Genomic DNA, 57,671 nt, shown 5'->3' with positions numbered 1-57,671 from the left:
TTTTCTTCCCTTTAAAGGCAAATCCGTACATTTTTATATTCTCTTTTACAATCCCCGCCTCAAGCAGTTCAGCGGCATAATTTTTCTCTTTTATCTGCTTCAGAGCATTCTTAACTGTATCTTCCAGAACAGTTTCCTTATTCGGATTAAAAACTTTAAATTCCAGAATCATAGCTTTTTTTCGTATATCTCTCGGTTTCAGAACTACATCATATCTGCCGAATCCACTCTCACGATTCGATTTTACCTCATACTGGTCTATCAGTTCTACCATCAAACCAAGTACAAATCCATGATAAAAGCGCTCTGGTTCTGACTGTTCAGAAGGTTTTTTCCCCACATCAAATGTGCTGAATATACGCTGAGATACACGGTTCATATAAGCATTCATTGCTTCTGTATCATCGTTCAAAAGAGCTTTGATAAAAGCATTATAGTCCCCTGACGCCTGTGCGAACCATCCCCGGACGATATTTGCAAACGTAACTCTGACCTCAAAATTTGTCAGTTCCAGTTCATATAGCTGTTTCCAGCTTCCAAACTGCGAAGCATCTATCCAATGTCGTTTTACCTTCAGATATCCGCTGGCTACCAGAAGCGCCCAGATTGCATCTTCATCCAGATCCAGTTGTCCATATACAATCTGCTCATCCAGTTCTGTTATAATGGAGTCCCCTCTGAGAAGTGTCTCAAAAGCTTCTTTTGTCTGTACGTTTCCTTCCCTTATCACAGTTCCGGCAAGACTGTTGCTGCTGGTATTTGCCCAGTATGGTGCCACCTTTTTCTTATCCAGATAATTGATGATTGACCACGGATTATAAATATCCTTCTTATTGCCAAAAGTAAATCCATCATACCATTGTTTCACTTCCGCTTTTCTCTCGTCAAGTCCATATTCATCTAATGCCTGTACTACTTCTGCTTCTGTAAATCCAAACTTATCTGCATATTTCTCAGAAGTAGTTGTAACAACTTCCAGATTGTTCAGATCAGAAAAAATAGATTCTTTACTTACTCTGGTAATACCTGTCATAATTGCGCGTTCCAGATATGGATTCGTTTTAAAAGTGGAATTAAATAAAACACGTATAAAAGAAACAATCTTATCCCAATATCCATTCACATAAGCTTCCTGCATGGGAGTATCATACTCATCCAGTAAAATAATTACTTTTTGTTTATAATATCTGGACAGAAAATCTGACATTTTATGAAGAGATATCGTCGCATCCGTTTCACTCATATCAGTAGATATATTCATGAAATAACGCTTTTCCTCTTCCTCGAGCAATCCACTTTTCAGCAGAAACTGATTTTTATTATAAACGTCTATCAGGATACGATAAATACTCTCTCTTGCCTGTTCAAACGTATTCTCTTTTACGCTCGCAAAACTGATAAAAATAACCGGATATTTCCCCTGCAATTCTCTGTATTTTTCATCTTTCCATACATCCAGTCCTTCAAAAAGCTCCGACCGTCCTGCATATTCAACAGAAAAAAATTTTTCCAGCATACTCATATTTAACGTCTTTCCAAAACGCCGTGGACGGGCAATGAGAGTTACAGCATCTTCATTTTCCCACCATTCACGTATCAGACTTGTTTTATCTATATAAAAAGTATTCTTCATTCTTACTGTTTCATAATCCTGATGTCCAATTCCAACAGTCCGTGCCATAATACACACCTTCTTTCTCAGAATTCCATATATTTAGATTATACAGAAATCTATTACTCTTCATACATTTTCCGCTCTGTATCCGTCAAATATAGTTTCGCACTATATTTTCTATTGTGATAGAATTATGATAACATGAAATTTTTTTACCGTAAACATTACTTAATTGATATTTTTGAATAAAATCTCAACAGCATTTCCAGAAAAAGGAGGAAATCATATGCGCATTCAGGAACTTCATATCAAAAATTTCCGCTACATTCGCAATCTTGAAATCCGTGATATAGAGAATGCTTTGATACTGGTCGGCAAAAATAACGTAGGAAAAACCGCAGTTCTCAGCGCACTTTGTGCAGTGGGCGGACAATACGAAATTACGGAAACGGATTTTAACGAAAAGAAACAAAATATAGAGATTGATATTGCACTGGAAATCACGCAGGAAGACTTAGAACTTCTTCACAGACTCCGCAGAGTCAGTTCCTATCGAAGAATGGAGATTTGGATGAGGGAATTTCAGAAAAAACTTCCATCCTATAAAGATAACATACTGACATTTTCTTATATTGTAAATTACAACGGGCGCATCCGGCTGTCAGATGGATACCATAAAAACAATCCTGTCATCCGTGAAGTTTTTCCGAAGATTTATTATCTGGACAGCCAGCGTGATCTGAGTGGGATTCAGGACAGCCTGCTGTCCTTTATGGAGGATGACCTGCTAAATCAGATGCGTGCGGACTGCTGCCTTTTTGACCGTTCCAAGAAATGCAATCATTGCTTCTCCTGCATCGGACTGATCAATCAGAAAATGCCATCACAGTTAAATGCCTTTGAGGCTGAAAAGCTTCTGGAATATAAACTGTATCAGTTGAACCTTGACAGCTTTTCCCAGCGGGTCAATGAAAACTTTCATAAAAACGGTGGCACATCCGGAACCGTATGTTATGAACTGACCTGCAATACAGACAGAATCTTTCAGGTAAATGCCTACCTTGAAGCCAAAGAATCCCACGGACCAGAAGATATTTCTTCTCTTGGAAAAGGAATGCGCAGTATTTATCTGCTTTCATTGCTGGAGGCTTATCTGGAAGACGAAGAACGTGTCCCCGGAATGCTTCTTATGGAAGACCCGGAAATTTTTCTGCATCCTACCTTGCAGAAGAAATCCAGCGAAATTCTGTACAGACTTTCCAGAAAAAGTCAGGTTATTTTTACAACACATTCTCCGAATCTGCTCTTTCAGTTCAACAGCAGACAGATCCGTCAGATGGTTCTGGATGAAAATGGATATTCTGTGATCCGCAGTCACACAAATCTTTCTGCGATCCTCGATGATCTGGGATTCACTGCCAGTGACCTTCTGAATGTCAGCTTTGTTTTTATTGTGGAAGGAAAACAGGACAAAAGCCGACTGCCGCTGCTTCTGGAAAAATATTATTCTGAGATTTATGACCAGAACGGAAACCTGTCCAGAATTTCCATTATTTCCACCAACAGTTGTACCAACATCAAAACCTATGCCAATCTCAAATATATCAACCAGACATATCTGCGAGATAATTTCCTGATGATCCGGGATGGAGATGGAAAAGATGCTGAGGAGCTGGCATCCTCCCTGTGCAGGTATTATGAAGCCCGTAACCAGGAAGATATGGACAGACTGCCACGTGTAACCCGGGATAATGTTCTGATCCTGAAGTATTATTCCTTCGAAAATTATTTCCTTGATCCGAAGGTAATGGCAAAAATCGGAGTGGTAAAAAGCGAGGAAAATTTCTACGAAATTCTGCTGGAAAAGTGGAAAGAGTATCTGTATAAGTTAAAAAGCGGTCAACATCTCACTGGAATGATCGGCCATTCTCTCTCAGATACTGAAGACATCCGACAGCATATGGAAGAAATCCGTATCTGCCTTCGTGGACACAATCTTTACGATATTTTCTACGGAAGATACCGTAAAAACGAAACCGAAATTCTCAAAGCTTATATAGAAGAAGCACCGCGGGATACCTTTAAAGATATTCTGGATGTAATTGACCGGTTTGTGTATTTTGAGAACAGGAAAAAGTAGCAACAATGTCCCGTATATTTTCTTATGAATTTTTTTAATTTTCTTCTTAAAATATAAAGTATAAAGTTCTGAAAATGGGGGTAGCTCTTTCCTGAAATACTCAGAAATTACCCCCATTTTATATTTATGCTTTCATATATTCTTTTGCTTTTTTAATGTAACCGCTTTACACTGATGTTCTTTCGTCTTTTTGTTATATCCGATTCCTACTGCGAGAATCTCTCCTGTATATTTTTCTTTTTCTCCCAGTTTTCCCTGAAAACGCAGGCTATATTTTTTATCTATAATCTGCTGAATTGCCTCTTCTGCAGTATGATCTACTTTTAATTCCAGAATAATGCCTGTGTCTGCCGGATTTTCAGGATAAAAAATGAAATCTACAAATCCAAGTCCTGCTTTATCTTCTCTCTCCACACGATATCGGTCTCTGGCAGACAGATATACCAGATTTACAATGGAAGACAGTTCCACTTCATTATTGTAGGAAAGTATCGGAGTCTCCGTATTATGAGCATATGCCAGAATTTCTTCCATTGTAGAAGCATCTTTATTCAACGTTGCCTGAAGCATACGTTCAGATTCTTTCGCCAGATTATATACATATCCCAGTGAGGATTCCTTTTGAAGCATTTCATCAAATTTGTCCATCAGTTCTTTATTAGGAATATAAACTTTCCCCTGATAATAGCTCAAGAAACCATACACTACCATGGCTGACAAAATTTCTTCTCTGGTTGTCAGATTCATCGATGTAGCCGCATATTCCTTTATCCTAGCAGGAACTCCCTCACCGGATATCATAATTGCAAGATCTTTCCTCACCTCTGCCACATTATGCTTTACATAATAGAAAATCTCATCATAAGGTCCAGAACTCGTCCAATAACTGTCAAGATTATTATTGCTCAGAGAAGCTGCTACAGATCTTGGATTATACATTTTTTCTCCATTTTTGGCATAATATCCGTCATACCATGTTTCCAAACCTTCTCTTGTCACGTAAGGAATCTTCTTTTCACTCTGACACATTTCCAGATACCTTTTGTAAAGTATATCCACTTCTGATTCAGTAAATCCAAAGTCATCACTGAATTTCTCTTCCGAAGCCATTGTATATTCGATAAACATATTTAGCTCAGAACCACTGGAATACTTGGATATTGGAAGGATTCCAGTCATATAAGACATTGAAACATAAGCATGATCTTTCAAAAGATTGCTTAGAAAAGATATATAACTCTGCCTATCTCCCTGCGTAACGAAATTTTTATGAAAAATACAATCCCATTCATCAAAAATAAAAATAAATTTCTGCCCATTATATTCGTCAAAAATACTTTCCAAAATATCCCATAATGAATCTTCCGGATATATTTCTATCTCAGGATATGCTTTTAAAAGATCCCTTTTTAAACGTTCTTCGATACGACTAATATATTCCTCATAAGATTTACAATTTCCCGGCATTTTACTGAAATCAATATAAATTACATTATACTGATTCAAATATTTTCTGTAATCTTTATCCCTTGCAATCTGCAGTGTATCAAAAATATCACTACTGTCAGCACCCTTGCTAAAAAATGCGCCGATCATATTCGCCATAACCGTTTTTCCAAATCGTCTTGGACGGGTAATACATACATGCGCATTCCCCTGTTCCGCCAGTGGCATCAGCTCTCTTAACAATTTAGATTTATCTACAAAGTAAGGTCTGGTATATTCACTTTTGTATAAAGAATAAGGGGAACTGCTGTTTAAATATATTCCCATACTGCCACCTCACAATCCAAAACAGTTTTCTGTTGCATTTTCTTCTAATGAAATAATGATAACATGAAACCATTTTATCGTAAAGTTTCATTACGCAAATTCGGAGAGTAACTTTCTATATGCCAAAATCCAAATTATATTTTATATAGAACAAATAAAAAGAGTCCTTCTATTTCTGTATATAATAATTGACGATAATTCCCCGATATGGGGATAGAACTTATAGATGTGTATAAAATTTTCGTTTAAGTTTAAGTTTAGATACTATTTTTTCCTGAGAAAAATACATCAAAATTTTCACATATTTTGCTCAAAGTCTTCAATAGAAGAAACTTTCAGTGAAAGCTGAAACCAAGCATTCAGTTTATCAATATCTGTTTCAGAAATAATATTCTTTTTTAATTCATCAGGAATAACAAACTTAGATTCTAGGGAATCAATAGTACATTGAACCAGCATTTCCTGACTGCCTTCTTGTATTCCTTTTTGTTTTTCATTACGCATCATTTCTTCCAACAGCATATACCGTTCCTCCATACCACGATCCAGCTTAATTTTATCAATCGTATTCTGTAGATGTCTGACAAACGGATCTGTCATCGAAATCTCTTCCTTACGTCCAATGTTTTTCACGTAATCCAGAAATTGCAATAATTCCTCTGGAATATCCTCCCGGTTCTTTCCATATGTATTAAGATATATCGTCTCAACTCCATCATACACCCGGCTTCCAGTTTCTTCACAATAAGTACCTGTCGAATATCGGTATAAACCATCTCCAAATGGATCAAAGTCACCGATAAATATAACATACGTATCCGGCAGATTCTCATAAGGCTCTCCAGTCAACAGTACATCCATATCTATCTGATCATGGTAATAACGGCTTCTTTTAGGGAGAAATTTCTGCAATTTAACCTGCATTTCTACATTGAATCGTGTTTTGTTTGCATCTGACGCATAAACATCCAGACGTACACCATGGTACTCCGAATGATACGCCATCGTTTTCTCTGTCTGAACATGTACTTCTGAAATCGGAATCCTTAATGCCAGCTCCAACACTTTACGGAAGATTTCCGAATCAGACATCACTGCTGCAAACATAAACGCATCCCGTATTGTCAGATCTTTAAATTTCCTGGTTTCCATTCTTCTGTCCTTTCTGAAACGGAAGAACTCTTTGGGCTTAGTATAGCGCAGAAAAATAGATTCAGCAAGAAAAAGTTTTCGACAAAATTTACAATATTAAATAAATCTCAAAAAATGGGAATTTCTTCATAAAATATCCAGAAATCCCCATTTTCTTTTCATATGATTTGCAGTTCACGCATCCAAATACCATAGATTAGATGTTTTCGTTTTGGACCACGGTCCATACTTCTTTTTTCCATTCACAATCTTATATGCTCTGACTTTGGCTTTTGATTGAATAATAGTTGAACCGACTTCCGAATAGGAACATTTTTTCGTCTTAACATAGTAAGAATTCCATTCTCCTTCTTCTAATAAAGTAACTTTAACCTGATATCCTGATGCCCCAGTCACTTTCTTCCAGGTAATTGTATACTCTGCTCCATCCGCGGGCGACACCATCCATCGTCCATCCCCGGTTCTTTTCCAATTATATATTACAGGTGCTTTTAAGTTTACTTTTTTAGTAGCTGCACTGGCAGATATTGGATGCATAGTTAAAATCAGCAACAATACCATACACCAAAGTAGGAGTTTTTTTATTACCATCTTCATATTTTTCTACCCTCTTTTTTTACCAATAAATAACAATTTAACATCCAAATTTCCAAAAATCTTCTGTATCTTTACGTCCAGTTGAACCACTTGCCTTAGAATAACATTGCAGTTTATTTGGCATAGATTTATACCACCGATAATTATTATATCCCATAATATCTATGAAATATCCATAAGAAGTTTGTTTCACTGACCCTATACCGTATATTCCTACCAATTTTCCATATGTATTCCCAACAAGCACATAATTTTCGTAAATTCTGATAGAGTATTTAAATGACCTTCCCCACCATGAAACATTTTTCATATTTTTGATAAGCTTTTTTACAGCTATTTTTTCTTTTTGGGACAACTTTTCAAAATAATATGATTTCTCTCCGTTTTGAGTATAACGTATCACCATACCTTTTTTAGGATAACAAATGATTTTGTCTTTATTACTCAATATGTAAGTGTCTCCACTTGTCCGGTTTGCATTATAAGATTTATCATTTTTTCCCGTTAAATAGTGATATGTCACTTTTAGTTTCGAAGATGAAGTAGTATTTATTTTAATTTGCCTGTCAGCTTTTCCTGTCCATCTTTTTCCGGTATTACTAATATTAAACCCATAAACGTATGTTTTAACATTTGGGGAATTTTGCACTGCTGCTCCGAACGTTTGTGTGCAAGATATTAATACCGTTATCATCAGCAAAATTATACTGATTACTTTTTTTCCGTTTTTTAATCTTCTTCCCACTTTTTACTTTCCCTTCTAAATTAATTAAAGCATCTTTTTATGCCTTACATTTTTAAAGTTTTCTTTGTTTTTGAAATTTCATTTCTTATTTCATCATCACCTTTTGAATTAGAAAATCCATACCATCCTAAACTGTTTTGATGAAATTTATAATAATAGTTCAAATATTCATCATTAGAAATTTCTTTTTTATTATAATACCACTGTCCTTTCATCGCATCTCCTTTCCATATAAAACTATGTACCAACCCTAACGTTCCATCTCTTTTGGTTCCATAATATTTCTCTATCCAACCGGCATTATCAGTAAGTCTAAGAAGATATTTTCCATTTTGCTTAATAATTTCAAAGCCACCAAAATAAGGACAATTATTTCCGGTCCAAGAAATTCCAGAAACTATTTTTTTTGCTTTCTTTCCGTCAAAAGTCCAAAGCTCTACATGATATTTCATATTAATAATTTTCGTTTTTTCCGTTTGATAGACAAGAATAAGTTCTTTCGTTCCATCTCCGTTAAAATCTAATAATTTGATGAAACAAAGTCCTGTCCAAAAATGTTTATACTGACTGTAATTGTAAAGATGAGCTTTTCCATACTTTTTTTCATATTGCTGAACCAGTTTTCTATAAGCACTTATTGCAGACTGTTTCACCGTAATTGTACACACAGCAGTTTGTCCATTTGATTCCGCATAAACTTCCGTTTGTCCCACTTTCTTTGCTATAACTTTTCCAGATGAGTTTACCGTCGCAATATTTTTATTTTTAGATTTCCAACTAACCTTCGTTATTTTTCCATTTACTGTCGCCTTTAATATTTCACTTTTTCCAACACTCAATGTCAAGGATGTATCGGATAATTTAATATATGATTTCTTTACTGTTAAAGTACATGTTAATATTTTTTTATCCACTGTAGCACTAATAGTGCATGTACCTACCTTTTTCGCAGTAACAACTCCATTCTTCGTTACAATAGCTATTTGGGAATTACTAGATTTCCATTTAATAGATGCATTATTTGATACACCTGTTACTTTCAGTATCTGTTTATCCCCACTGTAAAGTGTCATTGTTGTTTTTGATAATTTCATATTATTCTGCGAAATGTTTCCATCTGAAACAAAGTAGTCACCTGGCTTAATATTTGTTGTTGGTTTAGTAGTAATATGCATAGCATCCTTATAGTCTTGATTCATATAAAAACTGCTATATATATCTGTATATTTTGCTACAATATTTATAATCTGCTTCCTAATCTTATTTTGAGACTCACATAATTTAGTTAAATCTTCTGCGGTTTGGATATTTTCACGATAAAAAAGTGCTGTGAATGCTTTATTTAGAGCCCCGCCTTTCAATGTATCTCCAATCCATTTCTTTGCAACACTGTTTCCATATATTTGAAATTCTACATATCCTTTAAAACATCCACTAAACTCTAATGCTTGATCACTTGTAGGATTTGATAGATACGCAATGGATGAATTACTTAGTCCCATTTTTAAATAACAATCCATTGTATATAAAAGCGCAAGCTGAAGATTATTAGAAGCGGCATCTGAAGTATTAAATAGAATATCCAAAGCACCACTTTCCCAGTTTATAACATTTAAAAGATAATTTTGATCACACAATTTTTCCCATGTTTTATCCAGTATTTTTCCCATCACATTGGATTTTACATTATTAATAATGTATTCCCCAGTAAAAGAGGCTTGATCCAAACACCTAATTATTTCATCACAAGCAGAAATGAAATCATAATTAGGACTAGCCATTCCTGCACAAGCATTTCTCGCATTTTTTATAATCTGGATTTTCTCTTCTTTTGCATCTTTAATAGCATTAAAATTTGCTATGGATTCGAAAAGATCTTTCGTCGTTTCAGAAGCATCTTGCACCTGATCTATTACATTTGCTATATCTTTTAATTTTTTTAAATTTTTTAATTTTTCTATAATTTGTCCCTCGGACATTTGTAATATTTCTTCTGGTGTTTTAGAAACTCCTTCTTTTCTACACTGTTCTTGTAATTCATCAAAAATTTTGATTAGGTATGAATTAACTCTATTAATTTGTTCTACATTAAATTCGGAGGCGTCTGCTTTATTATCATACTTCAGATAATCCATAATAAGCACTTCATAAATTGCTTTTTGATTATTTTGAAAATCATGTTTTATTACGTCATGCCAAACAGATGATATGGACATCAATGGAACATCGTTCAGCACCAACGCTCCAAGCTGTTTATATATTGGATCCTGCATATTGTTACATAACTGATACATCGAATTACCATAAACCGTCCCATTTATATTTAATCCATTCTGTATTGTTCCAGCTAACCATACATTATAATCAGGCACTTCTATCGAGCTTCCTAACGTTGCTACTTCCGAATGGTCCGACCATTCTTCTACATTTATGTCTGTAAAATCATTGTCTATATCCATTCCATCTGACAATAGTTCATTTCCAGACACATCTTCCTCCTCAAACATAACTATTTCGTCCTCATCTTTCACAGATGGTTCTGAAGAAAATATATCATTCTCATCCATAAAGTCTGACGCCAATATACTACTTATTCCTAATTGTGATAAAATTATACTTGTTACAACTATTAAGCTTAAAACTTTTTTCCTTTTCATATTTTTTCTCCTATATGTTTCCATAATATATTTTTCTTTTAGCATTCATCCTGCTATAATGTCACATTTAGATAAAAATCTACTTTTCACATATTTAGAATAACATTTATAAATCTAATACACAATATAAAATCTTTCTTTTTATTTTTTCTCATCTTATATTCTTATCATTTAAAAAATATACTATAATTTTCGCACAAATTATCAATATTGAATCTGGAATTTTTTTCTGTTCTTCTTATTTAGTTCACAAACAACTTCTACAACAAAAACCCCCGCCTCCCACAGACCTAAATCTGCAGAAGCCGGGGATTTTATGTAAGTATAGTAATGAGATTATGTCAGCTATATGGCAGAAGTTCAGTAACCATATAGTCTGTAAACTATGATAATGATTATTTAACGATCATACCAGTCTTTCTGTCGCTGAAGATTGCTACTTCGATCAGGAAGATCACACCAAGGATCAGCTGCTGTAACTGGGTTGGCATCATCAGCATTACCAGACCACTGGAAAGTACTTTGTAGGTCATAACACCGAGGATGATGTTGTAGAATCTTACTTTAGCACCGCCGTTTACCGGCATTCCGCCGAGTACCAGGGCGATCATGATCTGTGTTTCCAGCTGGTTTCCGGCTGTGGATGTAACGGAACCTACTTTGATGGCATTTACGAATGCTGCAAGTCCTGTGATGCATCCTGCTGCCACGAATACGAGGATCTTTGTAGTCTCTACGCGGATACCTGCGAATCTTGCTGCTGTTTCACCTGCACCGATTGCTTTCAGTCTGGAGCCCAGGCCTGTGTATGTGAATACAAGGTATGCCACTACGAAGATGATCACTGTAAAAGCAAGCATAAATGGCAGTGTATTGTATTTGGAAATATCACTTACTGCATAAACAGGTGAGTTAGTTGTTGCATAAGCACAAACTCCACGGAACAGATACATGGTACAGATTGTAACAATAAAGCTTGTGATTTTTCTCTTAACATTGAAGTAACCATTGATCAGTCCGATCAGTCCGCCTGTTACCACACCACCCAGAGCTGCCAGAACCATGTTGTAATGGGAAAGGTAGCAAACTACGATGGAAGCAACACCAAGCATGGAGCCCTGGGAGAAATCCAGACCACCCATTGTCATTACCATGAACACGCCGATGGATGAAATCAGCAGCATGTATGACTGGCTCAAAAGCAGTGATATATTTTTCGGCTGAAACAGTCTGCCGTCTGTGAGGATTGCAAATAATACACAGATGATCACGAATCCTGCAATAGGAAGGATCGTACGCACAATGGGACGTTCCAGAAATGGTACTTGCTCAGTTGATTTTTTTGTTGTACTCATTTTTTTACCCCCTTAAATCATATTGTCAATCAGATCTGTGTCTTTCAGATCCGGAGAGCGAAGGAATTCACCATTGATCTTGCCGTCTTTCATGATCAGGATACGGTCTGCCATACCCAGAAGTTCCATGATTTCCTCGGAAATCATAATGATGGATTTTCCTCTTTTTCTCATATCGTTCATCATGGCATAGATATCAGCTTTAACTTTGACATCAATACCACGTGTAGGGGAGTCAAGGATGATCAGGTCGGAGTCCTTTCCAACCCAGCGTGCAAGAACGACTTTCTGTTTGTTACCGCCGGAAAGAGCGGATACAAACTGGTCAACGCCTGTCATTTTTGTACTCATCTGTTTTGCAAATTTGTTGGCAAATTCATTCATGGTCTTTGCACGAAGGAATCCATGTGTCTTCAGATCCTCCAGAGATGGAAGACAGATGTTATCGCCAATTGTATCATTGATGACCAGAGATTCATTGTCTCTGTCTTTGGAAGCATAGGCAATGCTGTGTTTGATGGCATCCGGAATGGAATTGATCGGTGTGCCATCTCCCAGGGTTACACTTCCCTGGCGGAAATAGGAAGCTCCGAAGAGTGCCTTTCCAACCTCATGCATACCGCATTCGGAAAGTCCTCCGATACCAAGGATCTCACCTTTGTGAAGATCAAGGTTCAGGTTCTCGATCTGTCCTTTTACTGTCACGTTCTTAGCAGAAAGAACAACTTCGTCAGATACCTTTTCGCCGTAGTCTGTACGATAGTAATTATCTCCGATCTCACGACCTACCATTAAGGCTTTCAGTCTGTCAGGAGTTGCTTCTTCTTTTGTGATAGAACCAATCTTGACACCATCACGAAGTACGCTGATGTTATCAGACTGCTCAATAACTTCCTCAAGGTCATGAGAAATGAAGATTACGCAGTTTCCTGTATCACGAACTTTGTGCATTACTTTGAAAAGCTCTTCACGGCCTTTCTGTCCAAGTGCTGTTGTTGTCTCATCGACAACCAATACCTTCGGATTGAAGTAAGTGGATTTTACGATTTCTACCAGCTTACGATCCTCGAAGTTGTAATCATCGATTACTTTTGTTGCATCAATATAGTTGAATCCGTAGCTGTCCAGATATTCCTGGGCTTTCTTGTTCATTGCTGCGGTATTTTTGATACCATGTTTTGTGAACTGATCCTCATTTCCAAGGAAAATGTTCTCTGCTACAGTCAGTCCGGAAAGTGTTCCGATCTCCTGTACGATGATGGCTACACCCTGATGGTTTGCTTCAACCTGGTTGGTTGCGGTGATCTCTTTTCCTTCGAGGATGAATTTACCGGAATCCTTCTGGTAAATACCTGTCAGGCAGGAAGTCAGTGTTGATTTACCGGAACCGTTTTCACCGATCAGTGCGTGGATCTCACCTTTATTAAAGGTAAAGGAAACGTTGTCCAGGGCGTGTGTGATGCCAAAATGTTTATCAATATTTTCTGCTCTTAATAATATTTCACCCATAATCGTTCTCCTTATTTTACTACAAGACCTTTAACCGGTTTAGTTGTCAGTGCAACGATAACCAGCAGAGCAACACCTGTTACTACGTTCTGGATCGTAGTCGGAGCTCCCAGTGCAACGAAACCGTTGAACATAAGCTGAATGATCATTTCACCGATTACAATAGCGATAACCGGATGGCCATATTTCTTAAATGCCAGTCCAAAGAATGTTCCCATCAGAGGAGTAAAGTTACGGCTCATAGAGGAAAGGTTGGAAGCTGATGTCATGGAAGTACCAAAACTGATTGTCAGGATTGCCTGAAGTCCGAAGAAGAATCCTGCAAGAGTAAATGCTACGATTTTATACTTCGGAACATTTACACCCATGTTCTTTGCAACAACTTCGTTACTTCCGATCGCGTAAGTATAAGTACCGATCTTTGTGTATTTCAGAATGAATGCGCAAAGCATGTATGCGATCAGTGCCAGGATCAGGTTGACCGGATAATCACCAAATGCTCTGTAGTCTGTTGAAAGGATTACGTTCTTTCCGTTGGTCGCGTATACACTGAATGCCTCATAGATCAGGGACAACGCACATGTAACAATCAGGGAAGAGATATGTAATTTGATATAAACGATACCATTGATGAGACCAATGATCGTACCGCAGATCAGCGGTGCAATGATGAGTCCGGCATAGCCGAATTTCTCACTTGCGTTGCAGGCGACAATGGATGAAAGTACGATATTGGCACCAACGCTCATATCGAAAGGTCCCATTACGCAGATAAAGTAAAGGCCGCATCCGCCAACTGCGTAAATTAATGCTGATTTCATGTAAGTAGCCAGTTTAGCAGGGGAACCGAAAGTAGTTGGTGCAAGTACTTTGAATACTGCCCAGAAAACTACAAGCATGAGAATCAGAATGCCGATTCCGTAATACTGGCTTTGTTTGAGTTTCTTCATAACCATTCTCCTTATCCATTTCTTCGCCCGCCAAAAGCAGGAGGTCAGACACTTTATCAGGTTTGGCCTTTTGCTTTGGGCGGGCGCTAATCATAACCTCTAATTAATTCTCCACTGCCTTTTGGAGGAAAGGCAGTGGAGCTTAAGTTTGTCATATTAGTTGCTGTGACGGGAAATAACGTCGTCGATAGAAAGTGATGTTGCAGCTTTGTTCAGATCGTCGAAGCTGTATCCAGCTAATTCAACGAGTTCTTCGTCTGTATATGGATCATCATCTACAAAGTATTTCTTGTAGTTTTCATAGTCTTCGGAAGAAGATACATACAGATATGGGAACTGGATTTCGTATCCGAAGGATCCTTCATCTTTTACATAGTTGCCTTTGATTGCGTTATATGTGATAAGGAATGCATATAACGGGTCGCAGAAGTGTCCGCCTGATTCAGCAAACATTCCGCCAGACTGAAGCTGCTCGCCAAGGTCATCAAGGAAGTCTGTAGAAACAACGTCAATCTTTCCTGTAAGTCCTTCGTTTGCCAGAGCACCGATGGAACCAACAAGTGGGTCACCGCCGCCACCTGCAACGATCAGAGCGTCCATATCAGGATTGGAGTTGTAAAGGGAAAGAGCTGCTGCTGCGCCTTCTTCAGAAGATGTGTTAGCGTATACAGGCTCTGTCATTGTTGCCTGATCATCCGGGTTAGCTTCGTTCCATTCGTCAACTGCCTGCTGATAACCTTTCCATCTCTGCTGGAATGTAGCATCACCAACTGTCCAAGCTTCAAGACCGATGTTTCTGTCACCGTTCTCAAGAAGCAGGTTAACCAGTGTATATCCGTTTGTTACTTCGTCTTCATGAACTGCACCAAGATAGTACTGGGAGTTGCATGCTGTCTGATATACTTCAGGGCTGTTCTCTTCGGAAATGATACGATAGAACTGTGTAAGGTAAACCTGGTTTGCATCGCAGGTCTGGATTGCAGATGTCATTTCAGAGTCTGCTGAGTTACAGATTACGATACCGTTACATCCTGCTGCACAAAGCTGTTCAACAGAAGCTGTAACCTGCTCAGATACGTGGCCCTGGTCAACATACATTACGTTAACGCCAAGAGCATCAGCTGCTTTGTCGATGATTTTCTTACTCTGGCTTCCAAGTACGTCTGTGGAGCTCCAGATTGATACACCGATTGTGATATCGTCATCGGCTGCCTGTGCTGTTACTGCACCCATTGGTAATGAACCAACCATTGCTGCTGTTGCTGCGATAGCGACTGCTTTTCTCATTCTTTTTTTCATGTTGTAAAACCCTCCTTGAAAAAATTTGGTTTTTGATTTTTTGAACGGAAGTTTTGTTCCGAGCTCTCCGTTCCTCTGTGACTATATTAAACCATATTTCAGCTTTGGTTAGTTAGGACATATTTGGAAAATTTTGTTGCACATTCTTGACCAGTTTGTATATAAAAGTTGGACAAAATATGAACAAGTTAGGCAAAATGCCAGTAACTTGTATGGTCTGCTTCTTTATCTGCCATCAATTAGCTGTATAATAAAGTCCCCTGTATCCGTTCAATAAGAACTGCAATACAAAGGACTTCTGTCTGAGTTTCTTCCATATTAATTATAACTTCAATTATAACTGTGCAAGATTATTTCGATACTCTCTCGGGCTGCATCCCATCTTCTTTCTGAACACCCTGCTGAAATAGTTATAGTCATCATAGCCAACCAGAAACGAAATTGTCTCCAGTTTCTTATCCTGATCTTTCATAAGCTCTGCAGCTTTTTCCATTCGGATTCTGGTGAGAAATGCAATAATAGTCTCTCCATACTTCTGGCTGAAAATCCTGGAAAGGTAGCTTGCATCCATATGATACTGCTCTGCCAGTGCCGTAAGTGTGATATTCTCGTGATAAGATTGCTCAATATATCTGTGTATCTGCTCTACCTGCTGCACAACAGAACTGGAATCAGCTCCTTTGTCTTCTCCGCTTTCCCACAGGCTGTCCAGCAGGATTTTCAACGAAGCAAACAGAGACGGTGCATTGAGACACTTCATATAATAATCAATGTTATCCATAGCTTCTTCTGCCTGCGCAGTTAGCTCCGGGCACTTCTCCTGTACATATCGATACAGGATTCCCGTGATCCTGCCGGCATATTGTTTTACATCCAGATAACTCCAGGTACCATCATCACAATGTTTAAAATCACAGGTTCTGAATATCAGTTTCTCTGTCTCCGATTTCTTTCCTGTCGAAAGTAAATGGTACAGTTCTGTCTCCATATGAGCAGGCGCTGACTTCCCGATAGTCTGCATTTCAACAGTATTTTTCTCCTCCGGGCAGGACAGAATACAATGACTCCTGCTAAATGGACGGGTAACAAGTGTCGAGATCAGTTCTCTGTAAACGGTGCCAATATCATCCAGCGAACTGGTCTGCTCATGAAGTACTACTGAAACCGGACCGTATTCTTCCAGCGGAAATTCCTTCAGAATATTCTCTGCAAGAGCTCTGAGTTCCTTTGCATCTGCTGTCTTTACGATCAGGAACTCACTCATCTTATTACTGTTGTTAAAAATAATCGCATTTCCGTCCGTTCCCGTCAATTCTCTGAGTCTGGACTTAATACTCCATGACATCTGCAGATTATCATGATCAAACTGCTCTGCGATTTCCGCAATATTATAAAATTTTACCATCAGAGTTGCTACTTCTGAAAATATATTCGTGCTGGATACATGAGTCTGAGACGCAGACTGTCCATATAATTTTCCTGAAAGCAATGCTGAATATTCACTGTCCTCCAGAAATGAAGAAAGCTTATGTTCCTGAATCCTGCTGGTTTCATCATGCTTCTTTGCGTTTTCTCTTTCTTCCAGAACCCCCAGTGCTTTGGTAAGAACTTTGACCAGTTCTTCTTTTCCCACTGGTTTCAGAAGATAATCCAGACCGCCGGATACAAATACACCTTTTACTTTATCAAAATCATCGTAGCCGCTGATAGCAATTGTTACGATATTCGGATACTCGTTCTGAAGACGCTGCAGTAATTCCAGTCCGCTTAAAAATGGCATATTAATATCTGTAAGAATAATGTCCGGTTTCTCCTCCGGAATGCGCTCAAGAACTTCCTCTCCGTCGCAGGCAGGCTCCAGAAATTCCAGCGAATATTCTTCCCATGGAATCAGACTGCGGATATTTTCGCGGCTCCAGAATTCATCGTCTGCTGCGAGAACTTTGTATTTCATGGATTTCAATGATATTCCCTCCTGTTTCTATCATTTTTAATCTCTACTTGCTTCATAATGCTGCTTATCATTTTCCAAGACCGCCGGAACTGTAATTGTTACTGTTGTTCCTTCGCCAATCGTACTCTCAATATGTAGTCCGTACTCTTTACCAAAAAGTTTCTTCAAACGTGCATTTACATTCAGGATCCCAATGGAAACACCGGATTCCACACGTTTCATATCATTCTGTTCAAGCAGGCGGTTCATTTCCTCTGCATCCATTCCTGCTCCATTGTCCTGAACTGTAATTACCAGATTCTCTCCGACATGCTCGGAACGGATCAGCAGCTTCTTGTCCTTACGTCGAACATTTCTAAGTCCGTGCGCCAAGGCATTCTCCACAACCGGCTGTATGCAGATACGCGGCATCGGATCCTGAAGAGTATCACTGTCAATCTGATAATCATAAGCAATGGTTGAACCATTTCTTACATCCATTACATAGAGATAATTTCTCACATGTGCCATCTCATTCTGTAAAGTAGAAAGCTCATCCGTCATATTCAGACTGTAACGGAAAATCGCAGACAAAGAACGACACATTCCGCTTACCAGTGGACAATTCTGCGCATTTGCAATACCGCTCATTGTATCCAATGTATTATAAAGAAAATGCGGATTGATCTGCGCCTGAAGCATTTTATATTCCGTACGTTCCACCAGCATCTTATGCTGAAGTTCTTCCTGCGCCATGACTTCCATACGATCGAGCATCTCATTAAACTCAGTTCCCAGTGTAGACAATTCCTGTGACCATCCAATCGGCTGCACACGAAGCTGTTTCTCTCCATTCTTGATCCGTGTAATGGTACTGCTCATCTCTTCTACCGGTCGCGTTACCCACTGCGACACAAACAGAACCAATACTGCAACGGCAGCGATCATTGCTGCCATTATAATAAGAAGCGTTCGGATCAAAGATTTCTGTGCTGCTGTCAGAAGAGACTGAGAAACAAGAACAAATGCTTCCAGATTATAATTCTCCTGAGAAACCTGGATCAGATAATTTCCGTCATATTCCTCCTGCAGTTCATTTGCCTGATAATAATCCTGAATCACTTTTGAAAGCTGCTTCTGGATTCTGCTCTGACTCTCTGATGCCTGCCCGGTCATTGCGATTACTTTATCATCCAGCGGTTGAAGCCACAGGCATACCTGCTCCACATCCACGTATTTTGCCATGATCGAAGTAAATGCAGCACTGTTAATATCACAGACAAGATATCCCAGGCTGCTTCTGTCCGCATCATAATTATGAAGTTTCAGAACAAACCGGATAATGTCTTTCTTTGCCTCAGGATTGTGATAGCCGGAGATCATCAGGTCTGTGCGGTCACCATGTACATAACTGTAGACCCTTTCTTCATTATCATCATAGTCTGCTTTATAAATATCTCTTGGATAAGTAACGGAATTGTATCGATAACTGCTGATCAGCTTATCTTTCGTATCATACAGATACATCGCAAGAACCTGATCTTCTTTTGTGAATCGTTTTCTTGCCATATACCAGGTTCTCCAGTAATATTCTTTCATACTGGAATCCTGTTCTGCGGCATCCCGCATGGCATTGATGAGGTCCTGCTCACTGTAGATCGTGAGCATTTCTCCTCGTATTGTATGAATAAAATGAGACAGATCTGTCTGCATTTTATTTAAAGATATTTCATGATCCGATATACTCTCTGCCCGAATCTGCCTACGCAGTGACTGATGAAAAAGAAAGGTCTGCAGTAACAGAGCAAATACTACACTACTGATGCATAAGACAAGCAGAGCATTTCGCATCGTCCATTTTTTTTGTTTCATTTATTTATCCCCTCATCTGGTTCAGAACTCCATATCCTGTTCTGACCTTTTTGCCTCAATTACTATAATTATAATACAGAAGTTTCAGGTTGAAAAGAAAAAAGAAAGCAGTTCAAGTACATGTGAATCATACATATACTTAAGCTGCTTTCTACTCTGAACTTTTAATAACCGATACCCTTCAATCAGTTACAACTAGAGCGTGTTTGAAAAAGGCTTTCTGCAAGATGTGCGTCACAATTTGTGGGAGATTTTGTTCGGATGAGGGCGTCGTAGCGGGCTACGACAACCGAATTCGGGCAAAATATACCGCAAAGTGGGGCGTGCAGATTGCGGGAATGATTTTTCAAACACGCTCTAAACCTCTGTATGCAATTATTTATATCTCTGTTCTTGTGTATTGTCCCAAAATATGCTGTACTCAAAGCATCACGCCCTGTTTTCTGCTTTATTTCCTGCAATATATTATAAGCATATATAATAACCTTATAATTCAGATTACAGTTCAATATGTACAGCACCAACCGCACGGATATTCATCGGATATACATTCTCTTTTCCTGCAAATTTGGAAATGTAAGAAACATAGTTCTCTGTCTCCTCTTCCGGTACTACACACATGATAACACCTGCAAATCCACCTCCATGGATACGGCATATACCTTTGCCCAGTTTCTCAAGGAAGAGGTCTGTAAGAGCAAGTGCAACGGAAATCTTCTGCTCTGTAAATGCTTTGATCGGATAGCAGTTCTGGAGTAATTCCCAGGAAGATTTTCCGGATTCGCTGAGAAGTCTCAGTACAGTTTCTCCGTCTTTCTCTTCAACAGCTTTTGCAGCCTTTTCTACACGCTCATTCTCTTTGAAGAAGTGGATTGCTCTTAAGATTGCTCTGTCATTTTCAATCTTATCCATGTTTGCCAGGACATCATCAAGAGTTGTCTCACAGAGAAGTTCTGCTCCTGCTGCCTTTGCTGCCTCTTTCATTTCCATCGGGATCTCAGAATATTCTGCGCTCAGATCAGCATGACCTTTTCCTGTATTAACGATTACAAGGTGATGGTTGTAATCATGGAAAGAGAAGTTTACTTTCTCATATTTCGGATTCTCTCTGTCAGAGAAATCAAGAAGGATCGGGCCGCCTACTGCACATGCAAGCTGATCCATTAATCCGGAAGCTTTCAGCCAATATACATTCTCAGCATACTGTCCGGCTTTTGCATAATTGATGTATGTCATTGCTCCGTCATTAAAGAAATAATTAATGATAGAACATACAAGCATTTCAAAAGATGCAGAAGAGCTTACACCAGCTGCACGGATCACGTTTGTTGTCACATAAGCATCAAATCCGGATACTTTGAAACCGAATTTCTGAATTGCCTCTACCATACCGGCTACCAGAGATACGGTTCCCTGAGCTTTCGGTACGCTGGAAAGCTTGTCAATATCTACAACAACTTCTTTGTCATATCCTTCACTTGTAATGCGGATAACGCTGCTGTTGTTCGGATAAGCCGCACCAATAGTATCCATATCAATACTTCCTGCGATAACACGTCCGCCATTGTGGTCTGTATGGTTTCCAATGATCTCGGTTCTTCCCGGTGCTGTGAAGAATTCTGCTGTATCATGATGGTAAATTTCTGCGAAGTGATCAGCTACTGACTGAAAACGTGCTGCTGATCTCTCTGCCTCTCCGTAAATACGTGTTAATTCATTTTTATTTGGAATATTCATTGTAAAAATCCTCCGTTGCTCTTTCCGGCCTGACCGCCGTTATGCAGTGGCATTGCATAAACTCCGGCGGCAGACGGGAATATGTGTATGAAAGTTTGGGAGCAGCCCTATTACGGTCACACTCTTGAAATTCAGTATACATTACTACAATAGAAAAATCCTTGATAATTTGGGGAGAAAATAGTAAAATCTTGCGTTTATTGCTATAAAAGTGTACAATGAGTTTATCTTATCGTTAGCATTTATTATATTCTGAAATGTCCACGAGACATTGCTAATTATTCTACGTACAACAATGACAGGATAACCATTCATTTAACCGAATCACGTAACGAAGCGGATGATTTTATCCAAATTCATTGAAAATCGCCTGCGGCGATGGGATTTTGATTTCATAACTGGAGGACACGCAATGGCAGAGATCATAACCGATGGCTCCCAGAAAGAGCTAAAGAAACACGGCAGCGACGAATTCCCACTTCTGGTAAGCTATGAAAAGCTTTCCGGATATAAATCCGGTTCTTTCTTATGGCACTGGCACCCAGAACTGGAAATCACCCTTGTTCTGGATGGACAAATTCTTTATAAAGTAAACCAGTGTACTTACCATATGAAAACCGGCGATATCCTGCTTGGAAATGCCAATGTTCTTCATGCCGGATTCATGGAAGATATGCAGGATGGAAAGTACGTTTCCATTACTTTTCTGCCCAAGATCATCTACGGTTCTTATGAGAGTATTCTGCGCAGAAAATATGTAGAACCTTTTTTGCAAAATTTCTCGCTTCCTGCCATACACATCGACTACTCTCAGCCATGGCATAGTTATTTTGCAGACTGTGTAAAAGAAATTATACGTTTATACGAAGCAAAAGAAGATTTCTATGAACTAGACATCACAGGTACTCTGCAGAAAATGTGGCGCTGTATGCTCCAGAACCTCCCGGAAGATATTCCATACACTGAGCACAGCAAACTGGAACGAAACCGCATGCGTGAGATCATGGACTACCTGGAACACAATTACATGAACAAGATCCAGATGAAAGATATCGCAGATGAAATTCATCTCTGCGAAAGTGAATGTAGCCGATTGTTCAAGCGCTACATGAACGTATCCCTGTTTACCTTCCTACAGGAATACCGAGTAGAGCGAAGCCTGGAATTTCTCCTCAGTTCCGGCGACAGTATTATGGACGTCGCGCAGAAGTCCGGATTTACGGACTCTAATTACTATGCTAAGGTATTCTCACGGGTTAAGGGATGCAGTCCGCAGAAATATAGGAAGCAGAATATTAAAAAAAATTAGCGGTTTTTAATCTTTATAAAATCAAAATTGACAGAGTCAAACGGACATTCGCAATTGAAGCAAGGGACTTACTTGATTTGATTAAACCTACAGACAATTTTTTAGCGGAATTAACTTCCTCTTTAGAAGATAATTCCGCTTATCATAAATTCTTACTATATACTATAGCCTGACCTTTAACATTAATATCATTATTAACCCTGATAATTTCCAGAATATTTCACATACGCATCCGAACAGAAACTCTGAACAGCCGCCAGGTTTGCAGTTGCTTCGCCTTCTGTTCCATATGTGCCGGCGGTTACTACATAATAGCTTTCTGTATTGAGATTACTCCAGTCTGTTGTGAGGAATACTTCTGCCTCAAATCCGGCGTTGTTCAGGCTGTTAGCATAGTTGTAGGCATCAGCAGATTCTTTAGAGCCATAGCACCAGATTCCGTAAAACGGAGCCTGAAATGTAGCAGATTCTGACTGATGGATTTCAAATGGCTGAGTTGGTCCTACATTATTTGACGCTTCCTGAGATTCTGTGACTTCTTCAGCAGCCGTGTTTTCTGATAACTGCTGATTCTGTGATTGCTCCTGAGTTTCAACAGTAACCTGATTTCCTGCCATTTCCTGACTTTCTGTTGTTTCTGGATTCTCTGTAGATTCCGTACCTTCCTGTTTAAATTCTATTCGTTTAAACTTTATCTTTGGCACATTTTTTATCTCATCAAGAATCTCATATTCTCTGTGTAATGTTCCATTATTCATGGTATAAACACCATAACAGGGCTCTCCCATTGTTTCATTGATAAGAAGACGATCCGTTTCTTTTTCGAAGAAAATCTGCCCGCCAGCTGCTCTGGAATAGAAAATTGCATCTGGAAATTCCGTATAATCTTTACTGTCTTTATCGTAATGATATACATGATAAATATATTCTCCGCCCTCGGTTGCATCTGCGGTATATCTCCGAAGGATCAATTCTTTCTCTCCATCCTGATCCAAATCTGCTCTGCCATATGCAAGCGGCCATACCGCTGCGGTTTTGGTTTCTCCATCCATATTTACCATCTCTTTGAGCTGATTTTGGGAAAATTGCAGAAGTGCACAGTATTCATCTTCTGTATCAGAATATAATCTTAAATAAAACAACGCTTTCTGCTTTTTGATCGGATAGATATGTATATCTGCTTTATCAGCAACATTTTTTACCTGTACAGACAGTGCTTTGCCACCATTTACATAAATAAGAATACAGGCATATCCGCTCTCGTTGTTCACTGCATAGACACTTACCTGTTCTTCCTGGTCATCTGCGTTAATGTCTGCGGAATCTTCCCAGATCTTTTTCGGATATGCATATCGAAAATCCAGTTTTCCTTCTGTATCCATCTCTGCGATACCGGCTTTAGAAATATTTTCTACCTGATCTGCTTCCTGATCATATGTATAAAGTTCATAGGTATAGGCACCTTCATTCGGACTCTTTATGATCAGTTCCGGCATTCCATCTCCGTTTACATCGTTGATTGCATACATAGTATCACTTAATCCCTGTTTTTCAGTATCTTCCTGCCGCAGGACATCATCATAACTGTTGATCACTCTGATTCGCAACGAACCACTGTCCGGCAAAATATCGTCTGTATCCAGGAGGTAGGAGGTAAGGATTCGTTCCTTACGCTCCTCTGCCTGATCTGCCGTAATTTCATTGGACTCTTCTGCATAAATTATTCCACCTGACAGACTCATACCAAGCAACACAACTCCTAGCAGCACTCCTGACTTTTTAATAAATTGGCTTCGCTTTTTCATCTTTTCCCTCGCTAATTCTGCTTCGCTTCTCTTACTTTTTCAAGTAATTCCTCATTCGCCTTTTCATACTCATTGAATTCCGCAACAATCTGTTCATCGGTTTTGGAAGCATCCGGCTGATACCAGCTCTTTGATCTGAAATAAGAATCTATTTCTGCTGTTTTAAAACAGCGTCCATGTCTTGCAAATATTTCATTGATAGCAAGCTGAAGCTGATCTAAACTAAACGATGTTACTTCTGTTTCTTCTAAATATTTGTTAGCAACATCTGGCAGTAAATACTCTGTACTGTCCTGTGAATTTGCATTCGCATCTACAGCTACCGCCTGTGCATTTTCATATTCACTCATTACTTCAGGAACTGCGCTTCCAGAATCCTCTATGACGCACTTAAAAGCACCTGTTAATGTTCCCTGCCCATTACTCTGAGGAATCCACTGAGATATTTCCATTGTTGAAAGAGCATTCTTTTTATTGATATGAACAATCTGATATAAGTTCGAGTTACAATCTACTGTCATACTTCCAAATGTGATATACGGTCTGGCAAATCCAAGAGAACAATAATTATCTAACATTTGCTGGGCATCACCATTATAATCATTCAGTTCACTTTCTGCACCTCTCCAAAATTCATCAATTGGTGACCCTCCATAATAAATATTGTTGGTCTCACTAATAGGACTTAAACCTGTCTCTTCCATTCTGAATCCTCTAAAAAGCCAGCTCTGTCCTGTAGCAATCACACTTTCACTGTATGATTCATAAAAAATTTCATATTTTCCATTACTTTTACGCATAAATACAGAACTTTCATTATTTTCACCATTATGCTCCAATGGACTTACACAGGAAACTTCCTGCTTTGAAATAATATTCCAAGACTTTCCAATTTTCTTTATAACTCCAAAGTAAATAGCATTTCCGTCTGGCGCTTCTGAACTTTCCTCATAAGAAACATAAAAAATTTCCTCTTCTCCATCTATGTCCAAATCCATACGGACTGTTCCTAAAATTCCAGAATCAATTGCCTGACTTGTTGCAAGCCCACCATTTTCAGTCCAGTGTAAATCTACATCATAAGTGTTACCTCCAACATAAGGAAGATTTGTTACTTTACTGACAGTTTCCCGAATTTCAGAAGTCTCCTCTGAAGTTGTTTCATCATCTGACGAAACAACTTCAGAGTTATTCTCTTCTTGTCCTGTACTGAGTCCATTATTCATTCTACTTACATCATATGTATAAATTTCTCTTTCCAATTCCAACGTATCAGGATCAATTGCCGCACCCGCAAGAAAATCATCTCCAGAATAAAGTTCAACATTTACGATCCAGATACCTGCTCCTTCCCAATACCAGGGTTCCCCAACCTCACATCGAGTTACCATAACATCATCAGGAACGCCAAGAGAACTTTTTAATACATTAATTTGTTCCTCTGTAAACTCAGAATCACTGGAAACCTCCAAATCGTAAAAAACGATTTCTTCAAGGCTTTCTTCAACCTCTGACCAATTCGCTTCTGTAATCTTTTGATCAGTTACATTTCCATTTTCATCCTCAAGCGTATATTTCATTTGATCATCTATATTTTCTTTGTTAATACTAAAGCTTGATTTTATTTTTTTGCCTACTTTATATAATGTATAACTGCTTTTATCTGTTGCTTCTTTACTTACAGCAATTTCTTTTTCTTTTTTTACATAATACAGTTTACTTTCCCCATTATCATCTGTATTTTCAAGAGATCCAACAGCTTTAACAGCTTTATCCTTATAACGGTAAAAGAAATATTCTTCTTTATTTTCCTCATTGTCAGCTCCCTTTATAATCAACTCTTTGGTCTTGTCGCCATTTATGTCATAAACACTGTACATAACATTTGTCAGATCTTCAACATCCGAAAAATACTCACCTGCATCCAGAAACTCTTTATATGCTGTTTCTTCTTCTGAATCTCCAAGCTCTAAATACTGCACATTTTCATTCTGTTCTGCTGCTCTTGTTGTCGAACTAAACACTTCTGTAATTCCAAGTCCCAATACAACTGCTATTACACTTACCATTTTCTTTTTTGAATTCATGTACTTCTTGCCTTCTTTCATCTCATCTTTGCTCCTTCTCTATTATTTTTACCAGTCTGATCTGTAGAGTTCTGGCTTTTTTTCTTCATTCAACGGCCATGCAACTTTCACATCATCCGCAATCCTTGTCCTGATTCCATTAGAATATAAAATTAGTTTTCCCTCACTAATATAAAGAACCTCACCCGATTTCAGGTACCAGCATTCCGTGACATTCTCATCAAGCTTCTGTTTCTCTAAGTCCCCTATTTTCCAAAGATCTCCCCCATATTTTCTTCCATCATAATATGTTAGCAATAATGCCGTATTATTCGCATATCCTTTATAATATGAGTCATACGCTTCATCTATGGATCCTAATTCCTCTAATGAATTACCATTGTACCAGTAGAGCATACTATTCTGTTCACACAGTAATTGATTTCCCATACTTATAATATCATCTATATTTTCCAGTTGTGTTTCAGCAATACCATTCTCTGTATTATCATCCAGTGAGACAATGGATAAATGTCCTGTTTCAAACAAAAATGCTATATTCTGTTCATTATTAAAAACTGCCATGTCTATACGATTCACGTCATTTATATCTACTTCACCCAATATAAATGTCTTATTATTTTCCCCGCAAACTTCACATTTATATGGTACCTTGCCAACTTTGTAAAAATATTCTCCTAAAACTTTATCCAAAATCTCCTTTTCCTTTTTCTTATCGCTTAAACTAAACTCTGGATCAGAAAGCACATCATCTACAGAAATTTTATTAAAAAAGAGTTCTTTCCAATCTACAAAAATAACCAATGGATTACCCTCAGACATCATTTTCACCATAGATATGTCATCATCTTTTTCTACTTCCTCTCCATCTCTTTTAAGAAGCATATTATAATTCTCTGATTCCAGAAGCACTTGATCATAATCATACAAATAAAGTCTGCCTGCCAAATATTCTCCATCATTATATATATTCTTTACACTTTCGAGAAACTGTTCAATTTCTTTCTGGCTATAAGCAGATTGAGAACAGTCAAATATATCTTCTACAGGATAAGAAGACTCTCCTTTTGTATATAATATATAGTCATCCGTCCAATTCCAGATATACAAATTATCCCCTGCAATAATTTCTTTTTCTGATTTATACGACGCTTTGCAAAGTCTTTTTGCTTTCTCTACGAAATATACATAATGTCCCTTTAACACAAATCTTCCTGGAATTCCAATCGTCGCTACTGAATAATTATAAAAAGTGACATCTTTGCCTATCTCCTTTTCACTTTTAGGGTTACCTATTTCAGCACCATACAATATGTACGTTTTAGTATTCTCTATATTCACTTCTTTCGTATAATAAACAGTTTTCTCATCCTGTGGACTTCCAAAATAATATACATTTTCCGCAATTAATATTCGTCGGTCAGCATTAAAACAATATAATGTTCTTTTTTCATCTTCTTTCTTTAGATAGATAATGCTACCATTTTCCTGCACCACAGGATCCGTATCTGTATATACACTTCGATCAATTTCCAGTATATGCTTCTCTATCTGTGATGATTTTCCTTTTAGATATTTTGTCTCTATACAACATAAAGTACCAACTTCTAAATGTTCGGTAAGATTTATATAAAAATATAAATACTTTTGATCTTCGGAAAATCCCAGATATTTATATCCATCAAAGCTTCGTGAAAAATTCATTATTTCGTCCGTTATATTTCCTGCGTCATCTATATATGGCCAATTGTAAGCTATATCTGATTCTGCTATCTTAACCGGTTCTATATCATCCCCTGAAATATCCGAAAGATAATAGTATCCATCATCTTGTATCCAAGCGCAGGCATTTTCTTGTTGCTCTTGCGGAGTAAAAAAGGAAAATGCCTGACAATTTACTGTCATACATACCACAGTCAATGTACTACCAATTATTGTTGTAAACTTTCTTCTTATGTTCATACCATCTTCCCCTGTAGATTTTATTTTCTGTGTATGGCTAATTTGTCCCTTCTCTTTATTCCTTCGCCTTCACTTCCTCCAGCACTCTTTCCCGCTGTTTTCGGAAGTGTTTTGGCAGGAGGCACAGGTTTATACCGCACAGAACAAATCCCAGAATTCCTGTTACAAACATTACAGTTCCTAAAGTGATCAATTGCAATTCCTCCTTCTTTTTGTATCCTGTCAGAAAATCCATCCGTTGCTCACTGCCTGATTGTACTGTTCTTCCAGTCTGTCCATTTCCACATCGTTTGCGTTGGAAGAAAGCTGACTCTGGTACAGATCATGGGCTTTTTCGTAGTATTCTTTAAATCTGCTGTAATCTCTCTGTTCTTTTGGCAGCTGTTCCTGACGGTATCCCTCCAGAAAAGCAAGGCTCTTATATGTTTTGTAATCTTCGCCGTAATTGTCAAGCAACTGCATCAGTTCCCGCTCTGCGCTGTCGTAATCACCCATATTCTGGTATAAAACTGATATATTATAACCCGTGCTGTAGTTTCCCATTCCCTGAGACTGAATCTGCTCAAATACAGAAAGTGCCTTCTGATAGTAGTCTATATCTCCGGTATCATTTCCAAGGTCACTGTATGTCTGTGCCAGTTCTTCCAGAATACCGATATTGTTCTCCTTAGGAAGTTCTTTCTTAGCCTTCTTCAGAAGTTTCATCTTTCGCTTCTTACCATCTACGCTGTCATCCTGTTTATCAATACATTTCGCTTCCATAATATAAGAACGCATCTGGATGTAGGCATCATCGCTGTCCTCAATACATTTCTGAAAAATACTCCGGGCATCTTCATAATCGCCTTTGCTGTATTTAATCTCACCGTCTACATAGTTGACTTCTGTCGTATCAAGTCCTTTTTCCTTTGCAGTTTCCATGAGTTCCTGTGCTTTATCCGTGTTTCCGCAATAGGCTTCCATGATCGCACCGTCTCTGTAATAATTCCCATTCTCCGGATTTGCCTCTATCGCTGAATTATAATATTCTGCCGCCTGTTCATAGTCTTCCAGCTGCGAATAACAGTCGCCCAGAAGATAGTAAACACTGTCTTCTGAGCCATCATTCATCACACTTTTGCTGTTCAGAATATTTGTATTTATAAAATTAATGCAGTCTTCATATTCCTTCTGCCTGTTCAACGCCAGTGCTTTCTGCAGATATGCATCCATTTTTCCGGGATAAAGTTTCACTGCTTTCTGATAGTAGTCATCCAGCTGGTCATAGTTTCCGTTTTTGATACACTTTTCTTCCTGTGCGACAGTATCCTCATAACGCTTCATTCTCTCGCTGTCTATACGGAAATATCCAGCCAGTGCAAGGACCGCTGAAAGAACCAGACCGCCTGCCAGTACCCCGGAAATAATTCTCTGTTTTCGCAGAAGTGACCGATACTCTTTACTTCTCTGTGCCATAGTCTGCAGATCATACAACACATCCTCTGCTCTCTGGTAACGTTTCTTCAGATCGGGTTCCAGGCATTTCATGATCACAGCCCCAAAGAGCTGGTTCATTTCCGGCTTTTTCTCCCGGATATCCTGTACATATCCGTTATCATCCGGCATTGGTTTACTCCCGGTCACAATATGGTAAAAAGTAGCTCCCATACTGTAAATATCAGATCTCTTATCAATCTTCTTTCTCAGGGAAGGATTCGGCTGTGTCTGATTATATTTCCACGCCCGGATCTGCTCCGGAGATGCATAGTTCTTTGTATAACCGTTTACAAAACCATTTCCGCCCAGACTAAATGAAATATTAAAATCGATCAGGCAGACATTTCCGCTGTTTGTCAGCATAATATTTCCCGGTTTCAGATCGCTGTGAATGATCGGCGGTTTCTGATTATGCAGATAACACAGGGTAGCGGCCACCTGTTTCATCCAAATGATCTCAGACTTCTCCGGGAAAGCAGTTCCGGCATCCAGATATTGTTTAAAAGAATTTCCGGAAATAAATTCCATAACCGTATAAATATCCCCGTTATCCTCTACAAAGTCCATAACCTGCGGCAGATATGCATGTTTGAGATTCTTCAGCACATCTGCCTCTGCCCGGTTGTCTGCAATGTTTATGGCGTTTGCTTTTATCTTCTTTAATACTACAAATTTGTCCAGATTTCTGTGTCGGGCTTTATAGACAATGCCACTGTTTCCCATTCCGATCTGAGCTATAACTTCATATGTGTTTGCAATGTACTTCTGCATTTCTTCACCTTTGTCTTTATTCAAATTCTGCCAGGTCAATGGCCTGGCAGAATGTTTATCTTATAGTAAGCTCACCGCTTCCGGCAGCCATCTGTGCATCTACAACTGCAAGAGTTTCAGCACCGCCTTCACTTACACCACTGCTTAAAGGATTCGGAACTCCTGCTGCATCCTGATAAGGATCGTCTGCATAACCCATGGACTGTAATGTTTCCGCATTACTGCTATTCCATGAACCACTCATTCCGGCAGGTGCCAGACTTGCAGAGAAACCATCCTGGCCTTCTCCGTTCTGGACAGAACCCGAAGCACACAAAGATACGCTTCCATCTCCGGCAACACTGTAAACTTCTGCATAGGTTCTGACTGCAGGAGTTTCCTCTCCTACATCATATCCGTAGCAGTAAGAAGCAAGACCCACTTCATACGTACCATTATTATTCATAAGGAAACACGTCTGTGTGCTTCCATAGGAAACGCTCTCTACTGCAGTTTCCATACCTGCTGAGATTGTCTGAGAAGCAGTTATTTCTACATTTCCGTTGTTGACTTTATAAATTCTGAAAGCGATTTTTCCGCTCTGCATTTCTACAACCAGAAGTTCCGGAATTCCATCACCATCCAGGTCTCTCTGAGTCTCAGTAATACGTCCGCTTACAGCAGCTGCTGCACTGGCTCCATCACCGTATGTATAGGAAATAGATGATCCGCTGAAATTTCCGTATGGAATCTCAGATGGAAGAGTGTCATTTTCATAGTTATTTAACAGCTCTTCCGGAGAAACTGTGGCTTCCTGCATCTCTTCGCCAGGTCCTTCACCGCCACCGGTTTCACTGTTGTTTCCTGTATCTCCCTCATCTGTGTCATCGTCATCATCTGTATTATTGTTATTATTCCAGCTGGTGTCTTCATCCTCCTCATCACCGGTATCCTCGTCATCGTCATCATTATCCATTGTCTCTTCGTTATTATTATCGCCTGCATTGGTTGCACTTCCATTATCTACATCCGGAATAACTGTTGGAGTTGGCGTCGGAGTTATTGTTGGGGTTGGTGTCAGAATGTCTTCACCCGTCAAAGGAATAATCCCGTCCGTAGTAGTTTCATCACCAGGCTTCGGAGTTATATCTTTAGGCGGATCTGGAATTATTGTTGGCCCATCTGGCTCGTCATCTCCATCTGTTCCATTTCCCTCGCCTGTATTACCATCTTCTTTTTTCTTATCATTATCGTCTTTTTCTTCGTCGTTTTTATTTTCTCCACCAGTATTACTATCTTCCGTTCCACCACCATTTGCTCCGTTGTTCTTATTGTCATCAAAATCCGGTCCATCATCTGCGCCTTCTGTTGGTGTCGGAGTCACTGTTTCTTCCGGTTCTTCAGTAGGAGTCGGTGTAAGCATTACAGTATCTATTACTTTCTCAATTTTACTAAAAGATTTCTTATTTGCATCACTGCTCTTCCCAGTATTTTCCTCCAGCTGGGTCTTTGTATCATTGTAAACAACCTGCAGTTCCTGCGCCTGTACCGGATTCGCAAGGTTATCAGATGCCTTCTCGACATATTCCAATGCCTTCTCCGGCTGCTTCTTCTCGTTGTAAACTTTCGCCATACCAGTCGCAGCTTCTACTGATTTTGGGTCAATTTTCAGTGCTTTGTTAAAAGTCACTTCCGCATTGTCATAATCTGCGGAAGCCAGGTATTTATTTCCCAGATCAAGCTGTTTTCCAATTCTGGCGGCATTTACCTTTGCAGGTACGCCCAGCACAAGCGCTGCCACGATCGCCGCCACACATACAAAACCAACAATCGCAGGCACAACGATATAAATTTTCAGTCCTGACTTCTTATTCTTTTTCATCTTTTCTCCCCTTATCATTCGTTAATATGAAAAATAAATTCCTCATCTGACAGACGGACTCTGCTTCCGTCCTGAATCCTTACTTTTTCATCAGACTGTAGTTTTTTATCCTCCAGATAAGTACCATTCAGAGAATTATTATCTTCCAGATAATACTCTCTGTCTTCCACACTTATGATACAATGCGCTCTGCTGACCGTTTTATTATCTCTGATCACAATATCCGCTCTGGTTTCACTTTTTCCAATCACACTTCTCTCTTTATTGATCTGAAAAATCTCGCCCGTATTGTTTCTGTACAGAGACGCATCAATCTTAAACTTCGGTACCAGAAGAACTGTTTCCTCTTCTCCTTCATCCGGTTCCTCTTTCAAAGGAATCGTTATATCTATGTCATCCGAATCATCAGAAATTTCTGTAGTTATCGGCTCCGAAATTGTATCAATCCAACCTGAAGGCTCCCCATAAGTAATATTTTCGTTGCCATAGGCTTTTTCCCTGAAAGTTTCATCAAGTATTGTTCCATTCTCGTCTGATGGCGCTTCCTCTGCCTGCTCCTCTTTTTTTTCATTTCCGTCAGGTTCCTGAAGAAATCCCGGATATTTAAGACCTTCCGAACCGAAATCATACCCGGTATCCGGAATATCTTCTGTTGGAACCGGCGGTATGGATGGAATTGGAGGAATGGGAGATACTGGCGGTACCGATGATGCTGGTGCCGGTGGAGTCTCTATTCTCTTTTCCATAGTTGCCGGTACACAGATAAATCTTATATGCGCTGTCTGCTCATCCACATACATGTACCTCTCCTCTGTGATCAGCTGATTCTCCAGAATTCCCATATGAAAAAGTTTCCTCTGCATCTCCGCAATTTCCTGTTTCATTTCGCGCTGTTCACTTCTGGATGCATCATTCATCCATGCACGAAGATTCACCATACCCAACATGTTATATGTAAATACATATTTCCCGGCTTCTTCGCTGACTTCTACAGGAAGAAATAATTCCCGCTCATCCTGCATGATTCCATAGCTTATTCCATCAAAATCATTCATAGAGGAATAGCAAATAATTTCTTCTTTTCCGTTCTTATAATTATATGAAAACCTCATCTTTCCACATACTGCCTTTCTACAAGTAAATGTCCATATCATAAGTATAGCAGATCATCAATCGATACTACTCCCGTCAGAAACAATACCGCTACTATTACAATAAATATAAATATTTTGCATAACCAGAATCCTGCAAAATTTCTCAGATTCTTATTCTCTGTTCCTCCCAATGCCAGGTACAGCAGACTGACCAAACCAACTACAGGAATTATAAACAAAATTTCATAACCAAGATATGCCAGCACTCCTATCGGTTTAGATGCCCGGGAATTTTCTTTTTCATGCATAATCGGTGCACCACATTCCACACAGAATGAATTGGTGTCCTTATTATCTGCTCCACATTTTCTGCAGATCATCTTCTCATCCTCCCGATTTCGTTAATTTCTTGCATTCATATAGGAACGTACTCTTACAAGAAGAATAATCTCCAGAACTGGAAGTGCAACCGCGATCAGCATAATTATGAAGCTCTGACCACTAAATCCAAGTGTATTCTGGATCCACTCAATGATCGGATTCAGAAATGCCTGTACAATAGAGGAAGACTGACTATAGCCGTATCCATATCCAAATCCAAGATAAGAAGACAATTCTCCAAACAATGAGGAAGTAGTGTTTCCATACTGATTCAGCGTACTGGTAATTCCGTTTGCAGTTGACTGCAAGAAACTTGCCCATCCAAGGATTCCAAGTTTGATCACCGTATTAATGCAGAGAATAATGATCGGATAAATCCCGGCAGTCACTTCAACCATCTGTCCTTTGGCATTCGCTTTCATGCTGCTGAATGTATTTCCAATGGAATACCAGTAGCCAAGATCAAGCAATGCAATGATAAAGATCAGAAAATATATTCCAGCTCCCAGTTCTGCACTGATCGCACCGATCAATATGAGCACACTGATGAGCACTCTCACTCCCAGTCTGAAAGTATTAATACCACAGATCATCGAAAAGCCTGTCGCATCCAGAACTCCCTTTCTTCCGTTGCTGTAGATAATCCAGATTGCAACACATGTAAGAATGGTAAACAGACTGGTCAGCAATTTGAAAAAAGAAAAAGAATAAAATACGTTACATACAAGGTTCACAGTATAAAGAATGCCAAAGATAAGGAATACAGAATTATTTATAACAAATACAACTTTCTCCGCTTCCGAACCTGGTTTTACCGGATCTTTATGCGGTCTCTCTGCTTTATTTGTATCCTTATGTACAGAGTTCTCTCCCATTTTCACAGTTCCATCTTTAGAAAAAATAAAACGTAATACATCAGGAATTCGCTTTACATTCTCCATAAATGTCACGCCTTCCGGTACTTCCAACATGTCTTCTTTTTTCATCAGATAATAGCATGCAAAAGCAATCAGAAGTGCAAATATAATAGGCCAATAATTACTAAAAGAACTCTCCCAGTACTGATATGCTGCAAGTCTCTGGATACTGATCAGATGCAGAATACTCTTTAAGATTGCACCTCCAAATACCAGATATGCTAGCTGCAGACCATACTGTTTCTGGCATTTGAATGCGATAATAAAGAATGCTGCACAGCTCCACGCACATGCAAGAATCATAAAGAATCCCCACGCCTTATCTGCAGCCATGTAATAATTAAGATATGGAAAATAAGTCAATGTCCAATAACCATACAGAATTCCAAATACAATACTGAAAACTTTCAACCATCCTTGAGGATATTTAGCAGAAGTGCTCCTTATTTTCTCACGAATATCCTCTGCCATACCTGCAGCACTGGTTCCACTACTCCTGCCGGATTCCGGTTTGCTGCCAGTATTTCCGCTGTTTTTATCGGCTCCCGTTCTGTCACCATTCTGAAAATTGCCTGATCCTGTTTCTGTCTTTTGTTTTGAATATCTGTTATTGATTGGCTTTCCACAGGTCGGACAGAATCCATAATCCTCTTCCAGTTTCTCTCCACAGCCTGTACAATACCTGATTTTCTTTACATTCTCCGTATTGTTTTCTGCATGTTCTTCTATTTTCTGCTGCGCTCCGCAATATGGACAGCATACAGCTTTTCCCAGAATTTCTTTTCCACAATTACTGCATTTCTTCATGTTTCCTCCCTCACTTTTCTCTCACTTGGTACATTGTATACAAATCTTACAGAATACAGCTTATCTCAGATGAATAAAAGTATTTATTCTCTCAACCTGTTTCTACAGTTAAGCAAATATTTGCAATCATCTTCGCTACTTCTACTTGCTCATAATTGAACAGCTGTTTTAGAGATATATACTAATGTTTATTATACAGATTTCTTCGTTTTCTGTCATTTTAATTCCTTGATCTATATCAAGTTTTATGAATATTCCTCCTCTTCTACGTATATGTCTTCGTAAGAACGAATCTTTACCAGAAGCACAATTTCCAGAACTGAAATTGCTATTTGAACCAAAATGATAAGATAGCTCCACAGAGATCTGTGAAGTATCTGCATTGCCGGTCCCAGGATCGACTGTAAGACCGAATCTGTCAGCCCGGAACCAACGCTATAACCAAGTCCTAATTCATTCGTCAATTCTCCCAATGACATGCCAAACGACTGTACATATCCATACAGAAAGCTCGGAAGAGCAACTCCCACCATTACAGTCAGGATAAACATTCCGATATTCTTAATCACATCCAGCACCAGAACAAACATCGGATAAATTCCGACTGTGACTTCGCCAGTGTGCCCAGTCGCAATAGATTTCATACCACTGAAAGTCTTATGCAGAGAATACCAGTAAGCGAAATTTAGAAATACTCCCAATAATATCATCGCAAATACCAATACAGATACTACCGTTGCTGTATCTGCAATATTGGCTGCGATCACAGTTGCAATAACTGCCAGAATCATCAGAAGTACACCGCCAATGACCCACATTACAGCTCTGAATATCATAATCCCATTTACAATTGCCAGTCCCGAACTATCCAATTTGCCGTTTATGCTACTGCTATATATCATCCAAATGGCAATACAGATCAAAATCGAAAACAGACTGGTTACCAGTTTTAGAATTGAAAATCCGGAAAAAATCTCATATACAAGATTAATCGTATATAAGATTCCAAAGACCAGAAATACCGGACTTTTTAACACCAACGTAAGTTTTTTGACCTTACAGAACGTTATTATAGGCGGTATCCACGGTTCTGCATTTTTGTTTCGCGCATTATTCGCTGCAGCTCCTGAAGGTACTGCCGCGCTGCGCTGTCTGTTTTCTGTGTTCTTTATCAGACGATTCACATCTTTTTCTACTTCCGAAAACAGAATATTCAACGCTTCCGGAATTTTGCGGATACGATCTTTTACTTCTGTATTTCTGGATATATCCAGCATATCTTCCTTCTTCATAATGAAATAGCCGCCCAGTACAGCCAGCAATGTCTCTACCGTATTAATCAGAAGCTGACCTGCCAAAAACCTGCTCACATAACTTCCCCATATTCCATAAAAGAGATATGTCTTCAATATACTCACACAATAAAATACATATCTCAAAACAGCACTGCCAGATAATGCATATAATAGTTGCAAGCCATATCTCTTCCGGCATTTAAATGCTATAAGAAATAAAATGGATGCACTCCATCCACTTGTCACTAGCCTGAAGAATGCATATAAAATATCATCAAATCTGAGAAAACTGAATGTTAACAATCTTCCAAACTGGACCACCGCTTCATACGCATACAGAACTCCAAAAACACAGCCAAATACTTTCAATAAAATACTGCTCTGCTTTTCATTCTGCACATTGCTCCTTATCACATTACTTCTCCGCTCTTTCTTCCCACTCTCCTCTCTCTGCACTGCTCCGCAATTCGGACAGTAAACTGCATCTCCTTGAATTTCTTTTCCACAATTACTACAACGTTTCATCTTTCCTCCCTCATACCTGTTTTTTGTACTATAGTTTATATTTGACACCTTTTGTCACTTACTGTCAAGAAAATCAGATATTTTTCCTGTAAAATCACCTAGAAATTCTCTTTTAAAACGGCCGTTTGTTTTATTTGATGACTCAATTTTATCATCAGATTTAAGCAATTGATAGATAGTAAATTTCCAAAAAGGTGGACTATTTTTAATTTTTTTACACCTTTTCACTTACGAAGATAGTCATAGCAGAAGTTTTGGATATCCCTGACTATATTGTCTTTTTGACATTACTATGCTACAATTTCCACAGATTTACAGCAATTCTCTAAAATAATGCATTTAAGACAGTTCAGCAGAATTTCACACTCTGATGGGCTGGATTAAGATGCATTATTTTAGAGGATTTCTATAGCTACGAATATTTAACGAAAGGAATAGCAAAATGGAATTATTAAATGGACGTCCTGCTGATGAGGCCGGACGATTAGAAAAAGAAATCCGCGTTTATGATCTGCTGGATTCTCTTGGGATTTCTTATCAGAGAGTAGACCATGAACCAGCAATGACAATTGAAGCCTGCCAGGATATTGACAAACTGATGGGAACACATATGTGTAAGAACCTGTTTCTCTGTAACAGGCAGGAAACAGACTTCTATCTTCTGTTGATGCCAGGCGATAAGAAATTTAAGACAAAAGAGCTCTCCTCTCAGATTAATACTGCACGTCTTTCTTTTGCAAATGAGACACATATGGAAGAACTCCTCGATATTACTCCGGGATCCGTAAGTGTTATGGGATTGATGAATGATAAAGAAAACAAAGTGCAGCTTTTGATCGACGAAGATCTGCTAGCGCATCCTTATCTTGGATGTCATCCATGCATCAATACCTCCAGTCTCTGCATAAAGACAGACGATATATTAAAAATCTTTCTCCCGGCAGTGCACCATGAGCCAAGATATGTGAAGTTGCTTGGAGAATGAGAAATAACCGTACACAAACAAAAGGGATGCCGCCAGACCATCAAATAGATAATCGGGCGGCATCCTGTATTATTTAAAAGTTATCTTTTCTTACTATATAATACCAGATGCAATTCATCTCCCACCTTAAAAGTGGGAGTCTTCTTACCAGAAGCGAATAAATATATTATGAGAATTCAGATCTTACTCAAGTATTCTATATACAGCTGTTCCAAATGCCGGAAGTGTGCAGTTGCCTGATGCTTCGGAGTTATCGTAAAGTGCCAGCATCGGTTTCCAAAGTGTATATTCGATCTTTTCAGACTCATAGTTTAATACAAAGAGATATTTCTGACCATCTTTCTCACGCATGATCACTTCTGCTGTTTCTGGCGCATCAATATAATCTTTAAATGGATCTTTAATCTTCAGATAATCAAACAGAGCCTCTGTATTCTCTCTGTTAAAGGTTGCACCCAGATGAAGTACCTGACCTTTTCCAATAGCATGGCAGGTAAGAGCAGGTGTTCCTTCATAATAATTGTTTCCATAAACAGCAAGTGTTTTGGTGCCTTCCAGTGGTGTGATAATGTCATTAAATACAGGCATCGGAATTTTCTTACCACCAAACTCTGCAAAGACAGGAGCTTCTGCAGGGCTGGTAAATGTAAAGTCACGTACATCTGTACCTGTCAGTTCTGCCAGTAAGCCCGGCTGTGGAAGCATCACGCATTTGCCGTTCATATCTTTGTATCCGGAGCGGCATCCGATCACCAGAGTTCCACCCTGTTCTACATACTCTTTCAGGAGTTTGACACGTTCTTCACTGATCAGTACCGGATGTGCATAGATCAGTACCGGATATTTGGTCAGGTCTGCAAGTTCACTGTCTTCCTGCAGATACACTACATCATATGGTGTATGTGTCAGCTGAGCAGCTTTAAAGATTCCCTGGTCACTTGCAGCTGCCACTCTGTTGTGCCATGCATCTACAGAAGTATCCCATTCATTATCATAATCTTTAACCACTGCAAATGCTGCTTTATATTCGGAATTGCATACTCCGTCAATTGCTTTTAATTTCTTATAGAAATCCTGAACTTCTCTGTATTTACGATTCTCGCGATTATCATAATCCAGAATGCCATGCCAGTAGATTTCTGTACCGAATGTACAGGTTCTCCAACGGAAGAAGGAAATATAATCTGCACCATGAGCAACACTCTGCATTGCCCAGAGAGTTAACTGCCCCGGACGTGGTGACGGCGCTTCCATTCTGGTCGTCCATCCATTACCGCCGGACTGCTGTTCCATAATTCCGAAATGCGGGCAGATGGAACGTACTTCTGTCAGATTCTGGGACCACTTACGGTCATTCAGATCCTCACTGTGTAACGGGTCACGATCCAGTCCGTATGCAAAATCCGGATAAGAATCATAGCAGTAAACATCCAGAGATTCTTTCTCCATCTTGTGATTATCAAGATTCCAGAATTTACCGTTTGTTGTAATATAATCTCCCGGTTTCATATATTTTCTGATGATTTCTGCCTGCATCTTGCAGAAATGACGGGCACTTGCAGAAATGAATCTGATGTAATCCAGATGCTGATGTGGATTGATCGCCTGATTCACAACCGGACGCAGAACATAGATCTGATCCCACTCTGTATAAGTCTGATTCCAGAACACGGTTCCCCACGCTTCGTTTAATTTCTCCAGAATTCCGTACTGATTTCTCAGATATTCACGGAATGCTACAGAATCTGCCTCTGAATAGAATTCATTGACTTCACAGTTAATCTCATTATCGATCTGCCATCCTACGATTGCCGGATGTTTCGCATAATGAGCAGCTTCTCTCTCTACAATTCTGGCACAGAGTCTCTGATAAACCGGTGAATTATAATTATAATGACGTCTTCCGCCATGTCTGAGAAGCACACCGTCTTTTGATGCATTTAATACTTCCGGATATTTCTCTGTCAGCCATGCCGGAGGAGTTGCTGTCGGTGTTCCGAAGATTACTTTCATTTCTTTTTCGCTGCAAAGATCCAGAAATTCATCAAAGTAATCATAAGTAAACACGCCTTCTTCCGGCTCCACTTTACTCCATGCAAACTCTGCAATACGAATTACGGAAATACCAGCTTTCTTCATCCTGTCAAGATCATCCGCCCAGAGTTTCTTATCCCAGTGCTCCGGATAATAGCAGGTGCCCATTGTCAATTCATTCCATTTGTAGTTTTGTTTTGCATTCATTATTTTTTGTCCTCCACCCAATGTTAAAGTTTACCCAACTTGTTATTCTCAGGAACCTTCATAACAGGTGTCCTGAATGATACTTCTGTTCCTTTTCCCAATGCACTTGTGATATGAAACTCACAGGCCGGGCCATATAACAAATTTAACCTTCTATATACATTGCTCAGTCCAATACTGCTCTTTTTGCTCTTTTTACTCTTATCACTGTAATTCAGAATGACTTGCTGCAACTGTTCCTCATCCATTCCTTTTCCATTATCTTTCAGAGTAAACTGCAGATATTTTTCTTCGCACAATTTAATATCAATCCACAGAATTCCCTTTTCTATCTGTTCTTCCAGTCCGTGTACAATACTGTTCTCTATGACAGGCTGGATAATAAAACTTGGAATATAGAAATCCAGTACTTCTTCAGGAATATCATGCCTGATCTCTATTTTGTCCCCAAATCTGTATTTCTGGATAAACAGGTAGTTGTCTACAACGTCCATCTCCTGCTTAACTGTGTAATAATCCTCACGCTTAATACTTGCGCGTAAGAATTTTAACAGAGCAACTGCTGCATCTACATTCTTGCAGTTCTTGGTAACTGCATAGGAAGTATCTACAGAACCAACTGCAACACCTGCATACAGACTTCATGTCATGGGTTCTCTTCAATCTTCGATTCCCAAATGTCTCACAGAATATTACTTGTAAACAGTAACAATCAAATAGCTTCTATAATTATGCTTCTTCTACAATCTTGACATTCCATGGTGAAACTATAATTGTTTCGCCGTCCTGTACCGCATCTCCTGAGAACAGTTCTGTTCCGTCTGTGCCATGATATACCACTTTCTGCTCTTCTGCGGAGTAGTTCAGAATATATCTGACACATTTACCCAGATCATTGGTTCCTTTTCTTACGATCACCGGCCAGTTGTATTCCGGGATTTCTGCTTCTGCGCTGTTAAGTGCTTCTGTGATCACTGCCTTTAAGGTGTTGTCATCTGTCATGCAGCCAATGTAGATGGCAGTTCCCTTTCCATAATGGTTCTTAGTGATTGCTGCGTATTCTTTCCAATTATAATGGTCATAGGATGCAAGTACTTCTGCTTCCTGCGGCATTAATAATTCCATGAATATTTTGGCTTCGGCTTTTTTAGACGCTGCCTTTTCGCTTTCAGCCATTTTACCTGCCGTTTTTATATCTGCTTCTTTTCTATATCCCTCTTCTACAATTTCTTCTCTGACATTGATAATCTTTCCGGACAGGCCTACATTCTTCGGGAAAGTAAACTGCTGATAGTTAATACCGAAACAGTTGCTCAGAATATGTGGCTGCATTTCATGGCTTACTTTAATATTTTCATTAGCAAATGCAGTCTTGAATGTTGCTACCAATGTACCACCGTTTGCTGTATACTGTTTCAGTTTTTCCAGAAGTTCATCCGGTGCTGCGTAGAGTGCCGGAACAAAGATTGCTTTGTACTCATCAAAATTGTCGGATTCCGGCCATACGAAGTCGCATTCGATGTTCATCTTAAACAGTGTATCATAAAGCCAACGAACTACATCGTTGTATCCAATTCCATTATTTCCGGCTGCGGTTGCTTCGATTCCGAACCATTTCAGCGCTGTTAATGCCTCATTACTCACAAGGATTGCTACATCATTTTTCTTTTTCAGATTTACCAGATGACTTCCAAGTTTAGCAAATTCATTTCCAACAATGCAGGCTTCACGGTACGGCGCATTCTCCTGCATATCATGGCTGAGAAGTCCTTTCCAGTATGTTTCGAAAGAATTATGGATGGAATGCCAATGCCAGTACATTACACTGTTTGCACCGTTTGACAGATGACTGTATGCCTGAAGTCTGAGCTGTCCTTTATACGGAATCCATCCCGGATATCCCTGTGCTTCTGTTTCCAGAACCAGATAGTTATCTCTCTTTAAAGAACGAGTCATATCGCCACCAAATGCGATTTCCGCACCGGTCAGGTCATCCTGTGTCGGATGGTAAATATCCACACCTGCTACAGTCAGAGCTTTTGCTGCATGATAATGGTTTACATCCGGCTGCACGCCAAAGGAATATCCACGCCATTCAAAGTCAAAATTATGTGTGATAAACTGATCTTCTCTGCGATATTCATTTACGATATCTGCCTGCCAGCTCAGGAATTCATCTACCAGTGTCCTCTGGAACTTCTCAAATTCTGCACCAAGGCTTCCATTGATAGTTCCTCTTACATCCGGGAAATCTTCCCATGCATTGATGCGGTTACTCCAATAATCCAGACCAAACTCATGATTCATTGCATCCAGATTGTTGTTGAATTTCTTTCTGAGATATTTTACAAACTTCTCCTGAACATTTTTTCCGGCAGTTCCATAATATTTGGTTTCATTATCTACCTGGAAACCAATAACACATTTTCTGTGTGCGGTACATTCCATTAATTTACGTATCACACGTTCTGCATAGAAACGATAAACCGGATGAGTAATATCCATGATCTGACGTGCTCCATAGATTCCTCTGCCCTTGACAGTCTCTGCCAGTACATCCGGATGGGATTTCACCATCCATGTCGGAATCGCATAAGTAGGAGTTCCGATGATTACATTGATCCCTGCTTCCTCCATTGCATCCATTACACGTTCTACATGAGAGAAATCAAATACACCTTCCTGTGGTTCGCAGGTGCTCCATGTGGATTCTGCGATTCTTACTGTATTGATCCCTGCTTTTTTCATCATTGCCACGTCCTGCTGCAGACGGTCATATGGCATATATTCATCGTAATATGCTGCTCCGTAGAGAAGTTTCTTCATATATCATATCCTCCTGTTTTATCTCTGAATGATTTCTCTGTTATTCCCATAATCAAGCTGATATTCGCAATCCTCTTTGCTATTTGATTCGGTTAAATACCAGGTTTAAAAAGTATTTTATTCCTGACTCGATACCATATTAATAAAAATCCACTGATTATTCTATCATTTATTTCAGGTAAATATCATTTATCTTGGTTTTTTTGCTTCTTCTTTCATATTTTTATGTCTATGACAATTACATACAAAATACCCGCTGCAACAGATTTATTCTCTGTCTGCAACGAGTATCTTATAGTTCTTATTTATTATTGTTCTTATCCATTATCCTTTTTATAACCATCTAAAGATCATAAACACTGTGATCACCGCTCCTATAACTGCCGTGATCATATAAATCTTTCTGGATTCCGGGTCGTTTTTTTCTTTTCCCATTTCCCATATTTTTTTCTGTATTTTGCAGGTGTCATTCCTGTCTGCTGGCGGAAGATATTTCCAAAATAACTCTGGGAGCAGAAAGACAGGTAACTGGCGATTTCTTTTACTTCATAGTCTGAATATCGCAACATATTTTCAGCAAGGCGTATTTTCTCTTTGCGGATATACTGCTGAATGGTCATTCCTTCAACCCTGTGAAAAAGATCTGACAGATAGCTGCTGTTTACCCCTATTTTCTGCCCGATCTCACCTATAATGATCTCACTGTGAAGATTCTGATAGATATAATTCTTCGTCCACTCGATCAGCTCATTTTTCTGTTGATTCTTATGAATTTCCGCCACACGCTCCGCAAATTCATATTCTGCCTGGCGCATCATGGAGTCAATTTTGACGGCATTATTCATATCTTCAATTTTCATGATATAACCGTCTACCATGGAAAAAGCCTCTTCCGGTATCATCCCTCCGCTGATGGCTGCGCGGGATGCAAGTGCAATGACACAGATGGCGATATTTTTCGCCTGCCTGATCTGATTTTTCGCAAGCAGTCCAACTTCCCCACGGTACGTTTCGGACAGACTGCGATTGAGCATTTCAACATCTCCATGGCGGATACTATCCCGTTCACGCAGTTCCTGATCATAGGGATTATGCGGAAGTTCCTGCTCCTGACGCTCAAAAATCGTGCTGGAAACCCGCTCTTTTACTTCTCTGAGATCTGTCTCCTGAATTCCATTTTTCTGCCACAGATCATTGAGTGACAATTCTTTTCCGGTCATCATATGATAAAGCATCAGAACGCCGGTGCCGAATACTTTAAGTTCACAGAAGGACAGGCAAAATCCTGTAGCATCTTTGATGTGATGCTGTCTTACCAGATAAAGTTCGGAATCTCTTACATGTTTCTCTGTGCAGACAGGTCCTATTACAATTTTTCTGGTATGTTTCTTGTCCTCATCCCCGTTTTTATCAGTTGTTTCTAACGAAATAACGGCATAAAGAATCGTATCATTTTCGCTCCAAAGCTCCGGATACTCTTTTATCTCACACTTATGAATAAACGCTAGAAACTCCCCATCTGTAAATAACGGATTGCACTGCGCAGCCATATCTCCATAGTAGAACTCTATTCTGCCAGATTCACTGATACATGTGATATTGCTGTGCAAAATACGCACCATCTGTTCACAAATATAGTTTAAATTCATACACTTTTCCCTCAAATATTCTGCTCCAGATATTTCTGCAGGGAAGATACATACATATTTCCCATCTTGCTGAGAATAGAGTTTTTTCTTGTAATATAGCCAATCTCCATATCGCTGTTCTGGTTTTGCTCGTCTCCCTCAAATGGAATTGCAAGATAATCACTGCCGTTTAGTTCTTCGCAGATAATTCCTGAACACAGGGTATAACCGTTTAGTCCTACCATCAGATTCAGCATAGTTGCACGGTCTGAAGCTTTGACGGTTCTGGAATATTCATTCGTAGACAGAATCTCTTCTGCCAGATAAAAGCTGCTCTTGTCACCCTGCTCAAATGACAGACATGGGTATTTTTCCAATTGGTCATAACTGATAGACTTTTCCTTTGCCAGTGGATGATTCTTCCATAAATATACATATGCCTGACAGTCTATAAGATGATGGAATTCCAGATTCGCGGAATGCAGAAGCTTCAGTATCGCCTTGCGGTTGAAATCACTGAGGTAAAGTACGCCAACTTCGCTCTTCATAGTACTGACATCGCTGATCACGTCTGCAGTTTTTGTCTCTCTGATGGCAAATTCATATTCTGACATGTCAAATTCCTGCGCCATATCCACGAATGCCTTTACAGCAAAGGAATAATGCTGAGTGGAAACACCGAATTTTTTCTTATATGAACCACCCTCGCTATATTTCTCAAGAACACTTTCATACTGACCATAGATCTGACGGGCATACATCAGGAATTCGGTTCCGTCATTAGTCAGAGTTACACCGCGGCCGCTGCGGTTGAATATTGTAATGCCAAGTTCCTTTTCCAGCTCCTTCACTGCATTTGTCAAGGATGGCTGAGAAATATATAATGCCTCTGCTGCTTTATTCAATGAACCTGTCTCTGATATTGTAATGATGTAATTCATTTGTGTTAGTGTCATAATTTCAATTTCTCCTTTTGACCGCAAATCTTAAAATATCGTTTGATTTAATCAATTTTCCAGCATCAATTACAACTATCTCTCTGATTCACACTCAAAGCTATCTCTCTGGAAAATCTGCTTTTTTCACAAAATAGTTCTCTTTGATGTAAATACTATTTTCCAGCTTCCGGATGATACATCTGATGTTCTTTCTCCAGTTCTTTATAAAGCTGGATGCAGCTCCAGTTCTGGTTATGCTCTGTCAGAACCGCTTTGTAATCCACAGGTGTTCCTGCTTTCCTTAATGTAAAGAGTACCTGGTCAAATAAATTACCTGTGATCCCAGCAATGACCAGCATTTCTTTTTCCATCTGCTCCTGTGGGATCAGCGCAATTGGAATTTCGGCTCTTGAAATCTCCTTTACTCCCGCCAGATAGCCAACTGGCTGACTGTAGTCCTGCGGCTCTACTGTTTTTAAACGAATCTTGAATGGCAGTAACGCCATCTTTAATTTGCGGAGTTTCTGCTGGTCTTTGAAATTTATTAATAAAATGGTTGGTTTCATCTGAATTTTCCTTTCTGTCTGCTGGTTTTTGATACTTTTTTAACTCTTATATAAAAGGCCCCACCCCTGCTTATTGCTCTTCGCAATTGAAACAGAGAACTTACCTGATTCAATTAAATGCAATTTATCCTCTTATCGTCCATAATATCACAGAAAATCCGCCAGATTCAATACCTGTCATTGTAATTCACACGTTATTGTGGTAAAGTAGTCTCATGCTATTTTTTCCTGAATCTGGAATATTTATCAGGAAAATGAAGGAGGGAACAAATGAAAACTTTCTATTCGTGGTATAAGAAGCATATTACCACCGCTATCTTTATCGGTCTGATCCTTGGTATCTTTACCGGACTGTTTCTGGCAGGTAGATTCGAGCCGGTTCTTACTGTTACAAGTCTGATCGGAAGCATTTACATGAATGCCCTGAACATGATGATCTTTCCACTGGTCTTCTGTTCCATTATCATGGGTATCTCCAGTATCGGTAATGCCCGTACAACCGGTAAAATTACAGCCGGTGCCATGATCTTCTTCCTGTGTACAACTGCTCTTGCCAGTCTTGCAGGACTGATCATTCCACGACTGATCCATCTTGGAGAAGGTGTCAAATTCGAAATGGCTACTTCCGATATCCAGGCAACAGAAATGACCAGTATCCTGGATACTATCAAGAACCTGATCCCGTCAAACCCGGTTGCAGCTTTTGCAAACGGAAACATGCTTCAGGTACTTGTATTTGCAGTAATCGTAGGATTCACACTCATCGCGATCGGTGAAAAGGGCAAAGCACTTCTGAACGTAATCGATTCCTGCAATGAAGTCTGTCTGAAAGTAATCAGCACAGTTATGTACTTTACACCAATCGGTGTATTCTGTACGATCGTTCCGGTTGTAGAAGCTAACGGTACAGAAACCATTATTTCACTGGCAACCCAGCTGATCATCCTATATGCGGCATTCTTCGGATTTGCCCTGATCGTTTACGGCGGTTCCGTGAAATTTATCGGAAAAGAAAGCCCGGTGAAGTTCTTCAAAGCAATGCTTCCTGCAGCTCTGAACGCATTCGGAACCTGCTCCAGTTCAGCAACTATTCCGATCAGCAAACAGCGTATGGAAGATGAAATGGGCGTATCCAACAAGATCACAAGTATCGCCATTCCTCTTGGCGCTACCGTAAACATGGATGCCGTATCTATCCTGATGTCATTTATGATCATGTTCTTCGCCAACGCATGTGGCATTAACGTAAGCATCTCCATGATGATCGTAATCCTTCTGGCAAACGTACTCCTGTCAGTCGGAACCCCTGGAATCCCAGGCGGCGCCATCGCATCTTTCGCAGCACTCGCCACTATGGCAGGCCTGCCGGCAGGTGTTATGGGTGTTTATATCAGTATCAATACTCTCTGCGATATGGGAGCTACCTGCGTTAACGTTATCGGTGATATGGCGGGTTGTGTGGTTTTGAAAGAGAAGATTAAATTAGAAGATTAATCATCAGAAATCTGAAATCTTTCAAATACATATTTCATATGACAATTTAACATCCAGACAAAAAAAGGAAGCAAAATCGAACAGTCATAATTTTGCTTCCTTTTTATTATGTATCAATGTCTTTTCTGCTTACAGATACTGACTGAATTCCACCTTCTCCTTATTCGGTCCTTCAATTGTAAAGAACTTCACTCCTTTCTCCCAGAATGGCAGGAAATGAATGGTATCTTGTGTAGAATTTAAACCAGCTTCATTGATATACTGGAAAATCTCTTCAATGTCTCTTACATCAAGTGCAACATGATCGATCGCGCCATGCTCCATTTTCGCTGCATGGTTCTCATAAGTCTCCACTACCAGAGTTCCAAGCTTCAGGAAAACGACCTTCTCATTCGCTTCCTCATTTACAGTCTCAAATGCTGTTTCAAACCCTAATTTGTGATAAAATTCTACTGTTTTGTCAATGTCATTTGTCGGAATTCCAATGTGCTGTACCCCTGTTGAATAGTTCTTTAAATCCATAGTTTTTTGCCCCTTTCTGCTAATCCTTGTGGCTTTTTATCGCTCATTATATCAGACTATTTTTTAACCTGACTTATCAGTCACTTAATATCTTATTTTTTTACAATATACGCAGAAAATTATCCGCTCGTCAAGAGTAACCGTCGATTCTTTTCACTAACATAGTCACTATCTACTCTGTGCATAATAACACTTTTCACAATGGTACCACTGATGAGCCTGCTCGGAACCATCGAATCCTCAGGGATCACTTCAAACCTGATCTTCATCTGGCTCCAGACCATCTGCCTGAACTCCATCATGGCCTACCCACTGCAGATCCTGGTTGTCGGACCATTCTGCCGCTTCGTATTTCGCCACCTGTTTGCATCTGCAAATCAGGGAAATGAAACTAAAGTAGAACGTGAAATGGAACAGCAGGGATTTGCGGAATAACTCTGCAAAAAAGAGAGGGCGATTTCTCGCCCTCTGACTTTTGATTAAATTCTATTTCTAAGAATTTCTATTTTACATTTATGCACCTTAGTTTCTTTGTTATAACTAATTCCAACGCCTAAAATTTCTCCAGTATATTTAGGTTCTTCTCCTAATTTACCGAGGAACCGTAGAATATATTCTTTATCTTTAATCTGCTGAATAGCTTCTTCCGGTGTATGATTCACTTTTAATTCCAGAATAATACATGTATCTGTTTTATCTACCGGATAAAAAATAAAATCAACATATCCTTTCCCTGATTTATCTTCCCTCTCCACACGATACCTGTCCCTTGCTGCCAGATATGCAAGATTTACAATTGCCGATAATTCAATTTCATTATTATAAGAAAGTATTGGTGTTTCCGTATTATGAACATAAGACAATATTGTCTCCATTGTTTCCGTGTCCCCATAAAGTGTGGCCTCAAGCATACGCTCAGATTCTTTCGCCAATCTATATACATATCCTAATGAAGCTTCCTTCTGGATCATCTCATCAAATTTATCCATCAATTCTTTATTAGGGATATATACCTTTCCGTTATAATAACTCAAAAAACCATAAACTACCATTGCAGACAAAATTTCATCTCTGGTCGTCAGATTCATAGAAGTAGCTGCATATTCCTGAATCTTTGCCTTCACACCCTCTTCTGTTATCATAACAGCAAGATCGTTGCGCACATCAGCAATATTATGTCTCACATAATAAAATATTTCATCATAAGGGCCAGAACTTGTCCAATAGCTACTTAAATTATTATTCTCTAAAGCCATTACAACTGACCTGGGATTATACATTCTCTCTCCATCTTTTGTAAAATACCCATCATACCATTCGCGCAAGCCTTCACGTGATATATTTATAACTTCGTTTCTCTCTTCTCTGATCTTGCTGTATCTGTTATAAAGCATATCAACTTCTGCATCAGAAAAACCAAAAGCATTTCCAAATCTAAATTCTGAAGCCATCGTATACTCTACAAACATATTCAATTCAGAACCACTGGAATACTTTGCAATCGGCAATATTCCCGTCATATATGCCAGCGCAACATACGGCTTATCCTTCAGCAGTCCCTTCAAAAACAGCAGATATGATTGCTTATCGTTCTCTGTAATAAACGGCATATGAAACACCGAATCCCATTCATCAAAAACAAACACAAAACGTTCATTTCTTTCTGCAAAAATCCTCTGCAGATCTTCTCTTACCGAACTTCCCCTTCGAAATGTAATTTCAGAATATTTCTGCTTTAAATCTATCTTCAGAGTCTCTTTTATGGCATCAATATATTCTTTATAACTGGTGCATTCATCATCAACTACACTAAAATCTATATAAATCGTATTATACTGATTCAAATGATTTTTATAATCAGGGAATTCTGCAATCTTCAAGAAATCAAATACATCATCGGCATCTACATCTTTTCCGAAAAAAGCACCGATCATATTTGCCATTACTGTTTTACCAAATCTCCGGGGACGCGTTACACATACATGACGATTTCCAACTTCCACCAATGGAATCAATTCCTTCAGCATCTGCGACTTATCTACAAAGTATGGACTATTCACTTCACTTTTGTACAACGTATATGGTGACATACTATTTAAATAAATTCCCATATGACCAGTTTCCTTTCCCAACAATATCCTTTTATATTCTTCCCTTATATGTAACTACAATTGTAAGCCTTTTCCACTATATAATCAACCGCAGAATTCTCCCTGTCCATCTTTGCATCTTTCGAAACCTACGACCAACAGAAAATCCTCCTCGAAAGCGAAGGCGTAACTATCATCCACACAGACAAAGGCTGGAAAACCGACCTCAGAAAATACCAATGGAAAACCACCCTTGATGATGCTTTGTATTTCGAAAGTATATTTAAACAAAATAACATATAAACAAAGCAAATAAGTTCTCTGCCTATTGTTCTTTACAATTAAAACAGAAAACTTACTTGGTCATACTATCATTATTCCAGTATCTCTCCAGCTTTATAACATTCTGCAATATAATCACGCGACTGATAATAAAAATCTGTATTATAGTCTGATATACTTTTATCTATCCAGGAATGATACACTTCCCATACCCCTTCCATAATCTCCTGATCCTTATAACAATCTTCAATCACCCGTTCGTAAACTTCACCGATTGTCCAATAATCCGGAATACGATACCTACAGTCTCCAACATTATCAAACTCCCCCTCTGGAATCTGACATTCTTCTATAAATTCCGATGCAACCTTCTCGATTGGTTCACAATGAAAAACATCCGCATAGTCATAAATCCTCTCCAATGTTTCTCTCCCCATCAAATCCAGAACCATGCAACGTTTCTGTTTCCGAATACGCCCGATATATTCGATTAAACTACAAGTATAAAATAAATTACTATTATTTTTTGTTCCCATAAACTTCCTCACTTCCCATAAATGTTAATGTATCTAATGCAGAAATCGTATGAAAACTAATCTGATGTGTCGGATGATTAAATTTGACAAGCTCCCAAAATGCAGCCCTTGTTATTTTCCCATCCACAAAAGCCTGTACATAATTAAAAATTGTATCATCAGCCATAGGTCCCTCTACAATATCATACGTATGCGCTCTCCCCGTTCTGCACGCCACAATAAAATCAAGCCATTCATCCGTCATTTTCTCAAATTTCAAATACTTCAATGCCGGATTCGGAATATAATCATAACTGTTCACATATCCCTTTTTCCCATATCTGGTCGCCCACCGCTCCGCCTGTTCCTTATAAACAGTACAATAAAAACCAAAATAAAAATCTTTATTAAAAACCGCTCTTCTCACCTCAGGAAACCTGACAATTTCTCTACTTCCATAAAATAAAATCATCTAATTATACTCTCCCCTTTCTAATATTATATTTCACAATCACTATATGTACTTATGTCATAAGTATATATCATCTCATATCTAAAAACAATTTTATATATCCATAAGATATTCGAAAATTAATCTCTAAAATAAATTTTCCCCTTATAAAATAATCTCACACTACGCACCCACCCCAAGAAGAAATTGGCTTCGCCCAATTTCTTCCAACAAACTCATTTTTCCACCACAGCCAATAGCCAGCGCGAAGCAGCATCCCTTATCACGCTGTGTACGCCCCACACCAACAAACTTCCCCCAAATACTTACAAAAACCTCTTGACTTTCAAAACAAACAGCGTTAAAATTGCTTTAGCTTTTTAAACAGCTAAACCTATAACGCATAAATTCAACGAAGGGAACCAGTAAAAACAGTCCCCCTGTCCCCAGAGAGCTGCAGTCCGGTGAAATGCAGCGACAGACCTGTTTCGAATATCATCCCCGAGAAGGAAAGCCGAACCCTTGAATACAGCCATCACAGATATTGCCATATTCACAGTAAGCTTCCCCGGCCGCCCCCCGTTACAGGAGCCGCGTATATCGGTACGTTGCAGAATCGTACTTGTTTCAAAGGTGAAACAGGGTGGTTACGGAATATTATATGTCCGTCCCTGCGTGGGGCGGACTTTTTTTATATCAAAAATGCCCTGACACACGAGACATACTTTCTTTTCCAGGCTGTCGATCTGAAACCGAAACACTACTTCTGCTTTTTGAAAACAGCAGAATTCACCACAGATGAATCTGCCCTACATTTCGAAAAACAGCAGCAAAAATTTTTGAGAGGAGTAGAGAGCATGAAAATCTACAAAAAAATCATGAACGCACTGGCTGCAGTAGAAAAGATCGTTCTTGTGATCTCCACACTGCTGATCCTGGTGCTGACTGTGGGAAATGTATTTTCCCGTAAAGTCATCCACCGTTCCTGGTCCTTCACAGAAGAACTTGTAGTAGCGGTGTTCGTACTCATCACCCTGCTGGCAGCCGCACTGGCCTGCCGCGAAGGAGAACTGGTCAGCCTGACACTGGTCACAGACCGCCTTCCAAAGAAACTGAAGAAACCGTCCGTAATCCTGATCACGGTCCTGAGCATCATCTTCAGCGTCATCCTTTTCAAATACGGAATGGACAAGGTAATCACTCAGCTTCAGAACGGAAAAAGAACCTTCGTATTAAACTGGCCTGAATGGATCTTCTGGTCCTTCGTGCCCATCGGTGCAGGATGCATGATCCTTCACTTCATTGAATTCTGTCTGGACTTCTGCTGCAAAACCGACAGTGCCAAAAATACCGACAACAGCACAAAAAGTAACATGAACACAATCACAACAGACAAAAAGGAGGCCAAATAAATGATCAGTGCAATCTTATTTATCTCCTTCTTCATATTCCTGATCCTGGGTGTGCCCATCGGAATCTGCCTCGGACTTTCCTCCGTATGCGCGATCCTCTACTCCGGTACATCCCTGACGATCGTAGCAACAAACATGTACTCAGGAATCAGCAAATTCCTGCTCCTGGCAATCCCGTTCTTCGTGCTGTCAGGAAACATCATGGCAAAAGCCGGTATCTCCAAACGACTGATCAAATTCGTTGATACCTGCGTAGGCCACAAAAAAGGCGGTATCGCCATCGTATGTGTTATCGTAGCCTGCTTCTTCGGTGCGATCTCCGGTTCCGGCCCTGCAACTGTTGCAGCCCTTGGTGCCGTACTGATCCCGGCCATGGTAGAACAAGGCGGTTTCTCCGCACCATTCTCCACAGCATTGATGGCTACCTCAAGCTCCATTGCCATTGTCATCCCACCAAGTATCGCCTTCGTTGTATATGCATCCATCACAGGCGTATCCATCGCAGATATGTTCATGGCAGGTATCGTACCTGGACTCCTTATGGGCGTGGCACTGGTAATCGTAGTAATGCTCGAAGCAAAGAAACACAATATCAAACCATCCAGAGAAAGAGCTACCGGAAAAGAACGCTGGGATGCTTTCAAAGATGCTTTCTGGGGATTCCTGATGCCGATCATCATCCTCGGCGGTATCTACGGCGGTATCTTCACACCAACCGAAGCCGCAGCCGTATCCGTTGTATACGGACTTTTCGTAGGTATGGTCATCTACCGCGAAGTTTCTATCCGCGATATGTTTGACATCCTGGTAGACTCTGCTAAGACAACCGGTGGAATCATGCTCATCGTTGCCAGTGCATCATTGTTTTCCTTTGTATGTACTAAATTCGGTATCGCAGAGGCAGCTTCCACATTACTTGGAAACATCGCACATAACCAGTTTACATTCCTGCTGATCGTAAACATCATCTTCCTGATCGCAGGATGCTTCATCGATGCAAACTCCGCTATGTACATCTTCGTTCCGATCATGCTTCCTGTATGTAAAGCACTGGGATACGATGTAGTAGCATTCGGTGTTATGGCAACTGTAAACCTTGCAATCGGACAGGTAACTCCTCCTGTAGGTGTAAACCTCTTCGTAGCAATCAGTATCAAGATCAAAAAAGGTCTGGAAGTTACTCTTCAGGAAATCTCAAAGGCAGTTGTGCCAATGATCGCAGCCTGCGTTGCAGTCCTTCTGATCGTTACATACATCCCGATCACCTCTACCTTCCTTCCGAAGGCTCTTGCAAAAGAAGGATCCTATACAGGTGATCAGTCATCCTCATCCTCAGACACAGCTTCCAAGGACGCAGGAGACGGCAACAACTCATTTGACACAATCGCAGATTACAGTGACCTTGACTGGCCGGAAATGACCTGGAACTTCGCATGCTCCACTACTGAGACAAGTACCTGGGCTGACGGCGGACGTAAGTTCGGTGAACTGATGGAAAAAGCTACAGGCGGCAAAGTCAAAGTCAACATTTACGCTGCTGACCAGCTGACAAACGGTAACCAGTCCGAAGGTATTCAGGCTCTGATGAATGGGGACCCGGTTCAGATCTCCATGCACTCCAACCTGATCTACTCTGCATTTGACCCACGTTTCAACGTTGTTTCTCTTCCATTCGTCTATGATTCTTACGATGATGCAGATGCGAAATTCGACGGCGAAGCTGGTGAGAAGCTGAAGGAAATCCTGGGTGAGTACGGACTCCACTGCATGGGTATCGCAGAAAACGGTTTCCGCGAAATCACAAACAGCAAACATGAGATCAAATCTGTAGACGATATGAAGAACCTGAAGGTTCGTGTAGCAGGCTCCAACCTTCTGATGGAATGCTACAAGAGATGGGGCGCTGATGCCACTAACATGAACTGGTCCGAAACCTACACAGCACTTCAGCAGAACACGGTAGAAGGTCAGGAGAATCCACTTCCTGCTATTGACGCAGCAAGCGTTCAGGAGGTTCAGCCTTACTGCTCCATGTGGGATGCAATTTATGACTGTCTGTTCTTCTGTATCAATCAGAATATCTATGACAGCCTTACACCTGAACAGCAGGCAGTTGTTGACGAAGCAGGACAGAAAGCAGTTGAATATGAGCGTTACATCAACCGTTCCGGAGATGACGAGATCAAAGAACGCTGGGCAAGCCAGAACGGTGTAACAATCACAGAGAAAGAAGACATGGATATCGACTCCTTCAAAGAGGCAGTTGACGGTATCGATGACTGGTTTGTAAACGAACTGAAGAGCCAGGGCTACGATGATGCCCAGGATCTGGTTGATCTTTTCACAAAGGATTCCTTCAACACAGTGGAAGATTACAGTGATCTGGACTGGCCGGAAACAACCTGGAACTTTGCATGCTCCACTACTGAGACAAGTACCTGGGCTGACGGCGGACGTAAGTTCGGTGAACTGATGGAAAAAGCTACAGGCGGCAAAGTCAAAGTCAACATTTACGCTGCTGACCAGCTGACAAACGGCAACCAGTCCGAAGGTATCCAGGCCCTGATGAATGGTGACCCGGTTCAGATCTCCATGCATTCCAACCTGATCTACTCCGCATTTGACCCACGTTTCAACGTCGTATCACTTCCGTTCATCTATGATTCTTATGATGATGCAGATGCGAAGTTTGACGGCGAAGCCGGTGAAAAACTGAAAGAAATCCTCGGTGAATATGGACTCCACTGCATGGGTATCGCAGAAAACGGTTTCCGTGAGCTGACTAACAGCAAACATGAAGTAAAAACTCTTGATGATATGAAGAACCTCAAAGTTCGTGTAGCCGGTTCCAACCTTCTGATGGAATGCTACAAGAGATGGGGCGCTGATGCTACTAACATGAACTGGTCTGAGACTTACACTGCTCTTCAGCAGAACACTGTTGAAGGTGAGGAAAACCCACTTCCGGCTATCGATGCAGCAAGCGTTCAGGAAGTTCAGCCTTACTGCTCTATGTGGGATGCGATTTATGACTGTCTGTTCTTCTGCATCAACGAAGACATCTACAACGACCTGACACCAGAACAGCAGGCAGTTGTTGACGAGTGTGGACAGAAAGCAGTTGAGTACGAACGTTACATCAACCGTTCCAGCGACAACGAGATCAAAGAACGCTGGACATCCAAAAACGGCGTGACATTCACAGAGAAATCTGATATGGATATCGCTTCCTTCAAGGAAGCCGTTGACGGTGTAGACGAATGGTTCGTAAACGAACTCAAAACCCAGGGCTATGAAGATGCTCAGGATCTGGTTGATCTGTTTACCAAATAATCCTAACGGTTACAAAACTCCATAAAAATAAAAAACACAGAGTGGTTAGGTTTTTACTTAACTGCTCTGTGTTTTTTATAATAAATTCATTATGTCATTTAAGATTCGTAATGTTAGAACATGACGTACTTGAGATTTTCTACAGTTCATATTATACTGAATTGGTACAATCGAACAGAATCCGGATGCGAAGTTTCGACCCTTGCCCTCCAGTTTTATGAAAGGAGGAAATGCCCAATGAATACAATGGAAGTCCTTACTTTACTATTAGTAATTTTTACGGCATTGATTTACATAGACCAACATAAAAAGAAATAAGCATCCCACCGCCCAAAGTTGGATGCTTAGCTTCTTCACTTAATAATTATGATACCGAGGGCAACCGGAACTGGCTTCCGATCATCTTCTAAGTAGATTATACAATGGGGCACTTGATTTTTCAAGTGTCCTTTTTATAATGTGAATTAAAAACTTTATCCTCACACGACTGAAGTCGCGTGCTTCCAGACGCTTTAGGCGTCAGACTAAATATCGGCGGATACGCCTGTAACTTAGGCCAGCGCAGTTATGCGCATTTTTCCATGCCAGATATGGCAAGTTCCCACATTGCAGGTAGTCCGCTGTATATCTGCCTGCATTTATGCTGCCTTTAAGATTTCCATTTGTAAATGAAGTTCTTTCAGATCTGCATAAACACATGAGGTTCTACGCTTTACCGGAGGGACTTTTGCCTCCAGCAAAGACCTTTCCGTTACCGGAAGGGG

40 protein-coding genes and 2 pseudogenes (1 of these 42 running past the window's edge) are annotated in these 57,671 nt (G+C 39.7%); 8 read left to right on the top strand and 34 right to left on the bottom strand.

What is annotated here, in order from left to right; all coding sequences use genetic code 11:
- On the bottom strand, nt 1-1,681 hold the 5' portion of the coding sequence (locus KQI87_RS00965; RefSeq protein ID WP_216458514.1) for an AAA family ATPase. It extends 20 nt beyond the left edge of the window; only the first 1,681 of its 1,701 coding nucleotides appear in the window; the start codon lies at nt 1,679-1,681; its stop codon lies beyond the left edge, outside the window.
- Between the two features lie 220 nt (nt 1,682-1,901).
- On the opposite strand from KQI87_RS00965, the gene KQI87_RS00960 reads away from it, so the two are divergent.
- The gene (locus KQI87_RS00960; RefSeq protein WP_216458513.1) at nt 1,902-3,755 is read left to right on the top strand and encodes an ATP-dependent nuclease; all 1,854 of its coding nucleotides are present in this window, start codon (nt 1,902-1,904) and stop codon (nt 3,753-3,755) included.
- A 132-nt stretch (nt 3,756-3,887) separates the two neighbouring features.
- On the opposite strand, the gene KQI87_RS00955 is transcribed toward KQI87_RS00960, so the two are convergent.
- From KQI87_RS00955 to KQI87_RS17095, 12 genes are all read right to left on the bottom strand, one after another.
- Entirely contained in the window at nt 3,888-5,528 is a 1,641-nt protein-coding gene (locus tag KQI87_RS00955) for an AAA family ATPase (RefSeq protein WP_216458512.1), read from the bottom strand.
- 297 nt (nt 5,529-5,825) lie between these two features.
- Nucleotides 5,826-6,680, bottom strand: a complete 855-nt coding sequence (locus KQI87_RS00950; protein WP_216458511.1) for an Rpn family recombination-promoting nuclease/putative transposase — start codon at nt 6,678-6,680, stop codon at nt 5,826-5,828.
- 174 nt (nt 6,681-6,854) lie between these two features.
- Nucleotides 6,855-7,277, bottom strand: coding sequence for a hypothetical protein (locus tag KQI87_RS00945; protein WP_216458510.1), 423 nt, complete (start codon nt 7,275-7,277; stop codon nt 6,855-6,857).
- Between the two features lie 37 nt (nt 7,278-7,314).
- A complete protein-coding gene (locus tag KQI87_RS00940; protein WP_216458509.1) occupies nt 7,315-8,022 on the bottom strand; it encodes a hypothetical protein in 708 nt (235 codons plus the stop codon).
- 44 nt (nt 8,023-8,066) lie between these two features.
- A complete protein-coding gene (locus KQI87_RS00935) occupies nt 8,067-10,679 on the bottom strand; it encodes an Ig-like domain-containing protein (protein ID WP_216458508.1) in 2,613 nt (870 codons plus the stop codon).
- Nucleotides 10,680-11,074: 395 nt separating this feature from the next.
- A complete protein-coding gene (locus tag KQI87_RS00930) occupies nt 11,075-12,034 on the bottom strand; it encodes an ABC transporter permease (RefSeq protein ID WP_216458507.1) in 960 nt (319 codons plus the stop codon).
- A 12-nt stretch (nt 12,035-12,046) separates the two neighbouring features.
- Nucleotides 12,047-13,543 carry a sugar ABC transporter ATP-binding protein gene (locus KQI87_RS00925; protein ID WP_216458506.1) on the bottom strand — a complete coding sequence of 499 codons (1,497 nt, stop codon included), beginning with the start codon at nt 13,541-13,543 and terminating at the stop codon, nt 12,047-12,049.
- Between the two features lie 11 nt (nt 13,544-13,554).
- Nucleotides 13,555-14,493: an ABC transporter permease gene (locus KQI87_RS00920; protein ID WP_216458505.1), complete on the bottom strand. Its 939-nt coding sequence runs from the start codon at nt 14,491-14,493 to the stop codon at nt 13,555-13,557.
- A gap of 156 nt (nt 14,494-14,649) precedes the next feature.
- Entirely contained in the window at nt 14,650-15,792 is a 1,143-nt protein-coding gene (locus KQI87_RS00915; protein WP_119234091.1) for a sugar ABC transporter substrate-binding protein, read from the bottom strand.
- 334 nt (nt 15,793-16,126) lie between these two features.
- Nucleotides 16,127-17,746 (bottom strand): AraC family transcriptional regulator, encoded by a 1,620-nt coding sequence (locus tag KQI87_RS00910; protein WP_253292310.1) that lies wholly within the window; start codon nt 17,744-17,746, stop codon nt 16,127-16,129.
- 36 nt (nt 17,747-17,782) lie between these two features.
- Nucleotides 17,783-19,597: a sensor histidine kinase gene (locus KQI87_RS00905; protein ID WP_216458503.1), complete on the bottom strand. Its 1,815-nt coding sequence runs from the start codon at nt 19,595-19,597 to the stop codon at nt 17,783-17,785.
- 185 nt (nt 19,598-19,782) lie between these two features.
- Nucleotides 19,783-19,905, bottom strand: a complete 123-nt coding sequence (locus tag KQI87_RS17095) for a DUF6783 domain-containing protein (RefSeq protein ID WP_334300712.1) — start codon at nt 19,903-19,905, stop codon at nt 19,783-19,785.
- Here KQI87_RS17095 and KQI87_RS17090 point away from each other — a divergent pair.
- Nucleotides 19,864-20,220: pseudogene (locus tag KQI87_RS17090) on the top strand (DUF6783 domain-containing protein); the annotation flags it as partial. The gene KQI87_RS17095 and the pseudogene KQI87_RS17090 sit on opposite strands and share 42 nt — an antisense overlap.
- Here the strand turns inward: KQI87_RS17090 and KQI87_RS00900 are convergent.
- Nucleotides 20,102-21,334: pseudogene (locus tag KQI87_RS00900) on the bottom strand (galactokinase); the annotation flags it as partial. The pseudogenes KQI87_RS17090 and KQI87_RS00900 overlap by 119 nt on opposite strands.
- A 412-nt stretch (nt 21,335-21,746) precedes the next feature.
- Between KQI87_RS00900 and KQI87_RS00895 the strand changes: the two are divergent.
- A complete protein-coding gene (locus KQI87_RS00895; RefSeq protein WP_216458501.1) occupies nt 21,747-22,643 on the top strand; it encodes an AraC family transcriptional regulator in 897 nt (298 codons plus the stop codon).
- A gap of 194 nt (nt 22,644-22,837) precedes the next feature.
- Here the strand turns inward: KQI87_RS00895 and KQI87_RS00890 are convergent, their stop codons facing one another.
- The 10 genes from KQI87_RS00890 to KQI87_RS00845 form a co-directional block, all read right to left on the bottom strand.
- On the bottom strand, nt 22,838-24,448 hold the full coding sequence (locus KQI87_RS00890; RefSeq protein WP_216458500.1) for an SPOR domain-containing protein: 1,611 nt from the start codon (nt 24,446-24,448) through the stop codon (nt 22,838-22,840).
- Nucleotides 24,449-24,459: 11 nt separating this feature from the next.
- Nucleotides 24,460-26,328 (bottom strand): YARHG domain-containing protein, encoded by a 1,869-nt coding sequence (locus tag KQI87_RS00885; RefSeq protein WP_216458499.1) that lies wholly within the window; start codon nt 26,326-26,328, stop codon nt 24,460-24,462.
- A 255-nt stretch (nt 26,329-26,583) separates the two neighbouring features.
- Nucleotides 26,584-28,497, bottom strand: coding sequence for a hypothetical protein (locus tag KQI87_RS00880; RefSeq protein ID WP_216458498.1), 1,914 nt, complete (start codon nt 28,495-28,497; stop codon nt 26,584-26,586).
- A gap of 55 nt (nt 28,498-28,552) precedes the next feature.
- Nucleotides 28,553-28,690, bottom strand: a complete 138-nt coding sequence (locus tag KQI87_RS00875; protein ID WP_216458497.1) for a hypothetical protein — start codon at nt 28,688-28,690, stop codon at nt 28,553-28,555.
- 29 nt (nt 28,691-28,719) lie between these two features.
- Nucleotides 28,720-30,744 (bottom strand): serine/threonine-protein kinase, encoded by a 2,025-nt coding sequence (locus tag KQI87_RS00870; protein WP_216458496.1) that lies wholly within the window; start codon nt 30,742-30,744, stop codon nt 28,720-28,722.
- A 55-nt stretch (nt 30,745-30,799) separates the two neighbouring features.
- On the bottom strand, nt 30,800-32,605 hold the full coding sequence (locus tag KQI87_RS00865; protein ID WP_216458495.1) for a tetratricopeptide repeat protein: 1,806 nt from the start codon (nt 32,603-32,605) through the stop codon (nt 30,800-30,802).
- Between the two features lie 14 nt (nt 32,606-32,619).
- Nucleotides 32,620-33,717: an FHA domain-containing protein gene (locus KQI87_RS00860; RefSeq protein WP_216458494.1), complete on the bottom strand. Its 1,098-nt coding sequence runs from the start codon at nt 33,715-33,717 to the stop codon at nt 32,620-32,622.
- A 38-nt stretch (nt 33,718-33,755) separates the two neighbouring features.
- Nucleotides 33,756-34,079, bottom strand: coding sequence for a zinc-ribbon domain-containing protein (locus KQI87_RS00855; protein WP_216458493.1), 324 nt, complete (start codon nt 34,077-34,079; stop codon nt 33,756-33,758).
- A gap of 21 nt (nt 34,080-34,100) precedes the next feature.
- Nucleotides 34,101-35,804 carry a zinc ribbon domain-containing protein gene (locus tag KQI87_RS00850; protein WP_216458492.1) on the bottom strand — a complete coding sequence of 568 codons (1,704 nt, stop codon included), beginning with the start codon at nt 35,802-35,804 and terminating at the stop codon, nt 34,101-34,103.
- A gap of 245 nt (nt 35,805-36,049) precedes the next feature.
- On the bottom strand, nt 36,050-37,624 hold the full coding sequence (locus KQI87_RS00845) for a zinc ribbon domain-containing protein (protein WP_216458491.1): 1,575 nt from the start codon (nt 37,622-37,624) through the stop codon (nt 36,050-36,052).
- Nucleotides 37,625-38,066: 442 nt separating this feature from the next.
- Here KQI87_RS00845 and KQI87_RS00840 point away from each other — a divergent pair, with 442 nt between their 5' ends.
- On the top strand, nt 38,067-38,609 hold the full coding sequence (locus tag KQI87_RS00840; RefSeq protein ID WP_216458490.1) for a prolyl-tRNA synthetase associated domain-containing protein: 543 nt from the start codon (nt 38,067-38,069) through the stop codon (nt 38,607-38,609).
- A gap of 183 nt (nt 38,610-38,792) precedes the next feature.
- Here KQI87_RS00840 and KQI87_RS00835 read toward each other — a convergent pair whose 3' ends face one another.
- The 6 genes from KQI87_RS00835 to KQI87_RS00810 all read right to left on the bottom strand — a co-directional run bounded on the left by KQI87_RS00835 (nt 38,793) and on the right by KQI87_RS00810 (nt 46,808).
- Complete coding sequence (locus KQI87_RS00835; RefSeq protein WP_253292308.1) at nt 38,793-40,850, bottom strand: beta-galactosidase; 2,058 nt, start codon at nt 40,848-40,850, stop codon at nt 38,793-38,795.
- A 23-nt stretch (nt 40,851-40,873) separates the two neighbouring features.
- Complete coding sequence (locus KQI87_RS00830) at nt 40,874-41,488, bottom strand: sensor histidine kinase (RefSeq protein ID WP_256444776.1); 615 nt, start codon at nt 41,486-41,488, stop codon at nt 40,874-40,876.
- Nucleotides 41,489-41,579: 91 nt separating this feature from the next.
- Nucleotides 41,580-43,676, bottom strand: coding sequence for a beta-galactosidase (locus tag KQI87_RS00825; RefSeq protein ID WP_216458488.1), 2,097 nt, complete (start codon nt 43,674-43,676; stop codon nt 41,580-41,582).
- 389 nt (nt 43,677-44,065) lie between these two features.
- A complete protein-coding gene (locus KQI87_RS00820; RefSeq protein ID WP_216458487.1) occupies nt 44,066-45,325 on the bottom strand; it encodes a helix-turn-helix domain-containing protein in 1,260 nt (419 codons plus the stop codon).
- Nucleotides 45,326-45,336: 11 nt separating this feature from the next.
- Complete coding sequence (locus KQI87_RS00815) at nt 45,337-46,260, bottom strand: LysR family transcriptional regulator (RefSeq protein WP_216458486.1); 924 nt, start codon at nt 46,258-46,260, stop codon at nt 45,337-45,339.
- Between the two features lie 155 nt (nt 46,261-46,415).
- Entirely contained in the window at nt 46,416-46,808 is a 393-nt protein-coding gene (locus tag KQI87_RS00810; RefSeq protein WP_216458485.1) for a DUF3783 domain-containing protein, read from the bottom strand.
- Nucleotides 46,809-47,078: 270 nt separating this feature from the next.
- On the opposite strand from KQI87_RS00810, the gene KQI87_RS00805 reads away from it, so the two are divergent.
- On the top strand, nt 47,079-48,302 hold the full coding sequence (locus KQI87_RS00805; protein ID WP_216458484.1) for a dicarboxylate/amino acid:cation symporter: 1,224 nt from the start codon (nt 47,079-47,081) through the stop codon (nt 48,300-48,302).
- Nucleotides 48,303-48,431: 129 nt separating this feature from the next.
- Here KQI87_RS00805 and KQI87_RS00800 read toward each other — a convergent pair whose 3' ends face one another.
- Nucleotides 48,432-48,824: a VOC family protein gene (locus KQI87_RS00800; RefSeq protein WP_216458483.1), complete on the bottom strand. Its 393-nt coding sequence runs from the start codon at nt 48,822-48,824 to the stop codon at nt 48,432-48,434.
- Nucleotides 48,825-49,025: 201 nt separating this feature from the next.
- Between KQI87_RS00800 and KQI87_RS00795 the strand changes: the two genes are divergently transcribed.
- Nucleotides 49,026-49,259 (top strand): DUF2798 domain-containing protein, encoded by a 234-nt coding sequence (locus tag KQI87_RS00795; RefSeq protein ID WP_216458482.1) that lies wholly within the window; start codon nt 49,026-49,028, stop codon nt 49,257-49,259.
- Between the two features lie 44 nt (nt 49,260-49,303).
- Here the strand turns inward: KQI87_RS00795 and KQI87_RS00790 are convergent, their stop codons facing one another.
- From KQI87_RS00790 to KQI87_RS00780, 3 genes are all read right to left on the bottom strand, one after another.
- On the bottom strand, nt 49,304-50,935 hold the full coding sequence (locus tag KQI87_RS00790) for an AAA family ATPase (RefSeq protein WP_216458481.1): 1,632 nt from the start codon (nt 50,933-50,935) through the stop codon (nt 49,304-49,306).
- Between the two features lie 353 nt (nt 50,936-51,288).
- Nucleotides 51,289-51,732 carry a hypothetical protein gene (locus tag KQI87_RS00785; RefSeq protein ID WP_216458480.1) on the bottom strand — a complete coding sequence of 148 codons (444 nt, stop codon included), beginning with the start codon at nt 51,730-51,732 and terminating at the stop codon, nt 51,289-51,291.
- The gene (locus KQI87_RS00780) at nt 51,716-52,183 is read right to left on the bottom strand and encodes a DUF3990 domain-containing protein (RefSeq protein ID WP_216458479.1); all 468 of its coding nucleotides are present in this window, start codon (nt 52,181-52,183) and stop codon (nt 51,716-51,718) included. Before KQI87_RS00780 ends, KQI87_RS00785 begins: the two co-directional genes overlap by 17 nt.
- Before the next feature lie 836 nt (nt 52,184-53,019).
- Here KQI87_RS00780 and KQI87_RS00775 point away from each other — a divergent pair.
- Both KQI87_RS00775 and KQI87_RS00770 read left to right on the top strand, forming a co-directional pair.
- Nucleotides 53,020-53,574 (top strand): TRAP transporter small permease, encoded by a 555-nt coding sequence (locus KQI87_RS00775; protein WP_008705255.1) that lies wholly within the window; start codon nt 53,020-53,022, stop codon nt 53,572-53,574.
- Nucleotides 53,575-56,907 carry a TRAP transporter large permease subunit gene (locus tag KQI87_RS00770; protein ID WP_216458478.1) on the top strand — a complete coding sequence of 1,111 codons (3,333 nt, stop codon included), beginning with the start codon at nt 53,575-53,577 and terminating at the stop codon, nt 56,905-56,907.
- The last annotated feature ends 764 nt before the right edge of the window (nt 56,908-57,671 follow it).

The sequence above is a fragment of the Blautia sp. MSJ-9 genome (assembly GCF_018919065.1).
In the GTDB taxonomy this organism is placed as follows: domain Bacteria; phylum Bacillota; class Clostridia; order Lachnospirales; family Lachnospiraceae; genus Blautia_A.
This window is presented reverse-complemented; position numbering and strand designations above follow the sequence as displayed.

Coding starts and splice junctions, on each gene's coding strand:
- KQI87_RS00960 (WP_216458513.1), top strand. CDS start 1,902: ATGCGCATTCAGGAACTTCATATCAAAAATTTCCGCTACATTCGCAAT.
- KQI87_RS00955 (WP_216458512.1), bottom strand. CDS start 5,528: ATGGGAATATATTTAAACAGCAGTTCCCCTTATTCTTTATACAAAAGT.
- KQI87_RS00950 (WP_216458511.1), bottom strand. CDS start 6,680: ATGGAAACCAGGAAATTTAAAGATCTGACAATACGGGATGCGTTTATG.
- KQI87_RS00945 (WP_216458510.1), bottom strand. CDS start 7,277: ATGAAGATGGTAATAAAAAAACTCCTACTTTGGTGTATGGTATTGTTG.
- KQI87_RS00935 (WP_216458508.1), bottom strand. CDS start 10,679: ATGAAAAGGAAAAAAGTTTTAAGCTTAATAGTTGTAACAAGTATAATT.
- KQI87_RS00930 (WP_216458507.1), bottom strand. CDS start 12,034: ATGAGTACAACAAAAAAATCAACTGAGCAAGTACCATTTCTGGAACGT.
- KQI87_RS00925 (WP_216458506.1), bottom strand. CDS start 13,543: ATGGGTGAAATATTATTAAGAGCAGAAAATATTGATAAACATTTTGGC.
- KQI87_RS00920 (WP_216458505.1), bottom strand. CDS start 14,493: ATGAAGAAACTCAAACAAAGCCAGTATTACGGAATCGGCATTCTGATT.
- KQI87_RS00915 (WP_119234091.1), bottom strand. CDS start 15,792: ATGAAAAAAAGAATGAGAAAAGCAGTCGCTATCGCAGCAACAGCAGCA.
- KQI87_RS00910 (WP_253292310.1), bottom strand. CDS start 17,746: ATGAAATACAAAGTTCTCGCAGCAGACGATGAATTCTGGAGCCGCGAA.
- KQI87_RS00905 (WP_216458503.1), bottom strand. CDS start 19,597: ATGAAACAAAAAAAATGGACGATGCGAAATGCTCTGCTTGTCTTATGC.
- KQI87_RS00895 (WP_216458501.1), top strand. CDS start 21,747: ATGGCAGAGATCATAACCGATGGCTCCCAGAAAGAGCTAAAGAAACAC.
- KQI87_RS00890 (WP_216458500.1), bottom strand. CDS start 24,448: ATGAAAAAGCGAAGCCAATTTATTAAAAAGTCAGGAGTGCTGCTAGGA.
- KQI87_RS00885 (WP_216458499.1), bottom strand. CDS start 26,328: ATGTACAGTGTTTATGACATAAATGGCGACAAGACCAAAGAGTTGATT.
- KQI87_RS00880 (WP_216458498.1), bottom strand. CDS start 28,497: ATGAACATAAGAAGAAAGTTTACAACAATAATTGGTAGTACATTGACT.
- KQI87_RS00870 (WP_216458496.1), bottom strand. CDS start 30,744: ATGCAGAAGTACATTGCAAACACATATGAAGTTATAGCTCAGATCGGA.
- KQI87_RS00865 (WP_216458495.1), bottom strand. CDS start 32,605: ATGAAAAAGAATAAGAAGTCAGGACTGAAAATTTATATCGTTGTGCCT.
- KQI87_RS00860 (WP_216458494.1), bottom strand. CDS start 33,717: ATGAGGTTTTCATATAATTATAAGAACGGAAAAGAAGAAATTATTTGC.
- KQI87_RS00855 (WP_216458493.1), bottom strand. CDS start 34,079: ATGATCTGCAGAAAATGTGGAGCAGATAATAAGGACACCAATTCATTC.
- KQI87_RS00850 (WP_216458492.1), bottom strand. CDS start 35,804: ATGAAGAAATGCAGTAATTGTGGAAAAGAAATTCTGGGAAAAGCTGTA.
- KQI87_RS00845 (WP_216458491.1), bottom strand. CDS start 37,624: ATGAAACGTTGTAGTAATTGTGGAAAAGAAATTCAAGGAGATGCAGTT.
- KQI87_RS00840 (WP_216458490.1), top strand. CDS start 38,067: ATGGAATTATTAAATGGACGTCCTGCTGATGAGGCCGGACGATTAGAA.
- KQI87_RS00835 (WP_253292308.1), bottom strand. CDS start 40,850: ATGAATGCAAAACAAAACTACAAATGGAATGAATTGACAATGGGCACC.
- KQI87_RS00825 (WP_216458488.1), bottom strand. CDS start 43,676: ATGAAGAAACTTCTCTACGGAGCAGCATATTACGATGAATATATGCCA.
- KQI87_RS00820 (WP_216458487.1), bottom strand. CDS start 45,325: ATGAATTTAAACTATATTTGTGAACAGATGGTGCGTATTTTGCACAGC.
- KQI87_RS00815 (WP_216458486.1), bottom strand. CDS start 46,260: ATGACACTAACACAAATGAATTACATCATTACAATATCAGAGACAGGT.
- KQI87_RS00810 (WP_216458485.1), bottom strand. CDS start 46,808: ATGAAACCAACCATTTTATTAATAAATTTCAAAGACCAGCAGAAACTC.
- KQI87_RS00805 (WP_216458484.1), top strand. CDS start 47,079: ATGAAAACTTTCTATTCGTGGTATAAGAAGCATATTACCACCGCTATC.
- KQI87_RS00800 (WP_216458483.1), bottom strand. CDS start 48,824: ATGGATTTAAAGAACTATTCAACAGGGGTACAGCACATTGGAATTCCG.
- KQI87_RS00795 (WP_216458482.1), top strand. CDS start 49,026: ATGGTACCACTGATGAGCCTGCTCGGAACCATCGAATCCTCAGGGATC.
- KQI87_RS00790 (WP_216458481.1), bottom strand. CDS start 50,935: ATGGGAATTTATTTAAATAGTATGTCACCATATACGTTGTACAAAAGT.
- KQI87_RS00785 (WP_216458480.1), bottom strand. CDS start 51,732: ATGGGAACAAAAAATAATAGTAATTTATTTTATACTTGTAGTTTAATC.
- KQI87_RS00780 (WP_216458479.1), bottom strand. CDS start 52,183: ATGATTTTATTTTATGGAAGTAGAGAAATTGTCAGGTTTCCTGAGGTG.
- KQI87_RS00775 (WP_008705255.1), top strand. CDS start 53,020: ATGAAAATCTACAAAAAAATCATGAACGCACTGGCTGCAGTAGAAAAG.
- KQI87_RS00770 (WP_216458478.1), top strand. CDS start 53,575: ATGATCAGTGCAATCTTATTTATCTCCTTCTTCATATTCCTGATCCTG.